Source organism: Methylorubrum aminovorans, from assembly GCF_022179725.1.
Lineage (GTDB): Bacteria > Pseudomonadota > Alphaproteobacteria > Rhizobiales > Beijerinckiaceae > Methylobacterium > Methylobacterium aminovorans.
On sequence record NZ_BPRC01000012.1, the window covers coordinates 1 to 57,671 of the forward strand.

Annotated in this window: 49 protein-coding genes and 1 tRNA gene (1 of these 50 running past the window's edge); 30 read left to right on the plus strand and 20 right to left on the minus strand. The window is 66.9% G+C overall.

The window, feature by feature from the left end; translation table 11 throughout:
* Positions 1–564: 564 nt before the first annotated feature.
* The 4 genes from MFF24_RS16660 to MFF24_RS16675 form a co-directional block, all read right to left on the minus strand.
* Positions 565–3,783, minus strand: coding sequence for an efflux RND transporter permease subunit (locus MFF24_RS16660; RefSeq protein WP_238225740.1), 3,219 nt, complete (start codon positions 3,781–3,783; stop codon positions 565–567).
* A gap of 12 nt (positions 3,784–3,795) precedes the next feature.
* Complete coding sequence (locus MFF24_RS16665) at positions 3,796–5,523, minus strand: efflux RND transporter periplasmic adaptor subunit (RefSeq protein WP_238225742.1); 1,728 nt, start codon at positions 5,521–5,523, stop codon at positions 3,796–3,798.
* A gap of 80 nt (positions 5,524–5,603) precedes the next feature.
* On the minus strand, positions 5,604–5,987 hold the full coding sequence (locus MFF24_RS16670) for a hypothetical protein (protein ID WP_238225745.1): 384 nt from the start codon (positions 5,985–5,987) through the stop codon (positions 5,604–5,606).
* A 140-nt stretch (positions 5,988–6,127) separates the two neighbouring features.
* Positions 6,128–6,622, minus strand: coding sequence for a hypothetical protein (locus MFF24_RS16675; RefSeq protein WP_238225963.1), 495 nt, complete (start codon positions 6,620–6,622; stop codon positions 6,128–6,130).
* 877 nt (positions 6,623–7,499) lie between these two features.
* On the opposite strand from MFF24_RS16675, the gene MFF24_RS16680 reads away from it, so the two are divergent.
* Positions 7,500–7,919 (plus strand): hypothetical protein, encoded by a 420-nt coding sequence (locus MFF24_RS16680; protein ID WP_238225747.1) that lies wholly within the window; start codon positions 7,500–7,502, stop codon positions 7,917–7,919.
* Here MFF24_RS16680 and MFF24_RS16685 read toward each other — a convergent pair.
* Positions 7,878–9,212, minus strand: a complete 1,335-nt coding sequence (locus MFF24_RS16685; RefSeq protein WP_238225750.1) for an MFS transporter — start codon at positions 9,210–9,212, stop codon at positions 7,878–7,880. The genes MFF24_RS16680 and MFF24_RS16685 overlap by 42 nt on opposite strands.
* A 184-nt stretch (positions 9,213–9,396) precedes the next feature.
* Here MFF24_RS16685 and MFF24_RS16690 point away from each other — a divergent pair, with 184 nt between their 5' ends.
* The 4 genes from MFF24_RS16690 (at position 9,397) to MFF24_RS16705 (ending at position 15,821) form a co-directional block, all read left to right on the plus strand.
* Positions 9,397–9,900 (plus strand): YciE/YciF ferroxidase family protein, encoded by a 504-nt coding sequence (locus MFF24_RS16690; protein ID WP_003598253.1) that lies wholly within the window; start codon positions 9,397–9,399, stop codon positions 9,898–9,900.
* A gap of 489 nt (positions 9,901–10,389) precedes the next feature.
* The gene (locus MFF24_RS16695; RefSeq protein WP_238225752.1) at positions 10,390–11,883 is read left to right on the plus strand and encodes a protein adenylyltransferase SelO; all 1,494 of its coding nucleotides are present in this window, start codon (positions 10,390–10,392) and stop codon (positions 11,881–11,883) included.
* A 177-nt stretch (positions 11,884–12,060) separates the two neighbouring features.
* Positions 12,061–13,716 (plus strand): methyl-accepting chemotaxis protein, encoded by a 1,656-nt coding sequence (locus MFF24_RS16700; RefSeq protein WP_238225754.1) that lies wholly within the window; start codon positions 12,061–12,063, stop codon positions 13,714–13,716.
* A 329-nt stretch (positions 13,717–14,045) separates the two neighbouring features.
* A complete protein-coding gene (locus MFF24_RS16705) occupies positions 14,046–15,821 on the plus strand; it encodes an acetolactate synthase 3 large subunit (protein WP_108943131.1) in 1,776 nt (591 codons plus the stop codon).
* 72 nt (positions 15,822–15,893) lie between these two features.
* Here MFF24_RS16705 and MFF24_RS16710 read toward each other — a convergent pair whose 3' ends face one another.
* Positions 15,894–16,793, minus strand: coding sequence for a class I SAM-dependent methyltransferase (locus MFF24_RS16710; protein ID WP_238225757.1), 900 nt, complete (start codon positions 16,791–16,793; stop codon positions 15,894–15,896).
* A 106-nt stretch (positions 16,794–16,899) separates the two neighbouring features.
* Between MFF24_RS16710 and ilvN the strand changes: the two genes are divergently transcribed.
* The 4 genes from ilvN to MFF24_RS16730 all read left to right on the plus strand — a co-directional run bounded on the left by ilvN (position 16,900) and on the right by MFF24_RS16730 (position 21,109).
* Positions 16,900–17,442, plus strand: a complete 543-nt coding sequence (gene ilvN, locus MFF24_RS16715) for an acetolactate synthase small subunit (RefSeq protein ID WP_108942706.1) — start codon at positions 16,900–16,902, stop codon at positions 17,440–17,442.
* A 64-nt stretch (positions 17,443–17,506) separates the two neighbouring features.
* The gene (locus tag MFF24_RS16720) at positions 17,507–18,151 is read left to right on the plus strand and encodes a glutathione S-transferase family protein (RefSeq protein ID WP_238225758.1); all 645 of its coding nucleotides are present in this window, start codon (positions 17,507–17,509) and stop codon (positions 18,149–18,151) included.
* Between the two features lie 215 nt (positions 18,152–18,366).
* On the plus strand, positions 18,367–20,136 hold the full coding sequence (locus MFF24_RS16725; RefSeq protein ID WP_238225759.1) for an N-acetylglutaminylglutamine amidotransferase: 1,770 nt from the start codon (positions 18,367–18,369) through the stop codon (positions 20,134–20,136).
* 133 nt (positions 20,137–20,269) lie between these two features.
* Positions 20,270–21,109, plus strand: a complete 840-nt coding sequence (locus tag MFF24_RS16730) for a class II glutamine amidotransferase (RefSeq protein WP_238225761.1) — start codon at positions 20,270–20,272, stop codon at positions 21,107–21,109.
* A gap of 46 nt (positions 21,110–21,155) precedes the next feature.
* Here MFF24_RS16730 and MFF24_RS16735 read toward each other — a convergent pair whose 3' ends face one another.
* Positions 21,156–21,902 carry a sigma-70 family RNA polymerase sigma factor gene (locus MFF24_RS16735; RefSeq protein WP_108942709.1) on the minus strand — a complete coding sequence of 249 codons (747 nt, stop codon included), beginning with the start codon at positions 21,900–21,902 and terminating at the stop codon, positions 21,156–21,158.
* Between the two features lie 285 nt (positions 21,903–22,187).
* Between MFF24_RS16735 and MFF24_RS16740 the strand changes: the two genes are divergently transcribed.
* Complete coding sequence (locus MFF24_RS16740) at positions 22,188–24,149, plus strand: cytochrome C oxidase Cbb3 (RefSeq protein WP_238225763.1); 1,962 nt, start codon at positions 22,188–22,190, stop codon at positions 24,147–24,149.
* Between the two features lie 133 nt (positions 24,150–24,282).
* A complete protein-coding gene (locus tag MFF24_RS16745; protein ID WP_108942711.1) occupies positions 24,283–24,549 on the plus strand; it encodes a hypothetical protein in 267 nt (88 codons plus the stop codon).
* A gap of 391 nt (positions 24,550–24,940) precedes the next feature.
* On the opposite strand, the gene MFF24_RS16750 is transcribed toward MFF24_RS16745, so the two are convergent.
* From MFF24_RS16750 to MFF24_RS16760, 3 genes are read right to left on the minus strand one after another with little or no spacing between them, the layout of a single operon-like run.
* Positions 24,941–25,981: a histidine kinase dimerization/phosphoacceptor domain -containing protein gene (locus MFF24_RS16750; RefSeq protein WP_238225765.1), complete on the minus strand. Its 1,041-nt coding sequence runs from the start codon at positions 25,979–25,981 to the stop codon at positions 24,941–24,943.
* Positions 25,978–26,424 carry a response regulator gene (locus MFF24_RS16755; protein ID WP_108942713.1) on the minus strand — a complete coding sequence of 149 codons (447 nt, stop codon included), beginning with the start codon at positions 26,422–26,424 and terminating at the stop codon, positions 25,978–25,980. The genes MFF24_RS16750 and MFF24_RS16755 overlap by 4 nt, the downstream gene beginning before the upstream one ends.
* A gap of 2 nt (positions 26,425–26,426) precedes the next feature.
* Positions 26,427–28,325, minus strand: a complete 1,899-nt coding sequence (locus MFF24_RS16760; RefSeq protein WP_238225767.1) for a sensor histidine kinase — start codon at positions 28,323–28,325, stop codon at positions 26,427–26,429.
* 252 nt (positions 28,326–28,577) lie between these two features.
* Here MFF24_RS16760 and MFF24_RS16765 point away from each other — a divergent pair, with 252 nt between their 5' ends.
* The gene (locus MFF24_RS16765) at positions 28,578–29,537 is read left to right on the plus strand and encodes a Crp/Fnr family transcriptional regulator (protein ID WP_238225769.1); all 960 of its coding nucleotides are present in this window, start codon (positions 28,578–28,580) and stop codon (positions 29,535–29,537) included.
* 62 nt (positions 29,538–29,599) lie between these two features.
* Here MFF24_RS16765 and MFF24_RS16770 read toward each other — a convergent pair whose 3' ends face one another.
* Positions 29,600–31,930, minus strand: a complete 2,331-nt coding sequence (locus tag MFF24_RS16770) for a PAS domain-containing protein (protein WP_238225771.1) — start codon at positions 31,928–31,930, stop codon at positions 29,600–29,602.
* Positions 31,931–32,295: 365 nt separating this feature from the next.
* On the opposite strand from MFF24_RS16770, the gene MFF24_RS16775 reads away from it, so the two are divergent.
* Complete coding sequence (locus tag MFF24_RS16775; RefSeq protein WP_238225773.1) at positions 32,296–32,457, plus strand: hypothetical protein; 162 nt, start codon at positions 32,296–32,298, stop codon at positions 32,455–32,457.
* 255 nt (positions 32,458–32,712) lie between these two features.
* On the opposite strand, the gene MFF24_RS16780 is transcribed toward MFF24_RS16775, so the two are convergent.
* Positions 32,713–32,787 (minus strand) — tRNA-Thr (locus tag MFF24_RS16780).
* A gap of 284 nt (positions 32,788–33,071) precedes the next feature.
* Here MFF24_RS16780 and rpsT point away from each other — a divergent pair.
* Positions 33,072–33,338 (plus strand): 30S ribosomal protein S20, encoded by a 267-nt coding sequence (rpsT, locus tag MFF24_RS16785; protein WP_108942715.1) that lies wholly within the window; start codon positions 33,072–33,074, stop codon positions 33,336–33,338.
* Between the two features lie 226 nt (positions 33,339–33,564).
* On the opposite strand, the gene MFF24_RS16790 is transcribed toward rpsT, so the two are convergent.
* A complete protein-coding gene (locus MFF24_RS16790) occupies positions 33,565–33,744 on the minus strand; it encodes a hypothetical protein (RefSeq protein WP_238225776.1) in 180 nt (59 codons plus the stop codon).
* A 725-nt stretch (positions 33,745–34,469) separates the two neighbouring features.
* Between MFF24_RS16790 and dnaA the strand changes: the two genes are divergently transcribed.
* The 14 genes from dnaA to MFF24_RS16860 all read left to right on the plus strand — a co-directional run bounded on the left by dnaA (position 34,470) and on the right by MFF24_RS16860 (position 51,378).
* On the plus strand, positions 34,470–35,975 hold the full coding sequence (dnaA, locus tag MFF24_RS16795; protein WP_166057987.1) for a chromosomal replication initiator protein DnaA: 1,506 nt from the start codon (positions 34,470–34,472) through the stop codon (positions 35,973–35,975).
* A 331-nt stretch (positions 35,976–36,306) separates the two neighbouring features.
* Positions 36,307–37,428 carry a DNA polymerase III subunit beta gene (gene dnaN, locus MFF24_RS16800; RefSeq protein ID WP_238225778.1) on the plus strand — a complete coding sequence of 374 codons (1,122 nt, stop codon included), beginning with the start codon at positions 36,307–36,309 and terminating at the stop codon, positions 37,426–37,428.
* 41 nt (positions 37,429–37,469) lie between these two features.
* The gene (gene recF / locus MFF24_RS16805; RefSeq protein WP_238225779.1) at positions 37,470–38,627 is read left to right on the plus strand and encodes a DNA replication/repair protein RecF; all 1,158 of its coding nucleotides are present in this window, start codon (positions 37,470–37,472) and stop codon (positions 38,625–38,627) included.
* 8 nt (positions 38,628–38,635) lie between these two features.
* On the plus strand, positions 38,636–39,247 hold the full coding sequence (locus MFF24_RS16810; protein WP_238225781.1) for a LysE family translocator: 612 nt from the start codon (positions 38,636–38,638) through the stop codon (positions 39,245–39,247).
* 316 nt (positions 39,248–39,563) lie between these two features.
* The gene (gene recQ / locus MFF24_RS16815) at positions 39,564–41,411 is read left to right on the plus strand and encodes a DNA helicase RecQ (protein ID WP_238225783.1); all 1,848 of its coding nucleotides are present in this window, start codon (positions 39,564–39,566) and stop codon (positions 41,409–41,411) included.
* 206 nt (positions 41,412–41,617) lie between these two features.
* Positions 41,618–42,304, plus strand: coding sequence for a trna delta -isopentenylpyrophosphate transferase (locus tag MFF24_RS16820; protein ID WP_166057992.1), 687 nt, complete (start codon positions 41,618–41,620; stop codon positions 42,302–42,304).
* A 105-nt stretch (positions 42,305–42,409) separates the two neighbouring features.
* Entirely contained in the window at positions 42,410–44,593 is a 2,184-nt protein-coding gene (recD2, locus tag MFF24_RS16825; protein ID WP_238225785.1) for an SF1B family DNA helicase RecD2, read from the plus strand.
* Between the two features lie 142 nt (positions 44,594–44,735).
* A complete protein-coding gene (locus MFF24_RS16830) occupies positions 44,736–45,920 on the plus strand; it encodes a hydrolase (protein WP_238225787.1) in 1,185 nt (394 codons plus the stop codon).
* A gap of 190 nt (positions 45,921–46,110) precedes the next feature.
* Positions 46,111–48,336, plus strand: a complete 2,226-nt coding sequence (gene purL, locus MFF24_RS16835) for a phosphoribosylformylglycinamidine synthase subunit PurL (protein WP_238225789.1) — start codon at positions 46,111–46,113, stop codon at positions 48,334–48,336.
* A 27-nt stretch (positions 48,337–48,363) separates the two neighbouring features.
* A complete protein-coding gene (locus MFF24_RS16840) occupies positions 48,364–48,600 on the plus strand; it encodes a BolA family protein (protein ID WP_108938254.1) in 237 nt (78 codons plus the stop codon).
* A gap of 73 nt (positions 48,601–48,673) precedes the next feature.
* Positions 48,674–49,009 (plus strand): Grx4 family monothiol glutaredoxin, encoded by a 336-nt coding sequence (gene grxD / locus MFF24_RS16845; RefSeq protein WP_108938255.1) that lies wholly within the window; start codon positions 48,674–48,676, stop codon positions 49,007–49,009.
* 71 nt (positions 49,010–49,080) lie between these two features.
* A complete protein-coding gene (locus MFF24_RS16850) occupies positions 49,081–49,983 on the plus strand; it encodes an NAD(P)/FAD-dependent oxidoreductase (protein WP_238225791.1) in 903 nt (300 codons plus the stop codon).
* Positions 49,984–50,092: 109 nt separating this feature from the next.
* Positions 50,093–50,977, plus strand: a complete 885-nt coding sequence (locus MFF24_RS16855) for an SMP-30/gluconolactonase/LRE family protein (RefSeq protein ID WP_238225793.1) — start codon at positions 50,093–50,095, stop codon at positions 50,975–50,977.
* 245 nt (positions 50,978–51,222) lie between these two features.
* Positions 51,223–51,378, plus strand: coding sequence for a hypothetical protein (locus MFF24_RS16860; RefSeq protein ID WP_238225796.1), 156 nt, complete (start codon positions 51,223–51,225; stop codon positions 51,376–51,378).
* Positions 51,379–51,407: 29 nt separating this feature from the next.
* Here the strand turns inward: MFF24_RS16860 and MFF24_RS16865 are convergent, their stop codons facing one another.
* A complete protein-coding gene (locus MFF24_RS16865) occupies positions 51,408–52,250 on the minus strand; it encodes a hypothetical protein (RefSeq protein ID WP_238225798.1) in 843 nt (280 codons plus the stop codon).
* A 572-nt stretch (positions 52,251–52,822) separates the two neighbouring features.
* Here MFF24_RS16865 and MFF24_RS16870 point away from each other — a divergent pair.
* Entirely contained in the window at positions 52,823–53,179 is a 357-nt protein-coding gene (locus MFF24_RS16870) for a curlin repeat-containing protein (RefSeq protein ID WP_238225799.1), read from the plus strand.
* 88 nt (positions 53,180–53,267) lie between these two features.
* Here MFF24_RS16870 and MFF24_RS16875 read toward each other — a convergent pair whose 3' ends face one another.
* The 5 genes from MFF24_RS16875 to csgH all read right to left on the minus strand — a co-directional run bounded on the left by MFF24_RS16875 (position 53,268) and on the right by csgH (position 56,929).
* Positions 53,268–54,140, minus strand: coding sequence for a lytic transglycosylase domain-containing protein (locus MFF24_RS16875; RefSeq protein ID WP_238225802.1), 873 nt, complete (start codon positions 54,138–54,140; stop codon positions 53,268–53,270).
* Positions 54,141–54,145: 5 nt separating this feature from the next.
* Entirely contained in the window at positions 54,146–55,069 is a 924-nt protein-coding gene (locus MFF24_RS16880; RefSeq protein ID WP_133088804.1) for a CsgG/HfaB family protein, read from the minus strand.
* Positions 55,070–55,204: 135 nt separating this feature from the next.
* Positions 55,205–55,648, minus strand: a complete 444-nt coding sequence (locus MFF24_RS16885) for a curli production assembly/transport component CsgF (protein ID WP_133088803.1) — start codon at positions 55,646–55,648, stop codon at positions 55,205–55,207.
* Between the two features lie 38 nt (positions 55,649–55,686).
* A complete protein-coding gene (locus tag MFF24_RS16890) occupies positions 55,687–56,292 on the minus strand; it encodes a hypothetical protein (RefSeq protein ID WP_238225804.1) in 606 nt (201 codons plus the stop codon).
* 307 nt (positions 56,293–56,599) lie between these two features.
* Positions 56,600–56,929, minus strand: a complete 330-nt coding sequence (csgH, locus tag MFF24_RS16895) for a curli-like amyloid fiber formation chaperone CsgH (protein WP_238225806.1) — start codon at positions 56,927–56,929, stop codon at positions 56,600–56,602.
* 58 nt (positions 56,930–56,987) lie between these two features.
* Here csgH and MFF24_RS16900 point away from each other — a divergent pair, with 58 nt between their 5' ends.
* Positions 56,988–57,134 (plus strand): hypothetical protein, encoded by a 147-nt coding sequence (locus MFF24_RS16900; protein WP_238225808.1) that lies wholly within the window; start codon positions 56,988–56,990, stop codon positions 57,132–57,134.
* A gap of 83 nt (positions 57,135–57,217) precedes the next feature.
* Here MFF24_RS16900 and MFF24_RS16905 read toward each other — a convergent pair whose 3' ends face one another.
* On the minus strand, positions 57,218–57,671 hold the 3' portion of the coding sequence (locus MFF24_RS16905; protein WP_238225810.1) for a hypothetical protein. 608 nt of this gene lie beyond the right edge of the window; the window shows 454 of its 1,062 coding nt (coding positions 609–1,062); its start codon lies off the right edge, out of view; the stop codon is at positions 57,218–57,220.

Here is a 57,671-nt window from a genome sequence, read left to right on the forward strand (position 1 = left end):
TGCGCGTCGCTGAGAACCAAGCGATCCTGAACGCTCAAGGCTGTCCTCCAAAAGACAGCCTTGAAGCACCGCTTACCCCGTCCGTGAACCCCAAGAGTCCACGCGGCCTAGTTCATTGTTTGCGCATCGTCATTTTTTGAAAACTGGCGCCCTCTTTCGGGGCGATGCTCTTGGGCTTCTCGAAGCGAGCCTGGACAGCGTTCCCATGAATCTTGCCCGACAGCTCGACCTTCGCACCTCAGGGCGTTGGGGCCATGAGGTCGGCGACGAACTTGTTCGGCGCAGTCGGCTTGAGGGTCAACGTCTCCGTGTTGCCGCCTGACTGGACGAAGTCTTTGACCGTCAGGCCGGACGTATCCGTCGGAGTGCCCTCCACATTGATCACGAAGTCTGTGACGCCGGTCTTCAGTCATCACGAACGCGATCGGATGGTCGTCCGTGACCGTGGTTGGCGGCCGTTCGGGGCTGCGGCGAAGCTGGGGGAGGTGACGGTCGGGGCGGCACCACGGAGGGTGGCCCGCAAGAGAGTGCGCATAGTGCTTTCCTGGAACGAGGGGACTGCCTTCAGAACGCCTCGAGCGGGGAGCGGTCGGGGGCCTTCGCGGAGGGTGCGGGGCGTTGACGGATCTCGTGGCGCAACCGCTCCAGGGGCTTGCGACCGAAGGTCAAAAACAGGATCGGCGTCAGCACCGTGTCGAGCAGAGTCGCGCTGATCAGGCCGCCGAAGATCGTCACCGCCACCGGGTGCAGGATCTCCTTGCCCGGAGCATCGGCGCCGATGAGCAGCGGCACCAGCGCGACGCCGGCGGAGAGCGCCGTCATCAGGACCGGCGCGAGCCGCTCCAGACTACCCCGAATGACGAGTTCGCGCCCGAACGGCATGCCCTCGTGGATGGCAAGATTCAGGTAGTGGCTGATCTTGAGGATGCCGTTGCGGGTGGCGATGCCGGTCAGCGTGATGAAGCCGATCATCGAAGCCACCGACAGCGGCTGCCCGGCGAGCCACAGCGCGGCGACGGAGCCGATCAGGGCGAGCGGGATGCTGCCGAGGATGATCAGCGTGAAGGTCACCGAGCGGTAGCGGCTGTAGAGCAGCGCGAAGACCAGGGCGAGCGAGAGTAGCGAGAGGAGACCGATCGTGCGGCTCGCCTCGGCCTGCGCCTGGAACGAGCCTTCCAGCCGCGTGGTGTAGCCGTTGGGCAGGTTCGCCGCGGCAACATTCTCCCGAATGGCCTCGACGATCTTGCCCATGTCGGCGCCCGGCTGCGTGTTGGCCTGCACGACGATGCGGCGACGGGCGTTCTCGCGCAGGATCTGGTTCGGCCCGTCGGTCTCGCGGATGTCGGCGATCTGGCGGGCCGGCACCCAACCGGACGGCGTCTCGATCAGAAGGTCTCCGAGGTGCTGCGTGGTGCGCATCGCATCGGAGAGCCGCATCACCACATCGAAACGGCGGTAGCCGTCGACCACACGCGAGACCACTTGGCCGTTCGAGAGGCGGCTCAGCTGCTCGACCAGGGCGGCGGGCTGCACGCCGTAGAGGGCCGCGCGATTGTAATCGACGCGGATTTCGAGCTGCGGGATCAGTACCTGCTTCTCGACCTGCAGGTCGGCGATGCCGGGGATGTCGGCGAAGCGCTGCCGCAGATCCTCGGCCAGCGCCCGCAGGGTGTCGAGATCCTCGCCGAAGATCTTGAGGGCGATCTCGGCGCGCACGCCCGAGAGCATGTGGTCGAGCCGGTGCGAGATCGGCTGGCCGACATTGACGTTGACCGGCAGCACCGCGAGGCGCCCGCGGATGTCGGCGACGAGATCGGGCTTGGGTCGGGCCCCCGGCTTGAGGTCGATTTCGAGGTCGGAGGAGTGCACCCCCTCCGCGTGCTCGTCGAGTTCGGCCCGGCCGGTGCGGCGGCCGATCGACCGGACGTCCGGCATCTCGAGAAGCAGGCGCTCGGCCACGAGGCCGATGCGGTTGCTCTCAGCGAGCGAGATGCCGGGGTTGAAGGTCATGTTGACCGTGAACGAACCCTCGTTGAACGGCGGCAGGAACGTGCGCGGCAGGAAGACCGCCCCGACACCGGCCGCCGCCACCGCCAACGCAGCGACCGCCATGAGGGGCCGGGCATGCCCGAGCAGGCCCCCGAGCAGGGCGGCGTTGCCGCGCTTGAGCGCTTTGAGGAAGCGGCTGTCGTGCTCCTCCAGGCGTTTGAGACCGGGCAGCAGATAATAGGCGAGCACGGGTGTCAGCGTGATCGAGACGAGGAGGCTCGCCAGGATCGAGATGATGTAGGCTTGGCCCAGCGGCGCGAAGAGCCGGCCCTCGATGCCGGACAGCGCGAAGAGCGGCACGAAGACCAGCACGATCACCATCGTGGCGTAGACGATGCCGGAACGCACCTCGTTCGAGGCCGAGACCACCACTTCGAAGACGCTCTTCGGGTTGCCGGCCCGCCGGTTCTCACCGAGGCGTCGGAAGATGTTCTCCACGTCGACCACGGCGTCGTCGACGAGCTCGCCGATGGCGATGGCGAGACCGCCGAGAGTCATCGTGTTGATGGAGAGCCCGAAGGCGTGGAACACCACGGCGGTCGCCAGGATCGAGACCGGGATCGCCGTGAGCGAGATCGCGGTGGTGCGGACGTTGAGCAGGAAGGCGAACAGGACGATTGCGACCACGACCACCGCTTCGACCAGCACCGTTTCGACGTTGCGGATCGACGTCTCGATGAAGTTGGCTTGGCGGAAAATGATCTGGTCGGCGCGCACGCCCTTGAAGGCGCAGGCCTCGCCGGCCGGTTCGGCACCGAGCTGACCCGGACTACGCTTGTCGGCGTCGGGACCGCAGGTGTTGAGGCTCGCCGTGATCTCGGCGAGCGCCGCCTCGACCTCGCGGGTGAGGCGGACCGTGTCGACACCCGGCTGCTTCTCCACCGAGATCACGACGGCGGGCGCGCCCATATAGCCGCTGTCGCCGCGCTTCACCCGCGCCGCGAAGGAGACGTCGGCCACCTGCCGCAGGTAGACGGGCCGGTTGTTGACCGTCGCGACGACCATGTTCCGCAGGTCGTCGAGGTTCATCGTCCGTCCGAGATTCCGGATCAGGTACTCGCGGGCATACTGGTCGGTGAAGCCGCCGCCGGTATTGGTGCCGAATTGCGCGAGCGCGGTTTCCAGCTGCGCATGGGTGACGCCGAGCGCCCTCAGGGCCGTGGGTTGGGGCGCGACGCGGAACTGGCGCACCTCGCCGCCCATCGGGATCACCTGCGCGACGCCCGGAATGGAGAGCAGGCGAGGCCGGATGGTGAAGTCGGCCAACTCTCGCAACTGCATCGGCGAGACCGAGCCGCCGCTCAGCGCCACCATCACGATCTGCCCCATGATCGAGGAGACCGGACCCATCATCGGGGTCACCGTGGGCGGCAGTTGCGGCCGTACCATCGCCAGGCGTTCGGAGACCTGCTGGCGGTTGCGGTAGATGTCGGTGCCCCAGTCGAACTCGACGTAGATGACCGACAGGCCGACGCCCGAGACCGAGCGCACCCGCGTGACGCCGGGCAGGCCGTTCATCTGCGTCTCGACCGGGAAGGTGACGAGCTGCTCCACCTCCTGGGGCGCGAGCCCCTCGGCCTCCGTCATGACCGTGACGGTGGGGCGATTGAGGTCGGGGAAGACGTCGACTGGGAGCTTGGTGGCCGTCAAGGCGCCGTAGACGACGAGGACGGCGGCGAGCGCCAGCACGAGCAGGCGGTTGCGCAAAGACTGGGTGACGAGGAGCGTGAACATCGGCGGGGCTCCTCAGCGGACCTGATTGAGGAGTTCGGCGCCCTGGCTGACGATCCGCTTGCCCGGAGCGATCCCCGACACCACGAGGACGCGGCCGGCATCAAGCGGTTCGACCCGCACCTCGCGCGGCTCGAAGCGCTCCGGCGCGGTGTGCTCGTAGACGATGCTCTGCCCGTTGCCGCCGCGGACCACGCTCGTGCGCGGCAGCGCCAAGCCCTCCTGCTGCGCATCGGTCGCGGCCAGCACGGTGATGAACTGTCCGGTGCGCAGCTCAGGCGGGCCTCCGAGCACGGCGAAGTGCATCGGCACCGCTTGGCTGCGGTCGGCCAAGCCCGCTCCCATATAGGCGAGCCGCAGGATCCGTCCGTCGGCCATCCGGGCCGTGGCGTCCTGCCCGCCGGCCAGCGCGTCGAAGCTGAGAGCCTCCACCCAGAGGCGGCCCGGATCGACGATCTGGAAGACCTGCACCCCAGGGCTCGCCATCTGGCCGGCCACCGCGTTCGCCTCGGCGATGACCCCGTCGACCGGCGCCTCCAGGGCTTCCGGCTTCTGACGGATGTTATCGAGGGCCGCGCGGCGGTCGAGCAGGCCCTTGAGTTCGGCCTGCGCGTCCTCGAGCTGGACCTGCGAGACGGAGCCGCCCGGCGCGAGCTTGCGATAGCGCTCGACCCGGCGCTCCGTGATGGCGATCTGCTGGTCGAGCTCCCCCTGCCGTTGGCGCATGTCGGAGGCATCCACCGCCTGCACCGGCGGTGTCACGTAGGCCAGCACCTCGCCCTTGCGCACCGGCGTGCCCAGGCGCGGGAAGATGCCGGATTCCGGCGGCGAGAGCCGGCCGCCGACCGAGGATTGGACGACGCCGCTGGCGCTCGGATCGGGAACGATGCGGCCCGGCAGCTCGACCGTGCGGCGGAGCGTGCCGGAGGCGGTCAGCACGGTCCGGACCGCGAGCACCCGCTGGGTCGGCTTCGGCACGAAGATCGACCCGTCCGGCAGGCGGCGCGCCAGATCCTGTCCGCCGGCCGACGGCGCGGCCATTGGCAAGGTGTGGGACGCGGGAACGCCGCCGTGGTCGTGACCGTCGGCCGCGAAGGCACGAGGCGCGAGCGCGAGAACCACGACGAGGGCGACCAGGGCCGTGGCGGGCAGGTAGCGCCGCCTGCGCATCAGCAGCGTAACGGCGATCCCGAGGATAAAGCCGCCGCCGCCGATGGCGAGCGGAAGCGGATCGGCTTCCTTGAGGTGGCTCTGGAAGTCGTGAGCCGCCGCGAGGCCGGCTGCCCAGGCCGAGGCGCCCGCAGCGGGTGGCGCCGGCGGCGGCTCCGGGACATTCAGTGTCATCGGGAACAGGTCGGCGCTTCCGTTCATCGTTACGGTGAAGAGGACATCGTGCGCGCCGGAATGCTGGCTCCAATGCGCGTCGAGCCCGTAGCTGCCGTCCGGCAGCGGCAGGGCTTTAGCGGGGCCTTCCGGCGTCTCGGCCTCGACCACGGCGTCAGTGACCGGCTCATTGGAATCCACACGGTCGAGGAAGACCACCAGCCGGCCATTGCGGGCGATGGCGACGAGTTCGAGCGCGTCCGTGCTCGATGAGCCGCGCGGCGCGGCGGCCACCGGTGCGGCCGGCGCCTCGTTGCCGTGATCATGGCCCTCATGGGCAAGGGACATCGTCGGCGCCCCGGCCGACAGGCCGAGCGCGAGGACAGCCATCCGCACGGCGGCGGCGGAGAATAAACGCATGGAGAAACCGAGCCTTCGCCAAAGAGGCTGGCGGCAGCCGTGGGGGGCAGCCGCTCAGAGCGCGTGTCGGAGCGCGGACCTCAGGCGATGGTTCGAGGGGGTTCCGACGGCATCTCGCGGGTCACGCTCTCGAACGCGACCGTCGGAATTCCGGATAAGGTTCGGCCGAGCTGCGGCGCGACCGTCACGGCAGCGGCGTCCAGGCGGAGGAACGATGCGTGACAGCAGCACGGGCTGCATGCACCGCATGCCGCCTTGTCGCCGACCGGCTCGGCATGATCCGCGAGGCTACGGAGCGCCTGCGGTCCGGCCGCTTCCGCATGAGCGGCAGCGGCGACCGCGGCATGGCCGGCATGCGCCGTCCGCGCGTGCGAGTGCCCGGCACCCGCCACCGAAAAGGCGACGAGTGCCACGATCTGAAAGACCGTCAGCAGCGAGCGCCAGAAGGATCGGGTGGCCGACATGATGCGGCGTGCATAGCATTTTCGCGCCGGTCGAGCATGGGATTTTTTCGGCGCGTGCCTGGCCGGTACGACGGAGGCCGACGCCAGCCGATCGATCCCGATCGATCTGCGTCTGCCATTTCGTCAGGCTCTCTTCTCCGTCAGGCTCTCTTGGGCGCGTCGTTCAGGCGCCGCTCACGGAGCGGCCGGTCCTCGTCCGAGACGGCTCGCGCGGCGTCCAATTCGTCGATCCTCTCGTCGATGGCGTCTCGGCAGGAGGCGTGTCCGCCGGGCGCGGTGACCGGTCGGCGTGTCTCAGGCAAGGCGTCGAGCATCAAGCCGTCCTGGTCGATGGACATGCGCCAGCTTCGAACCGCCCCGTCGCGGGCCGTCATGGCGGCGGCGCAACGGTCGAGAAAGTCCAGCCGGAGCGCATCGCTTCCCGCCGCCATGCGCAAGGCCTCGCAGATCAAGTCGGTCTCCTGGCGCGTGAGCCACACCGTCGACGTTCCAAATCCCTGGCGCTCGGCCGCGATCATCTCGCGCGACAGGCGGCTTGCCAATGTCTGCTGGGGCGAGTCGGGAGCGGTCGCGGGCCGTCGTCCATGCATCCGGTTGCCCCTCTCTCCCGTCTGCCGACGAGGTTTCTCGATCATCGCGCCCACTGGGAGAAGTCGGATCAACACGTCTTCGCGGGTCGCTGCAAGTCAACGCGATGAGATCGTCCGAGATGCGGCGTGCGCCGCAGGATAAGGGCGTCGGTGGTATTCTTTCGATCGCTTGCCAGTCCACCTCGATCACGCAGCGGAGACCACCTTTGGACCTCGGCAGCCGATTGCCATCCAAAATGAGCGAGGTGAAGGGAGGGATAAGAACTTTCGCCGGGACGTCAGGTGAATACGGTTCGGTGGGACGATGCATCCGTCGAAGATCGTTCGAGGCGGATGCCGCGACACAGGACATGCGCCCGATCTTCCATCCCTGCAGGTATGCAAGGGGCCGGCTCCGCGGCCGACGATCCTGACCTGGCGAGTGGCGGCTTCACGAAGACACGTTCATCCGCTGAAAAAGTCGGGCTTCTCGATTCAGCGGACTGCACGAGGCCTGCACTGCTCATACGGCCGCGAAGTCGGACCTTATAGAGGGAAATAGCGGGCCGGCACGTTGAGAGTGCCGACCCGCCATCCGCTGGCCCGACAGAATCAGCGCAGCGCCAACACTTCGCGTGACGAGCTCCTCAATCGTCAAGCTTCCGTCGCCCCTTCTGACAAGATCGTGATCCGGGGCGGGTCGGAAGGTCCGATCGCGTCACCCCGCCGCTGACCGCGAAACGCCCTCAAACGAAATGAGCAGTCGGCTTCGTCTGCCCGACCGTCCCGAATCCGTGTTCCGAAGCGCCACGATCCGCGAAGCGGATTCGTCGAGTTGGATCGATCTCGGCACGGTCGAGGCAGATCGACCGCCACATTCGATTTCCGTTCATACTTTCGGGGCGCGGACGGTCCGGCCGGTCTCTCAAATTGGACAAGTCGCATGCACGGCCCGGCAACCGCGGCGCCATACAACGCCATCATGGGTCTTCCTGATTCCGAGCTTCGACTGCTGGGCGTGGCCGCGGCCGTCGGCGGCCTCCTGGTGATGATGCTCGCCGGTCAGCCCTCGGCCGCATCGCTCGGTTGGGGCTGCCTGGGGTTGCTTCTCTTCGGAGTGTCGCGCCTCATGCCGCGTCCGCGCCGGAAAGCCAGGCCCGCCATCGTGCCGAGCACGGTGGCGACGCCGCTCGAAGGGGACGCGCCGGCAGGCAGTGCATCCGAGGACGCGCCGGCCGCGCTTCCGGGCGATCTTCACGCCGTGCTTCAGCGCAAGGTGCGTGTTCAGCGTCCGATCAATCCGATCATCGCCTCGTCGCTCCTACCGCCATCCCGCGCTTCGCGGTCTCCCTCGACGAATTGATCGCTCGTGCGGGATCCGCCCGGCATCGACCGTATCGCGCTCGGTGTGACGGCCGATGCGCAGCACCAACGCGCCCGCCAAGATGAGCACGACGGCCACCGCCGCCAATCCGTCGTCGAAGCGCCCGGTCGCGTCGCGGACCCAGCCCATGAGGGCCGGTCCGGCGAAGCCGCCAAGACTGCCGAGCGCGTTGATCAGCGCGATGCCGCCCGCCGCCGCGGTTCCGCTGAGCAGCCGCGTCGGCAGCGTCCAGAAGGTCGGCAGCGCCGCGAACACTCCCAAAGCCTCCGCGCTCAGCGCGACGATGGTGAGGAGCGGCGTGCCGGCTTGGCTCGCGGCGAGGAGAGCGAGGCCGGCGGCAGCGGTCGGGATGGCGACGTGGCGGACCCGCTCCCCCCTGCGATCGGAGCGCCGCGTCCAGGCGAGCATCCCGGCCGCCGAGACGATGTAGGGAATGGCGGTGACGAAGCCCGTCGCTGTCGTCGAGAAGCCGAAGCTGCTCACGATCTGCGGCAACCACAGGCCGACGGCGTAGAGGCCGGTGCTGAGCCCGAAATAGACGAGCCCGAGCCCGAGCACCCGCGGGTCGCGCAGAGCATCCCCGAGATGGGCCGTCCGGCCCGGCCGCAGGCGATGATCCTCCACCATCCGCGCGATGAGGGCGGCCCGCTCCTCGTCGGTCAGCCAAGTGGCGCGCTCGGGCCGGTCAGTGAGGACGAACAGGGTCGCGAGGCCGAGAGCCAGACTGGGGGCAGCCTCCAGCAGGTAGAGCCACTGCCATCCCGCCAGCCCGAGCCAACCGTCGGTGAGGCTCATGACGAGGCCGGAGAGCGGCGCACCGATGGCCGCCGAGAGCGGCACCGCCATCATGAAGGTGCCGACGATGCCCGCGCGTTGCGCGGCGGGAAACCAGTAGGTCAGGTAGAGGATGATGCCGGGAAAGAAGCCGGCCTCGGCAAGCCCGAGGAGAATGCGGACGAGGTAGAACGACCATTCGCCGGTCACGAACGCCGTCGAGGCGGAGATCAGCGACCACGTCACCATGATCCGCGCGATCCAGATCCGCGCGCCGACCCGCTCCAGGATCAGGTTGCTCGGCACTTCGAAGGCGACGTAGCCGAGGAAGAACAGCCCCGCGCCGAGCCCGTAGGCCGTGGCCGAGAGGCCGATATCCCGGTTCATGGTGAGAGCGGCGAAGCCGACATTCACCCGGTCGAGATAGGCGAAGAAGTAGCACAGCATCAGGAAGGGCAGCAGGCGCCGCGCCACCTTGCCCGTGAGCGCATCCGCCATTCGCTCGTCCTACCCTTCCCATCGTCCGGCCCTCGTAACGAACTTGCCGGCAGCCGGATAGAAGCGGCCTCAGATCGAGCGGTGCCGGCCTGATCGTACCGCGGAACCGCCGCTGCGCCGCCGGGCTTCTCTTGTCACGGGTCCTGCTCCCGCACGGCCCCGACAATCGTGACAGGAGGACGCCATGGGTCTGTTCACGAAGGACATCAAGTCGCTGGACGACCTCTTCGTCCACACCTTGCAGGACGTCTATTACGCCGAGAACCAGATCACCAAGGCTCTGCCGACGATGATCGGGAAGGCGACGAACGCGCAGCTGCGCCAGGGCTTCGAGACGCATCTGCGTGAGACGGAAGGGCAGATCAAGCGCCTGGAACAGGTGTTCGAGATGCACGGTCACAAGCCGAAGGCGGTCAATTGCCCGGCCATCGACGGGATCATCAAGGAGGCCAACGAGACCGCGGGCGAGGTCGCCGATAAAGAAGTGCTCGATGCGGCGCTTCTCGCGGCGGCGCAGGCTGTGGAGCATTACGAGATCGCCCGCTACGGCACCCTCGTTGCCTGGGCCAAGCGGCTCGGCCGGGACGATTGCGCCGCCGTGCTCCAGCAGACGCTCGATGAGGAGAAGGCGACCGACCAGAAGCTCACGGCTTTGGCCGAGAGCCGGGTGAACCAGAAGGCCGCTTGATCATGGCCGAGCCGGAGCGTCCCGTTTCCGACGATCGTTCCGTGCCGCCAGCGCAGGGGCCCGTCCCGGGGATCGACCGGCCGCGATCCGATCCGCAGCCCGGTCCCCATTCCCTGCCCCTACCGACCGAGGATGCGGCGCGGCCATCGAACAAGGCAGGGAGTGGCTGAGCCGCCCCTCGCTTCCGTTCGGCCGACACCGTCCCCGACGGACGGGTGCCGGCCGGCGAAAACGGGCGCGGTCTCTTCCGTCTCGAATGCCGCAGTCGAGCGCCTTGGAAATTTCCGGACGCGGCGCTGTCGATCACTTCCGCGCGGCGTCGCCGCGCCGGAAAAGTGGGCCGACAATGTCCTAAGCCGCTTCGACGGCAGGACTCTCTGGCAGCGATGTCGCGCCGGACGACGCCGTGAAATCACGGGCGTGGACCTTGCGCGTGTCCGCGCGGTTCCCTCTGTTCTGTTTCGAGTCTTTCCCGCGCCGGTACCGCCGATGACCGCCCTCTTCCCCTTCGACAACAGCTACGCGCGCCTGCCGGACCGCTTCTTCAAGCGGATCGCGCCAACGCCGGTCGAGGCACCGCGGCTGGTACGGCTCAATCGAGCGCTTGCCGAGGATCTCGGGCTCGACGCTGTGCGGCTTGAAAGTCCGGAGGGTGTCTCCGTGTTGGCCGGGCAGCACGTCGCGGAGGGCTCCGAGCCGCTCGCGGCGGCCTATGCCGGTCACCAGTTCGGACAATTCGTGCCGCAGCTCGGCGATGGTCGGGCCATTCTGCTCGGTGAGGTCGTCGGCCGCGACGGGCGGCGTGACATCCAGCTCAAAGGATCGGGCCCGACGCCGTTCTCCCGCCGGGGTGACGGGCGTGCCGCCCTCGGACCCGTACTGCGTGAATATCTCGTCAGCGAGGCCATGCATGCCCTCGGCATCCCGACCACTCGCACGCTGGCCGCCGTCACCACGGGCGAGCAGGTGATCCGCGAGACGGTCCTGCCCGGCGCCGTCCTGACGCGGGTCGCATCGAGCCATATCCGGGTCGGATCGTTCCAGTTCTTCGCCGCCCGCGGCGATGTCGAGGGCCTTCGCGCGCTCGCGGACCACGCCATCGCGCGCCACGATCCCGCGGCGGCGGAGGCTGACAACCCCTACCTTGCCTTTCTCGAAGGCGTGATCCGCCGGCAGGCCGAGTTGGTGGCCCGCTGGCTCACGGTCGGCTTCATCCACGGCGTGATGAACACCGACAACATGTCAATTGCCGGCGAGACTATCGATTACGGTCCGTGCGCCTTCCTCGACACCTACGATCCGGCGACCGCCTTCAGCTCGATCGATCGCCACGGGCGTTACGCCTACGGTAATCAGCCCCGCATCGCCCTGTGGAATCTCACCCGACTGGCGGAAGCGCTGCTGCCGCTCCTGTCAGAGGACGAGACGCGGGCAGTAGCCGAGGCCGAGGCGGCGCTGAGCGGCTTCGCTGGACTGTTCGAGACCGCCTATCACGGTGGGCTGAACCGTAAGCTCGGGCTCGCCACGACGCGGGACGGCGATGCCGCCCTCGCTGGCGACCTCCTGAAAACCATGGCCGAGAACGGGGCCGACTTCACCCTCACCTTCCGGCGCCTCGGCGAGGCTGCACCGGAGGCCGGGAGCGATCCCGAGCCGGCCGCGATCGAGGCGGTGCGCAGCCTCTTCATCGATCCGACCGCTTTCGACCGTTGGGCTGAGCGCTGGCGCCGCAGGCTCACCGAAGAGCCGGATGTCGGCACGGCGCGGCGGCAGTCGATGCGCACGGCCAATCCCGCCTTCATCCCGCGCAACCACCGAGTTGAGGCAATGATCGAGGCCGCGGTCGAGCGGCAGGATTTCGCACCGTTCGACACGCTGCTGACCGTCCTCACCCGGCCCTACGACGACCAGCCCGACTTCGCGCAGTATGCGGAGGCTCCGGAAGGCGGCGGACGCGGCTATCGCACTTTCTGCGGGACCTGAGAAGAATTCTTTCCTTTCATCACCGCTTTATATTCGGATCTGATGAATATAATTTCCTTAGTGTATGTTAATTTGCACTATGGGTCAGTTCATTCGAGATCAACCATTCGGTAACGACACGCCCTTACTTCCCATCCTCGACGCATCATCTTCAGCGATGCGCTCGAGGAATACATCATGGCGGATACCGTTCGCTCGCGTCAGACGATTCGATTGTCGCTGGCTGCCCGCGTTGCTCTGCTCGGCAGCCTCTTCGTTCTGGTCGCAACCCTCGCGGTCGGCGGCAACCTGCTGCTCGAAGCACGCGCCGTCATGCACGCCCGGGCGGCGGACTCATTGGATAGCTCGATGCGCCTGCTCCGGGCCGGCATGGAGCATGCGGCCGGAGAAAAACCGGACCTCAACGCCGCCGTCGATCGTGTCGAGAGCGTGACCGGCGGGACCGCGACCGTCTTCACAGGCGAGGTCCGATCCGCCACCACGGTGCGCAAGGCCGATGGCAGCCGCGCGGTCGGCACCCGGCTCGCCCCGGGCCCCGTTCACGACACCGTGCTCGGCCGCGGCGCGATCTATCGCGGCGAGGCGGACATCCTCGGCTCGCCGTACCTGACTCTGTATGAGCCGATCCTCGGCGCGGACGGCCATGTCACCGGCATCCTCTATGTCGGTCTGAAGCGGGCCGACGTGCTGGCCGGGCTCGACCACATGACCCGTCAGGCGGCCCTGGTGGGCGGCGGCATGATCGCGGCGGCGATGGTCCTGCTCTGGCTCGCCATCCGCCGCACCCTGCGTCCGCTCGACGGATTGGGCCGGACGATGACCCGGCTCGCCGAGGGCGATGTCGGGGCCGAGGTGCCCGGCCTGAGCCGGCGGGACGAGATCGGCGCCATGGCCGCCGCGGTGCAGGTGTTCAAGGAGAGCCTGATCCGCACCCGCGAACTCGAACGAGAGGGTGCGCTGGCCCGCGCCGCCTCCGAGGATGAGCGCAAGCGGGCGCTCGGCGCCATCGCCGAAGGGTTCGAGCAGGCGGTGGGCGGCATCGTCGACATGGTGGCCGCCTCCGCCACGGAGCTGCAGGTCACGGCCGAGACCATGGCGGCGACGGCGCGCCAGACCGCGACCCGATCCGGGCACGTCGCCGGCGCGGCCGAGGAAGCCGCCTCGAATGTCGGCACCGTGGCGGCCGCCGCCGAGCAGCTCGGCGCTTCGGTGCAGGAGATCGGCCGGCAGGTCTCGAACTCGTCCGACCTCGCCGCAGGCGCGGTCATCGAGGCGGATCGGACCGCGATCCTGGTCCATGAACTCGACGCCGTCGTGAACCGGATCGGCGACGTCGTCAGCCTGATCGCAACCATCGCGGGACAGACCAACCTGCTCGCGCTCAATGCGACCATCGAGGCGGCGCGCGCCGGTGAGGCCGGCCGCGGCTTCGCGGTGGTCGCGGCCGAGGTGAAGGAACTCGCCAACCAGACGGCGCAGGCAACCGAGGAGATCTCCGGCCAGATCGCCCGCGTTCAGGGAGCGACGGGCCAAGCCGTCGCCGCGATCGGTGGCATCACCGCCCGTATCCGCGAGATCAGCGACGTCGCCAACGGGATCGCGGCTGCGGTCGAGGAGCAGGGTGCGGCGACGCAGGAAATCGTGCGCAACGTCGCCCAGGCTGCGAGCGGCACCGGCGCCGTGACCTCGAACATTGCCGGCGTGGCGCGAGCCTCCGAGGAGACGGGGGCCGCCGCCGCACAGGTGCTGTCCTCCGCGTCAGAATTGTCGCGCCAATCCGAGCATCTCAGCGCCGAGGTCACTCGCTTCCTCGGCACCGTGCGGGCGGCTTGAAGTAAAGCGGCGGCGCTCCGCATAAAATGCGGGCGCCGCCGCAAAGACGAGCGGCGCGGATTGACGGAGCGATGCGTATCGCTTACTCCCCGCCCCTCACTTGCTGAGAAACCCTCGCCAGAATCCGGCGAGGAAGCGGCGAACGGATCGACGATGCGCACGGTTCTTATCGTAGTGGAAGCGCCACGGACGGGGCGGGCTTGATCTCAAGCCCGACAGGCCCGGTCGGTGGCGCATGCAGGGTCCCCTAGGGGCCCTTTTTTATTGCGCGAAATCCAACGGGCCGACATGCGGATCGGAACACGAAGAACGGATTGATGGAGGAGTCGATGAGCGGCGAGGTCATGACCGGGGCCCAGATGGTGATCCGGGCGTTCCAGGATCAGGGTGTGGACACCCTGTTCGGCTATCCGGGCGGTGCCGTGCTTCCGATTTACGACGCGCTCTTCGACGAGACCACCATCAAGCACGTGCTGGTGCGCCACGAGCAGGGCGCGGTCCACGCTGCCGAGGGCTATGCCCGCTCGTCGGGCAAGGTCGGCGTCGTTCTCGTCACCTCGGGTCCGGGTGCGACCAACATCATCACCGGCCTGACCGACGCGATGCTGGACTCGATCCCGCTCGTTGCCGTCACCGGTCAGGTCCCGACGCACCTGATTGGCTCGGACGCCTTCCAGGAATGCGATACCGTCGGCATCACCCGGCACTGCACGAAGCACAACTACCTCGTCAAATCGATCGAGGATCTGCCGCGCATCCTGCATGAGGCGTTCTACGTCGCGAGCCACGGCCGCCCCGGCCCGGTCGTCATCGACCTGCCCAAGGACATCCAGTTCGCCTCCGGCGTCTATTCTCGGCCGGAACACGAGGGCCACAAGACCTACAAGCCGCCGGTCAAGGGCGATTCCGAGAAGATCCGCGCCGCCGTCGAACTGATGGCGGGTGCGCGCCGGCCGATCTTCTATACCGGCGGCGGCGTCATCAATTCGGGGCCGGAGGCCTCGCGCCTGCTGCGTGAGCTGGTCGCGGAGACCGGTTTCCCGGTGACCTCCACGCTGATGGGCCTGGGCGCCTTCCCGGCCTCCGACGACAAGTTCCTCGGGATGCTGGGCATGCACGGCACCTACGAGGCCAACCTCGCGATGCATGATTGCGACGTGATGATCAACATCGGCGCGCGCTTCGACGACCGCATCACCGGTCGCCTCGACGCCTTCTCGCCGTACTCGAAGAAGATCCACGTCGATGTCGATGCCTCCTCGATCAACAAGGTCGTGAAGGTCGATGTCGGCATCCTCGGCGACTGCGCTGCGGTTCTCGAGGAGATGCTCGCTCAGTGGCGTGCCCTGCCGAAGCAACCCGACAAGGGCCGAATGGAGGACTGGTTCAACAAGATCAGCCGCTGGAAGTCGCGCGACTGCCTCGCCTACTGGCCCTCTGGCACGATCATCAAGCCGCAATACGCGGTGCAGCGGCTCTACGAGGCCTGCAAGGATCGCAAAACCTTCGTCACCACGGAGGTCGGCCAACATCAGATGTGGGCGGCGCAGTACTTCAAGTTCGATGAGCCGAACCGTTGGATGACCTCCGGCGGCCTCGGCACCATGGGCTACGGCCTGCCGGCGGCGATCGGGACGCAGCTCGCCAACCCGGACGGGCTCGTCATCGACATCGCTGGCGAGGCGTCGATCCTGATGAACATTCAGGAGATGTCGACGGCGGTGCAGTACCGGCTGCCGGTCAAGATCTTCATCCTGAACAACGAGTACATGGGCATGGTGCGCCAGTGGCAGGAGCTGCTGCACGGCTCGCGCTACTCGCAGAGCTACTCGGAGAGCCTGCCCGACTTCGTCAAGCTGGCCGAGGCCTACGGCGCCAAGGGCATCCGCTGCGAGAAGCCCGGTGAGCTCGACGCCGCGATCCAGGAGATGCTGGACTATGACGGGCCGGTGATCTTCGACTGCATCGTCGACAAGACCGAGAACTGCTTCCCGATGATCCCGTCGGGCAAGGCGCATAACGAAATGCTGCTGTCCGACTATCTCGGCGAGACCGGGGTGGAGCTCGGCGACGTCATCTCGGCCGAGGGCAAGATGCTGGTCTGATCGGGCCGGCATCCGTCACGCGGCACGCGCGCCATGGACCGGACGCCTCGATCGGTGGTGGCGGGCCCTTCCCTATCGGAAGGTCCGTCGCCAGCGCCGCGGAAGCCGTTGGCCGATGCGCTGCGGCCATGTCGGCCGCGGCAGGGCGTCGTGGCGGTGCGGATCGAGCCTCGGCACGCTCGCGGCGCGCTCCGCCGCCGTCCGGTCGCTGCGCTTGCGCAGGAGTACGAAGAACTCGCTCTCCCACGGACGGGTCGGCTCGAGGGCCGCGCACTCGAACGGCAGCAGGTCGAGGCCGATCAGCTCCGCGAGGATCTCCGCGAAGCTGCAGGGCGTGAACACCGCGCAATGTACATCGACCGAGGCGCCGGTCTCGGCGAGACCGGCGGCGATCGACAGGGCTTCGGCCGGTCCGCCGCTGATCGGCCGCAGCGGCGCGGGTCGGCCGCGCCAGACCGCTCCGGCATCGACGGGACTGGCTCGGGCGAAATGCTCGTAGACGGTGGCCAGCGGCGGCTTGCGCAGGCCGGCGAGATGGGCGGCGATCAGCGCGCCGGCGGTCGTCGGGGTGCGGAAATGGTCGAAGGTGAAGCGCTTGTCGGGCACGATGAGGCAGAACACACCGCCCTCCCGAAGGGCGGCGCCCGCCTCGCGCAGCCAGCCGATGGGGTTGGGGACGTGCTCCACGACGTGCGAGGCCACAATGTAATCGACCGGCCCGCGCGGTCCGAGCGCTTCCGCCAAGCCGCCCTCCCCCAGCACGATATCGACGGGATGGATGCCGTCGGTGCCGGCCGGGCCGAGCGTCGGATGGCCCTGGTACTGGCGGCGCAGCGCGTCCGTCGGCAGATGGTCGGCGTAGAGCACGTCGCCCTCGTCCTTGCGGATGAGAGGGTTCGTGAGGGGGCCGATCTCGACGCCGGTTCGGCCCTGCGGCAGGACGAGATTCAAAACACGCTGGCGCCGATCCATGGCGCGGCCGGTATCACGCCACCGGCAGGTGGGTCCAGCATCACGGTGCCGACCTTAGGTGGCGAAGGCAGAAACACACAGGGTTCAAGTTGAGGAACGCCAGACGATGAACGCGATGAACACCCACTATCCCGAGCCGACGCGGATCGAGACCGTCAACCGTCACACCCTCGCGGTGATCGTGGACAACGAGCCCGGCGCGCTCGCCCGCATCGCCGGCCTGTTCTCTGGTCGCGGCTACAACATCGAGAGCCTGACCGTCTCGGAGACGGAAGAGGCGCGCCACCTCTCGCGCATCACCATCGTCACCACCGGCACCAATGCCGTGATCGACCAGATCAAGGCGCAGCTCGACCGCCTCGTGCCGGTTCACCGCGTCGTCGATCTGACGCTTCAGGGGCAGGCGCTGGAGCGGGAGCTGTGCCTCGTGAAGGTGGCCGGCACCGGCGAGCACCGCAGCGAGGCCCTGCGCCTCGCCTCCGCCTTCGGCGCCCGGACCCTCGATGCCACCCTCAACTCCTTCGTGTTCGAGCTGACCGGCTCGACCGAGGAGATCGATCGCTTCATTCGCCTGCTGACGGTGATCGGCCTCGTGGAGATCTCCCGCACCGGCATCGCCGCCATGGGGCGCGGCGCGGAACCCTTGTAACTGCACGTTCGAGCGGGCGGCGCTATCTAACGACAGGCGTCGTCCGCAGCGATACGAAGGCTCCATGACCGCCCGCACCCTCTACTACGCCCCCGGCGCCTGCTCGCTCGCTTCCCACATCGTGCTGGAGGAGATCGGCGCGCCCTACGAGACGGTTCGCCTCGACCTCACCAAGGGCGACCAGCGAGCGCCGGAATATCTCGCCGTCAACGAGCGCGGGCGCGTGCCGGCGCTCTACGAGGATGGCTGGGTGCTCACCGAGAACGCGGCGATTTTGCGCCATCTCGCCCGCTCGCATCCCGAGGCCGGCTTGCTGCCCGAGGACCTGCGCGGGCAGGCGCTGGCCGACGAATGGATGGCGTGGCTCTCGACCGGGCACCACACCGCCTTCGCCCATGTCCGCCGTCCCGAGCGCTACAGCGCCGACGAGGCGGGCTTCCCCGAAATCCGAGCGAAGGGTGCCGACACCTTCGGCGATCTCTGCACCATGACCGAGGTGCGTCTCTCGAATGGAGACTGGGCGCTCGGCGAACGCTACTCCGTCGTCGATGCCTACCTGATGGTGTTCTGGATCTGGGCTCGCGGTCCCGTCATCGGCTTCGACATGCCGGCCCGTTTCCCGGCCTGGACGGCGCAGGCCCGCCGCATGGCCGAGCGCCCAGCCGTTCGGACCGTCTTCGCTCGCGAGGGGCTGACGCTGCCGGCCTGAGGCGCCGGCCCGGCCACGATCCCTCGTTGACGGGCGCCCACCGCCACATCCGATGATGGCTCGAAAATCGCTTGGCCGGAGCGGGCCGGGCCGCTTGGCCGTGCGGTATCGAACGCGGGCTGGGGTTTCGCGGGCGGAAGGGAACGTGTCGGGCGCCGCCCGGTTCTCACGCTCAGGTTCTGGCACCGAGCACGAGACGAGGACGGCCGGCGGCGATGTGCGGGATCTGCGGAGAGATCAATTTCGGCGGGGCGGCCGATGCGAACGCCGTTCGGGCGATGATGGAGGTACTGCGCCCGCGCGGCCCCGATGCCGGCGGCCTTCATGGCCAGGGCGGCGTGCTGTTCGGCCATTGCCGGCTGAAGATCATCGACCTGTCGGAAGCCGGCCAGCAACCGATGATCGATGCCGAGCTCGGCCTCTCGATCGTCTTCAACGGCTGCATCTACAATTACAAGGACCTGCGCGAGGAGCTTGTCGCCAAGGGCTACCGCTTCTTCTCGACCAGCGACACCGAGGTCGTGCTCAAGGCCTTCCATGCCTGGGGCCGTGATTGCGTGAAGCGCTTCCTCGGGATGTTCGTCTTCGCCGTCCATGAGCGCGATTCGGGCCGCGTGACACTTGCCCGAGACCGGCTTGGCATTAAGCCGCTCTACTACGCGGAGACAGGCCGGCGCTTTCGCTTCGCCTCCTCTCTGCCGGCGCTCCTCGCCGCGGGGGAGGTCGACACCACGATCGATAAGGCGGCTCTCCACCATTACATGAGCTGGCACGCCGGCGTGCCGGCCCCGCTGACGATCCTCAAGGGCGTGCGGAAGGTCCCCCCGGCCACGACCCTGACCTTCGAGCCGGACGGCTCTCGCCGGGAGGAGACCTACTGGACCCTGACGGTCGGTCCGCGTGACGAGGACCGCCACATGACGGAGGCGGACTGGCGAGCGGCGGTGCTGGACTCGCTCGGCATCGCGGTGGCCCGCCGCCAGATCGCCGACGTTCCGACCGGCGTCCTGCTCTCGGGCGGCCTGGACTCGTCGGTGATCGTGGCGCTGCTGGCCAAGAATGGCCAGACCGGGCTGAAGACCTTCTCGGTCGGATTCGACGCGGTGAACGGCGTCGAGGGAGACGAGTTCAAGTATTCCGACATCATCGCCGATCGTTTCGAGACCGATCACGCCAAGCTCGTCGTGGATGGCACACGCACGCTGGAGGCGCTGCCGGCGGCGATCCACGCCATGGCCGAACCGCAGATGAGCCACGACGCGGTGGCCTTCCTCCTGCTGTCGCAGGAAGTGGCGAAGCACGTGAAGGTGATCCAGAGCGGTCAGGGCGCCGACGAGGTGTTCGGCGGCTACCACTGGTATCCGAAGCTGATGGGCTCGACCGACCCGACCGCGGACTACGCCCGCGCCTATTTCGACCGCGACCACGCGGAGATGCGCGAGGCGCTGACCCCCGAGTTCGTCGACGAGGATTACAGCCGCGACTTCATCGCGCGCTTCTTCGCTGAGTCGAAGAGCGCAAGCGCCATCGACAAGACCCTCGACCTCGACCAGCGGGTCATGCTCGTCGATGATCCGGTCAAGCGGGTCGACAACATGACCATGGCCTGCGGGCTCGAAGCGCGCGTGCCCTTCCTCGATCACGAACTCGTGGAGCTTGCCGCCCGCATCCCCGCCGAATTGAAGGTGCGTGACGGTGGCAAGTTCATCCTCAAGGAGGCCGCCCGCGCGGTGGTGCCGGCCGAGGTGATCGACCGGCCGAAGGGCTACTTTCCGGTCCCCGCCCTCAAGCATATCCGCGGACCGTTCATGGACTTCGTGCGCGACGTGCTCGACCGTCCGGCAGCGCGCGAGCGCGGCATCTTCAACCGCGCCTACGTCGATCGCCTGCTCGCCGATCCCGACGGGACGCTGACGCCGAAGGGCAATTCCAAGCTCTGGCAGGTGGCGCTGCTCGAAGCGTGGCTGCAATCGCACGGCATCTGATCCGCCGCTGCCGCGTTGCCCGCATGCCCCGTCGCGTCGGATCGGCGTGGACGGCTGCGCTCAAGGTGACGCGGATTCTCCACGATCATCCCCGATGCGCGATGCGCTGGAACGCTGCGGGAGACCCGAAACGATGTGTCGCTGGATCGCTTATCGAGGCCTCACGATCCCGCTCGAACATTACGTGACCGAGCCGGCGCACTCGCTGGTATCGCAGAGCATCAAGGCGCTCGAGTCGACCGCGAGCACCAATGGCGATGGCTTCGGCCTCGGCTGGTACGGCGACCATCCCGAGCCCGGCCGCTTCCGCGAGGTCCAGCCGGCCTGGTCCGACGAGAACCTGCGCTACATCTGCCGCCACCTCCACTCGCACCTGTTCTTCGCCCATGTGCGGGCGGCCACCGGCACGCCGATCACCAGGCCGAACTGCCATCCCTTCGCCTGCGGACCTTGGCTGTTCATGCACAACGGGTATGTCGGCGACTGGGCGCGGCTGCGCCGGCCGATCGAGGCGCTGATCCCGGACGAGCTCTATCCCTCGCGCAACGGCACCACGGATTCGGAGGCGCTGTTCCTGGCGATCCTCGGGCAGGGTCTGATGGCCTCTCAGGTGGAGCGCGACCCGATCACCGCGACGGCTCTGGCGCTGGCCAAGGTCACCGAGATGGTCGGCGGCATCGAGGGCGGCCACCCGTTCCGCTTCACCGCGGCGCTGGCCGACGGGCGCGACCTCTACGCCTTCCGCTACGCCGCCAACGATGCGGCCAACAGCATGTATTACCGGCAGTCGGCGGACGGTGTGGTCGTCGTCTCGGAGCCGCTCGACAAGGAGCACGCGACCTGGACGCCGGTGCCGGACAACAGCGTCGTCATCGCCCGCAAGGACGCGCTGGTCGAGGTCGTGTCACTGAAGGAATTCGGCCTTGCCCGGACCTCCCGACTGCCGCAGCTCCAGTTGCAGATGAGCGCCTGACGGGAGCGGGCGCCGAGCCCGGCTCGGCGCCTCAAGTCGCCGACGGTCAGGCCATCCAGGTCGAGCCGCCGACGGCCGAGAGCGTCATGCTGTCGGAGCCGACATCGGCGGCGCTGTAGCCGAGGATCTGCGCGAGCTGTTCGCGCGCGCGCCAGACACGGCTCTTCACCGTGCCGATGCGGCAATTCATGACGGTCGCCGCTTCCTCGTAGCTGAGGTTCTCGATCGCTACGAGGATCAGCGCCTGCCGCATCGGCAGCGGCAGCTTCGCGAGCGCTGTCTGCGCATCCATCAGATCGACATGACCCGATTGCTCGGGCGCGGCGGCGAGGCGCTCGGCGTAATCGCCGTCGCTGTCGGCGACCTCGCGCACCTCCTTGCGGTGACGCGAGTAGAAGGCGTTGCGCATGATCGTGAACAGCCACGCGCCGAGATTCGTGCCGACGGTGAAGCGGGAGCGGCTGCGCCACGCTCGAAGGAACGTGTCCTGCACGAGATCGTCGGCGGCCGACGGGTTCTTCGTCAGCGACATGGCGAAGTTGTAGAGTCGCGGGGTCATCTCGATGATGGCAGCCCGGAACGACTCTTCGTCCTTGCCCTCTTGGGCGACGAGGACGGTCTCAAGCCGAGCCAGAAGTGCGTCGAAGCGGCCGGCCTCCGCATTCGGGTTGCCCGGCATTCGCGCATAGGCTTCGGCGAGAAGGGTTCCGAGGCGTTGCTGGACCTCAGGGGGCAGCGTTGGAACCTCGTCATCAACGGGCGAGGCAAGGTCGTCGAAGGCAGTCTGTTGCATCAGGTCCTGTGGCAGATCACGGACTTGGGCAGGGGCTCGTGCCCCGCTTCGGACTTGTCCCGCGATTTGCTCTGCCCTGCGCCAACATAGATTATCAGGGCTACAAAGAGCGTATCGTTGTTCAGATCCTTGTGAAGGCGCCGGGAATCCAGCCGCGCGCATCGTATGTATCTCGTCACGTGCAACCTAACCTGCGCTATTCTCAGCCGCAGCTGAGATCGCTTTCCAGATAAGGTTGTCGGGAAACGTTTTTTGCTCCCATTGCCGCGAGGAATATGCGCCCTAATGGCTTGGCCACTTCGTATCATCGTGATCTCGGCCGTTGCCGCCGGTGCTGTCATCGCGGTCAGTGCCGTCGCCCGCGTCAGCTACGCGCCGATGCCGGACGAGGGGGATCTGCTGAATCCCGGGCGCTACCCGCTGCAGACCGCCTACGACATCCTCGGCCGGCGCGTGGCGCGGGACGAGGCTGAGCGGCTCAAGGCCACACCGGAGGGGCGCAACGATCTGTCCGCCGAGAAGGGCGCCGTCGCCATCGACGACGCGCTGGTGAAACGCGGCCGGGACGCCTTCTACCGCGAGACCTTCGGCAACGAGGTGTTCCTCTCCGACGTGATGGGCATGCTCGACGGCGGCGTGACGCCCTACGAAGTGGCCCGCGCCATCCTTCTGCTCGGGGGCGCGGGCACGACCAATCTCCAGGTCCGCATGGCCCGCGACGTGACGGTCGGTGACAGGGTCTGGAAGGCGGGCGAACTGGTGCCGACCGGGCTCGACGTGCCGCGGGGCTCGGCCTTCATCCTCGGCATCCGCACCTTCTACGACCGTGGACGCCTGCGCATGGGGATCACCTGCGCGCTGTGTCATGCAGCCTTCGATCCGGCCTCGGGCAAGGTGGTCGAGGGCGCGCCCAACACCGACCTCAATGCCGGCCTGCTGATGGCGCTGGCGAGCAATGCGACCGCCTACTTCATGCATGGCAGCGCCGACCCGTCCGCCCATCCGGGCGATCCATCCCGGAGCGTGACGACCGAGGAGGGCGGGCGCGCCCCGCTGCCTGATCGGGCCGCGTTCGAGGCTGCGGCCAAGGTCGAGGTCGCGAGCTGGCCCGCCGGCAGCTTCGATTCCTCCGCCGACCGCGAGACCAACCCGACCTCGATCCCGTCGAGCTTCTCGGCCTATGCCGAGCCTTACAGCTGGAGCGGTCGAGCCGGGGTCGGACCCTTCAAGGGATTGTCGGCGCTCAACAACAACGTTCACGCCGCCAATTCCGATACGACGCAGCAGACGCAAGCCGCCAAGACCCTGTTCGGGCTCGATCCGCAGGTCTATCTCGGCATGGTGCTGCAGGGCGCCGCGGCGCCGTCGCTCCACTACGATCCGGCCTCGGGGAAGCGCCCGACCGAGGTGCTGGAGGCCGCCGACCCGACGCCGGGGACACCGGGTCTGAACAGCTACGCCGTGCTGCCGAGCTTTCCCGCCACGAACTACATGACCGATAACGGACTTCTGGCTTCCGTGCCGGGGGAGCCCGCCAACTATGCCAACAATGCGATGTCGGCCTTCCAGAATCTCCTGCGCGCGCCCGATGTCTCTGCCGACGCGGAGCGGGTGAAGCGCGGCCGTGCGGTGTTCGAGCGCGTGGGCTGCGCCGGCTGCCATGCCGGGCCGGCGCTCAGCAACAACCGGGTCATCCCGGTGGAGGAGATCGGTACGCAGCCGAGCCGCGCGCGCTCGACCGTGCGGATGGAGGCGCGCCTCGCACCCTCGGCAGTCTTTGCCACCGACACGCCCTTCCCGCTCCCGCCCGATCCGAAGCTCGTCCCGATTCCCATGGAAGGCGATGCTCTCAAGCAGCTGCAGCTCGCCTGGGCGCATGCCGGCACAAGGGGCGGTTACAAGGTGCAGAATCTCGTCGGTCTCGCCTGGAGCGCGCCCTATCTCCACGACTCAGGCGTGGCGGTCGGTCCTGATGCAGAGAGGCAGATCGGCGTTCCAGGCACGCTCGACGCCGGCATTGCGCCCGATCCGACCAACAGCCTGAGGGCTCTCGTCGATCGCGGCCTTCGCGCGAGGGTCGTCGCGGCCAATGCCGGCTCGCAGAAAGCGCGCACCGCCCGCGTCACGGGTGAAGGCCACAGCTACTGGGCGGATGCTGCCGCCGGCGTGAGCGGCACAGAGCAGAGCGACCTGGTCGCCTACCTGCTGTCGGTCAACGCGCTGACCGAGCCGGTCCCGGTGCCATGATCGTTCTGCCGACAGACCTGTCCTGCGACGCATCGCCTTCGGACTTCAAGGTGACCGGATGGAACGACGATGCGTTGATCTCCATACGTCCGGCCTCGGCGGCCCGAACCGCTATCGCGAGAGACCCCGAACCATGAGCGCCCTGGATCTGCTCCCGCTCCTGGCCTTCCTGGCACCCATGCCGCCGATCCGACCGGAGCCGCCCTCGTCCCGGCCGATGCCGGAATGGTTTCCCGCCTTCATCATGGGCATGACCGTGTTCATCATGGTCGCGCCGATGATCGCCATCTGGGGCTTTCACCGCTCCGAACGGTCGTTCCGATCGACCTGCGAGGCGGCGGGCGGGCAGATCGTGCACGCTTCCCTCACCGACGAAGCCGTTCGCTGCCGCCGCTTCTGATACGGTGTTTGCTTGATCAATCGGGGATCGGATCAGCAAGCCCGCGCGGCACTTGAGCGACGGCCAAATCCGCCCTCCCGAAGGGATCAACCGGATTTGATATGAGCCCCCGGCGACCGGTCTTCGATCAGCCCAGCCTTGGGGAAAAAGAAGCCCGCGCCGACAGGGTCGGGCGGGTCGAAGTCTTGGGAGAAACAGGCAGCACATCTGCCGCTCGGGTAACCGGCCTCGGCGGGTGCGGTTCATCGAACGCGATAAGAAATAGAGTCTGAGGCCACGCTTCCATGGAGCTGTCCGCAGCCAGATCTTCGGAAGGCATTGCTTATCGTTTTCTGCGAGCCGAGGTTATTGGCCGAACCTGTCCATCGCTCGCTGGAGCGATCATCCGAGATCAGGTTTGGAAGGACAGCACGGCCCGCGTCCCGATCCGACCGGGGGCATAAGTCAGGACGGAGCGCAGGTTGGAGGCCATCGCTCGAATGATGCGCGAGCCCAGGCCCGTCCCCCTCGCCTCGCCCTCCCCCGTCCAGCCGATGCCGTCATCCTCCACCGCGAGGGAAAGCGTATCGGGACCCTCGCGCACGACGTGCACGCGGATCTCGCCCTGGGTCTCGGACGGGTAGGCGTATTTGTAGGCGTTGGTGACCAGCTCGGTGACGACGACGCCCAGCGAGACCGCCTTGTCAGTGGCGAGCCGGATCGGCTCCGCCTGGAGGCGGATGGCGTGGTCGCGGCCGGACGCCTTCATTGCAAGCTGCAGCTCTTCGACGAGCCCCGTTAGGTAGGCGTCGAGTTCCACGGCCTCCACGTCCTGCGAGGTGTAGAGCCGGCGGTGGATGCCGGCGATGGCCGAGATGCGGGACTGCATCTCCTCCAGGGCCTGCTTGGCGGCCGGATCCGCCACCGCGTTGGTCTGCATGCGGGCAAGCGCGGCGACGAGAGTCAGCGAGTTGGCGACCCGGTGATTCACCTCGCGCAGCAGAAGCTCCGCCCGGTCCCGCGCTTCGCGGACGGCGGCCTCCGCCCGCTCCTTGTCCCGCCGCAGCGCCTCCTGGCGCAGGGCCGTGTCGACCGCCTCGCCGAGCAATTCGCGGAATTGTCCCTGGAGGTCCTTCCAGACGTAATCGACCGCTCCTGCCTTGAGGGCCGCCACGGCCACGCGGCTGTCCTCGGAGCCGGTGACGTAGACCACCGGCGGCGCGTCCGGCAGGCTGCGGAGCAGCGGCAGCAGGTCGAGCCCGGTCCGATCGGGCATGTGGTGGTCGAGGGCGATGAGAGCGATTCCCCCCGATTGCGCCCGCGCCAGCCCCTCCTCGCCGCTCACCGCCAGCTCGACCCGATAGCCCCGTGCCTGGAGCGAGCGCTGTACCAAGCGCCCGAGGCCGGGATCGTCGTCGATGTAGAGGATGAGGGCTGGGGCCGCGTCGCTCATGAGTTCCCGGGTACCTGAATGACCGAGAAGAACAGCCCGAGCTGACGGATCGCGTTCGAGAAGCCTTCGTAGTTGACCGGCTTGGTGATGTAGACGTTCGCTCCGAGGTCGTAGCAGCGCTGTATCTCGCGGCTGTCATCGGTCGTCGTCAGGACGACGACCGGCGAACGCTTGGTGTTCGGATTGGCCTTGATCCGCTCCAAAATGTCGATGCCGGTCATGTCCGGCAGGTTGAGGTCGAGCAGAATCAGGAGATGGCGCCGGCTGCTGACCTCACCCGAGCCGTCGGCACCGAACAGGAATTCGAGCGCCGAGGTGCCGTCGCGGAAGGGCACGATCTCGTTGTTGACGCCCGCGCGGCGGATATTGCGCTCGATGAGCCGGGCATGACCCTCGTCATCCTCGATCATCACAATGCTGACGGCATGGAAGGGCGGCTGCATGGTCACTCCGCGGCCAGGGACATCGTCTCGGGAGAGTTCGATGTCGCCGCCTCGCTTCGGCCTGTAACCGGCTCTCGGGGCAGCGTCACGACAAAGGTTGTGCCCTTCCCCGGCTGCGAGGATACCTCGATCCGTCCGCCGAGTGCGCGCACCAGCGCCTTCACGCTGGCGAGCCCGATCCCCTCCCCCGGCTGGTCCTGCGTGCCGGAGCGTCGAAACAGTTCGAAGATCCGGCCATGATCCCGGGCGGCGATGCCGCGGCCGTTGTCGGACACGGCAAATCGGATCCGGTTGCCGGCCGCGGGCTTGGCCGAGATCTCGATTCGACCGGGTCGGGAGGGATCGAGATACTTGAGAGCGTTGTCGATGAGGTTGCCGAACACCTGCTCGACGGCGAGGCGGTCGGCGACGATCTCCGGCAGCGCGTCGGCAACGGTGACCGTCGCACTCTGACGGTCGGCCTGATGGCGCTGCGCATCGGCGATGCCGCGAACGAGGACCGTCATGGCGAGCGGCTCCGGATTGAATCGGCGCCGACCCTCCCGCGACAGCTTCAGGATCGCCGCGATCAGCCGCTCCATCTTGATGATCGCCGCTTGGATGAAGCTCAGCGACTCGCCGATGTCGTCGTCGATCCGCTTACCCTGCGGATGGTCGCGCAAAAGGGTGCGCAATTCCTCGCGAACCGCCTCAAGCTCGCTCGTGAAGCCCATCACGTTGACGAGCGGCGCGCGCAGGTCATGACTGACGATGTAGGCGTAGCGCTGGATCTCCTCGTTCGACTCCCGCAGCTCGGCCTCGGCCTCGCGCTGCTCGGTAATATCGGTATGGACGCCGACCCATTCGCGGATGGCGCCCTGGGCGTCGAGCACGGGAACGGCGCGGATGGAGAAGTGTCGCCAGAGCCCGTCGCGGGCGCGCACCCGGTGTTCGTGGACGAAGGTGCTGCGGGCCGCCACCGTCGCGTTCCAGGCCTCGACGCTGGGCTGCCGGTCATCCGGATGTACGGCGTCGGCCCAGCCGAAGCCCTCATACTCGGCGCGGGTCTGGCCGGTCAGCGCGGCCCAGCCGGGCTGCTCGCCGGTCATTCGCCCCTGCGGATCATTGGTCCACAGAACGCCGCGAACGGCTTGGACGGCGGCCCGAAAGCGTTCCTCGCTCGCCCGCAATTCGCCTTGGATCCGCTGCTGGTCGAACGCCGAGGCGAGCATGGCGAGGAACAGGATGACGAAGGTGACGCCCGCGACGGACAGGGCGAGGTTCTGCTGATCGACGCTCGTGGCGGCGAGATGGGCGGAATGGATGCCGGCTTCCCCCGCGGTGATCGTGGCCGCCGCCATGCCGGTGTAATGCATGCCGGCCACCGCCAAGCCCATGACGAGAGCGGCCACGAAACGCTGCCAGACGCCGGTCGGCCGGAAGGTCAGCCACAGGGCGACAGTCGCGGCCACGACGGCGATGCCGACGGACAACGCCACGATCGGCGGGCTATAGGCGAGGTTGCCGGGCATCCGCATTGCGGCCATCCCGGTGTAGTGCATCGCCGCCACGCCGATCCCCATGACGGGACCGGCAACGAGAACATCCCAGCGGCCGGCTTCGCCGCGACCGAGCCATGCCAGGGCCGCGCCTGTCACACCGATGGCGATCAGCAGCGACAGCAGCGTGCTGCCAAAGTCGTAGGCCGCGGGAAGGCCCATCTCGAAGGCCAGCATCCCGACGAAATGCATCGACCAGATGCCGCCTCCCATGGCGAGAGCGGCGCCGATGAGCCAAGCCCAGCGCGCGCGTGACCCGGTGCCGCGCATGCGCCCGCCGAGGTCGAGCGCCGTGTAGGAGGCGAGCACTGCGATGGCGACGGACAGCGCCACGAGAGCCGCGTTGTAGCCTGTAGGAACCATCGTCGTGTGGGAACTCGGGTGTTCGTCGACTGCGCCTCGGGCATTGCCGGATCAGCGTCGCCAATCGCAGCGATGCGACCCAGGCGCGGTGCAACCGCCCAAGATTGACGAAAGTTACATCGCCGCAGCGTCTGACGCTATCGTGTCCTTCCGTCGGGCTCGGAGCTGATTGTTTGGTTGCGAAAGATCCCTAAAACAGCGTCTTCCGGAGTGCTGGCACAACCTTTTGGCATGGGGGACTACCTAAGGTAAGTGCCGGATGCGACGTTACAGGCCGAGCCGCATAGTCCGGCAGCCTGTGACATCGAGTACCGAAAACGTATGCGGCCACTTCATCCGAATCGCCTCATCACATCCGTTCTCATGCCTGCGCCGGTTCACGCACCGCCCGATGAGAAACAGGCTGTCGATCCTCGCCACGATCACGAGGCGACACTCCGGACGGGCGTGATTGAATCCGAGTCCGGTAATCCTCTGCGACGCAAGCTCGCGGCGCATGTGGAACTGACATCGGGCGATGTCCGGGAACTCGACGGCTTGGCGGCGGGTGCTCGCCGCTACCCGGCGCAAACTCCGCTCCTCCATCAGTCGGACATCCCGGAAAGCGCCATCCTGGTCCTGGACGGGTTCGCCTGCCGCTACAAGTTCCTGCCGAACGGACGGCGCCAGATCACAGCCTATCTCCTCCCCGGCGACCTATTCGAACTCGATCTCGATTTCCGGCTTCCGCTCGACTGCGCCCTCGGAACGCTGACGGCCTGTCGTCTCGCCCTCATTCCGCGCCCGGAATACGAGGACCTCATCCGCCGACGCCCGAGGATCGCCCGCGCTCTGCAAATGGCCCGGCTCACCGAGGCCGCGACGTTGCGGGAGTGGATCACCAATCTCGGGTCCCGGTCCGGCCCGGAGCGTCTGGCCCACTTCCTGTGCGAGATGCTGCTGCGGCTCCGGACGACCGGGCTCGCGTCGGAGAACCAGTACAGTTTCCCCATCACGCAGGCGGATCTCGCCGATACGCTCGGAATGTCGTGCGTGCACGTCAACCGCGTCCTGCAGAAGCTTCGTCGCGATGGGCTCATCGAGCTTTCCGGCCGCAGGCTCACGATCCTCAGGCCCGAGGGGCTCAAGTCACTGGCCGAGTACGACGGGTCCTATCTCAAGCCTGCGGCAACGCCGCTCCGCCCCTCCTCGAGCGACCGCCCCGCCGCTTAGGGCCCCTCCCCATACGGGGCGGTGCGCCCCGGGGGGCGTCCGGCGGGACCTTGCTAGGTCCGTCAGAGGTCGCGGGTCGGTTGCACCCCGGCTCTGGCTGCCATCAGCACGGCTTCCGGCAGGGTTTTGACCCCGAGCGCCTCCATGACATGGGCTCGGTGAATCTCGACGGTGCGGGGACTGAGGCCAAGGGCCCGGCCGATCGACTTGTTCGTGCCCCCGGCGAGCAATCCTTCAAGAACCTCCCGCTCCCGCTGCGACAGGGCTCCGATGCGAAGCTTGGCGTCGTCGCGCGCTTGGCTTCGCTCGGTGTCGGTACGCAGTTCGGCCAAGGCGGCCGATACCGCGGTCAGCAGCGCCGCGGGCTGCCACGGCTTTTCGAGATAATCGACGGCGCCAGCCTTCATGGCGCGCACGCCGAAACCGACATCGCCGTGGCTGCGCCCGATCATGACGACGGGCAAGGAGAGCCCACCGGCCTTCAGCGCCTTCGCGACTGTGAGGCTTTCGGGGCCGGCTGCCTCCATGTCGAGGATCACGCAGCCCGGCTGCAGAGATCCCGCGATCTCCGCCAGGGCCGCGGCATTGGCGAAGACCTGAACCTCGTAGCCGGCCGGCTGCAGCAATGAGAGCAATGCCTGCCGCGAGCCCGGATTCTCGTCCACCACGTACATCCTGGCACCGGTACGGCCAGTCACATCCTCGGCGATGCCGCCCATGTGGCGGATGCGGCCATCCTCGCTTCGAATCGGGAAGAAGGTGTCACGGATGCGCCGAACGGTGCCGTCGGAAGGGCGCAGGATGCGGTACTCCAAGACGGCGACGTCGCCGCCGCCCACGCGCTCGACCGTCCGATACGCGGTGTCCCGGTCATCGGGATGGATCGTCGCGAGCCAACTCTCGATCGACGTCAGTTGCTCGGGCGCGACGCCCCAGACGTGCCGAAGGGCGCGGCTGAGATAGGTCAGGCGCCGGCTCTCGAGATTGGCCTGCCAGAGGACGTTGGTCGAGTGCTCGGCAAATCGCCGAAAGCGCTCCTCGTTCTCGCAACGGATGGTTTCCTCTCGCTTCCGTTCGGTAATCTCGAGCCCGACGCCGACAAAGCCAATCGGTCGACCATCCTCGAATTCGGTACGACCGTGCATCGCCACCCACCGCTCGACCTCGTCCTCGATCCCGATCACGCGGTGCTCGATATTGTAGATGCCGTCTCCGGCCGGGTCGCTGCAGCGGGCAATCGCATCCTCTACGCGCGGCCGGTCCTCGGGGTGGATTGCCGAAAGCCAGGCGGAGCGATCGACCTGCGCATCGGGTGGCAATCCCCAGATCGCCTTGAGGCGCGCGTTCCAGTTCAGCGCCCCTGTAACCGGGCTCCAATCACAGGGTGACAGACCGATCAGATCGACGGCGGCCTGCAGTCGAGCCTCGCTCTGATGCAGCGCGTCCGCCGTCCGTTCCGCCTCGTGCTCCTCCTCGACGATCAGGAGCACGGCCGGCGCGGGCGGGTCCGCTTGCCATGCCGGCGCGGTACGACTTCTGAGAGGCAACCCGCTGATACGCATCCAGCGCTCGAAACCGTCGTCCGTCCGATAGAGGAAGCGCGTGCGCAGCGTGACGTGGCCGCGCGATGCCCTTTCGAAAGGATGTTCGCGCGGATTGAGGACGGTGCCGTCCGCCGCATAACCGGCCCACCGCGGATCTGTGCCGAAGTCCGCGCCGGGGATGCGGCCCTGCCGGAGGAGCCGACGAAGGATCGGGTTATCGAGGAGGACCTGGCCATCCGGTGTGAACAATCCGGCAGCGATCGGCAGATGCTCGATCACAGTGGCGAGCGGCTCCTCATCCCTAGAGGATGCGATCACCGCGTCGTCGTACGGCGCATCCGACGGCCCGGACGATTGACGCTGCGCGTCGAGCTGCAAGCCGATCAGTTCGGCGAACTGCCGGAATATCTCTCGTATCTCCGTCTGGTCCAGTCGGGCAGGCCTCGTCCCGAAAGCGCAGAGGGCTCCGAACAGGCCTCCGTGCGACAACGTGATCGGGAAGGCGATGCAGCTTCGAAAGCCGAAGCGCTCCGAATCGGAAAGCCGACGGATCGCCTGATCGTCCCCCGCATCGTCGATGACAATCGGCCGCTGATGCATGTGCATCTCCTGCCAAGGGACGGCATCGATACGGAACACGTCGTGCTCTCGTAGGCTGAAGCCAACATCATCCTTTACGCTGCAGACCTTCCACGCATCGTCGTTGATCTGCGCAACGGCTGCGATGCCCAAGCCGGCGATGCGGCAGATGATTTCGAGCATGACCGGCAAGGCCGCGATACCCTCGGCTGCCACGCGATCGGGCGAGCGATGCCACTGTTGGTCCTGACACATCGCTGAGGCGCTCATCGGCTGAACTCCCGCACCGGTCGTGCCGCAAAACGCTGCATCGATCGAACCATACGCAAAGAAGGGGATCCGACACGGCCAGCAGCCACGCCTCGGTTCGGTCACACCGATGGTGAGACGGAGTTCGATCTCACCGTGTCGAGAGTACTCGGAAGATAATCACTGAAAATCCAAGCATTACGCGCCCGATCGAATTGCTAAAATTGCTAAGATTGATTGTCATTCTTTTCTTGTCCCAGGCAATGCATTGTCATCCGATGTGAATTCAAGATAAAAATCCTTTACTGGACCGTCTCTGTCGCAGAGGGAATCCTGCGTGATTGGCAGCTATTCGACCTATAACGCGCAAGCGCAGATGCGGTGCCATGCGCGATATCAATCAAATCGTCACCGTCGAGCTCGGGACAGTTAATATCCCGATCCAGGTGCCGCATCCTACGATTTCGGCAACGCACGGCCTGCGGAAGACGCTGTGTTATCGATCGAAGGCGGCCAATTTCAACAGTATTTCACGCGGAATGAGCTGATTTAATTTTTATATATATATATTTACAATATAAGATGCGCGTTTATTTGACTTGCTGCGATCGAAATCAGGATCGTGTCCTGTCAAAGTGCCTGATTGTCAGGTGTGATCCTGATTGACGGATTTTCAGCAGGCCTGTGGCAAGCGCGTACTGGCAATCACTTGTCTTGGGACAATCCATCGACGCACAACGCAACTCCGGACCCAAAGGTCAGGGTATTCGCGGTCGCGCCGGAAATGATGATGGGGGGAAGAATGGTGCTGCGAGAGAGGATTGAACTCTCGACCTCCTCATTACCAATGAGGTGCTCTACCACTGAGCTACCGCAGCGCGGTGTCGGGGGGCGATGCCGCCGCCGAACTGAACGGGGCATTAGCCGATCGAATTCCGCTTGGCAACGCTCTTTGGCCGAACAAAATGCACGAACGGTGCGCGAAACGGCCGGCGTGACGATTTGTTGACGGATCACGGGGGCATGGCTATAGAGCGGCCTCCACGTCCGGCCGCAGCACTGCGCCCGGTCGTTTCGCCTTTGCTTATCATCAGGCTGCGCTGACCGACACGGGATGCTCCCGGACCGGGTCGTTGCCGCCACGACCAGACGAGGATGCCCCATGGCCAACACCGTGTCGGCCAAGAAGATGACCCGCAAGATCGCCAAGCGTACCGCGATCAACCGCTCGCGCCGTTCGCGGATGCGCACCTTCGTTCGCAAGGTCGAGGAGGCGATCGCCACCGGCGATCAGGGCCAGGCCCTCGCTGCCCTCCGCGCCGCCGAGCCGGAGATCATGCGCGCCGCCCAGCACGGCATCGTTCATAAGAACAACGCCTCGCGGAAGGTGTCTCGCCTCGCCGCCCGCGTGAAGTCGATCGCCGCCTAAGATTTGGCGGGCCTTCCCGCCGACCGGAAGGTCGTCAGGAAGGCGCGCTGTCCAGAATATCGATCAAGCCCGGCCCTTCGGCCGGGCTTTCTTTTTTCGAGCACCGCCGATCATTGAGCGCCGGCGCCAGCTCGGCTTGGTCGTCCGGAGCCGCGGCTCCGGCGCCATTCCTATGATGCCTGGCGCGTCTCACGCCGCTCAGTCTCGCATCCTTCGCGCGGCGGACTCACAGCCGTGTCCGTGCCGCCTCGTCCGCCGCGAAGAATTTCTGGTCGCTCTCCATGGCGGTCATCCTGTTGTCTCGGATACGGACGACGATCTTCGCCGATCCGATCCGGGTGATAGACTCGCCTTGATCGAGGGGCTCGATGTTCAGCCCATCCGCGACGACGATTTCCTTGAGCATGCCTTAGGCCCTCAAGCTCTCCCTTCGCGCCATCGAGCAGCCTGGAGGCCCTCCGGCCGCGATCCTTCGTCCGATCCGTGTCCGTGATTCTGGGCCGGATCGCCGGGTCCATCCGCGGTGGCGTCGCGACGACGTCGCCTGTCGACATCGAGGGTGAGGAACGGCGTGGCGAATCCGTGTGAACCCTGGGCGGGCGCTATGGCGTTCGGACGCGCGGCCGTGGAGGCGCAAGGGCCTCCGGTGCCGAACTTGTGCACCGTGCGCGTCGTCTTCTCCACAGGTGCGGTCCGGTTATCCCGAATCGCAGGTTGCGTCCGTCCGGAAAAGGTGCCGACAACGCAACGTTAACCATAGGGCAAGGGTTCTTCGTTGCGCCCGCTCCTCCGCACCGTGTAGATTAACAAAACCTTGCGGCAGGAGAGCCGGTCCAAGTCGAGCGACGAATCGGCCCGAGTCTTCCCCAAGTTGCGGGCCGGGCTTCGACTCTTCGACCCCAGGCGCAGGACTCGCCGCGCGCGCAGATGTTTTCCCCGATCGTCCCGCTGTTAGGAGAACGATAGAGGATTGTTGATACACAGCCATCTTTAGCGGTGGCCCGCGGCGTTGGTCTTGACAGCGCTGCGGCCATTTCCGGCACCGCCCGAGTCGGGCGTGGCCTTCTCTCGTGTGGCGTATGCGTACGCATCCCCTCCGGTCCGCCGGCTTGGATGCGAGGAGACACGGTGATGCACCTCGACGGCAGCATGTCGGACGGCGATGGCGGAAACGGCAGGGGGACCATCGATATCCCCGCGGCCTGGACGCGGGTGAAGCGGCGGCTGCGGGCGGAGCTTGGCGAGGACGTGTTCGCGAGCTGGTTTGCCCGTCTTGAGCTGGAAGACGTTCAGGGCGGCGTTGCCCGTCTCACGGTGCCGACCCGGTTTCTCAAGAGCTGGATCGAGTCGCATTATCTCGATCGGGTGCTGACGACCTTCCGGGCCGAGGCCGACGATATCAGCCGCATCGAGGTCGGCGTGCGGGGGGCCTCCGCGCCAGCCCGCCCAAGTGCCGGCAGCCAGGCGAAGCCGAACCCGACGAGCGGGCCGCTGAACCGGCTCCACGCCACCGCGACGGCCGCCGCTCTCCAGGGACCGGGTCCGCTGGTCGAGACCGAGATCACCTCGCCCCGCGGCGAATCGGGTTCGGTCGATCTCAACGGCGCACCGCTCGATGTACGGCTCACCTTCGCCAACTTCGTCGTGGGCCGCTCCAACGCCCTGGCCCACGCGGCGGCGGAGCGGATCGCCCGCAGTGACGGTGACGGCGCGCTCTACAACCCGCTCTACGTCCATGCCGGCGTGGGTCTCGGCAAGACGCACCTGCTCCACGCTGCCGGCCATGCCGCCCGCGAGGCGGGACGCCGGGTGATCTATCTCACCGCCGACCGCTTCATGTACGGCTTCGTCAATGCCCTGAAGACGCAAAGCGCGCTCGCCTTCAAGGAGCGACTTCGGGCGATCGACCTGCTGATTCTCGACGACGTGCAGTTCATTCAGGGCAAGTCGATCCAGACCGAGTTCGGCCATACCCTCAACGCCCTGATCGATTCGGGACGCCAAGTGGTGGTCGCCTCCGACCGTCCGCCGACGGAGTTGGAGGCGCTCGACGAGCGCGTGCGCTCGCGCCTGGCCGGCGGTCTCGTCGTCGAGATCGGCGGGCTGGATGAAGGCTTGCGCGCCTCGATCCTCTCCGCCCGGCTCGACGCCGTGCGGCAGAGCCACCCGAACTTCGAAGTCTCGCCGGCCGTCTCCGCCTATGTCGCCCGCGCGATCACGGCCAACGGCCGCGACCTCGAAGGCGCGGTGAACCGGCTCCTGGCCCACGCAACGCTGACCGGCGCGCCCGTCACCGTCGAGACCGCCGAGACCGCGATCCGCGACCTCGTGAAGAACCGCGAGCCGAAGCGGGTGAAGATCGAGGATATCCAGAAGCTGGTGGCTTCGCGCTACAACGTCTCGCGCTCCGACATCCTGTCCGAGCGGCGCACCGCCGCCGTGGTCAAGCCGCGCCAGATCGCGATGTATCTCTCGAAGGTGCTGACCCTGCGCTCCCTGCCCGAGATCGGCCGCCGCTTCGGCGGGCGCGATCACACCACCGTGCTGCACGCGGTGCGCAAGATCGAGAAGCAGATCGGCGAGGATGCGGTGCTCGGCGATGAGGTCGAACTGCTGAAGCGCATGCTTCAGGATTGATGCCGATCGGAGCGGAGCCGGGATCGTCCGGCTCCGCTCCGCAAGGGCCATCGGCTGTGTCCTTCGATGTGAGGAGCGGTCCGGCGCGGATCGACACCCTCAGGGATGAGCCCCTCGAGGGACGGGACAGCGCGGAGGTCGCCCTTGCCTTCGTGGGAGCGCTTCGCCAAGCTGTTCAGCCCGCTCCGCACTGGCGTGCCTCGCGAAACGTCCCGTCACCGACCAGCCCTCCGGCCGCGATGGCGGGAGGGGCGTTTCGAGAGAGTCGCGCCGTTTTCGGGCCTGACCGACGGCGGACCGGCCGATTGTTCAAGAGACGACGGGTTTTCCGATGAGAGTCACAGTCGAGCGCGCGGCCCTCCTGAGATCGCTCGGCCATGTCCACCGGGTGGTGGAACGGCGCAACACGATCCCGATCCTCTCCAATGTCCTTCTCCGCACGGGCGAGAACGGCCTGCAGTTGAAGGCGACCGACCTCGACATCGAGGTGACCGAGACCGTCGCCGCGGACGTGCTCGACGCCGGCGCCACCACCGTCCCGGCCCACGTCATCTACGACATCGTGCGCAAGCTTCCCGACGGCGCACAGGTCTCGCTGGAGACCTCCGGCGAAACCGGTCAGATGACGATCCGCTCCGGCCGCTCGCGCTTCGCGCTCGGCGCCCTCCCTGAGGGCGATTTCCCCGACCTCGCTGCGGGTGAGCTGCCGCATTCCTTCGCGATTCCTGCGTCCGAACTGAAGCAGCTCATCGAGAAAACGCAGTTCGCGATCTCGACCGAGGAAACGCGCTACTACCTCAACGGCATCTACTTCCACACCGTCGAGGTCGAGGGCGCGCTCAAGCTGCGGGCGGTGGCGACCGACGGCCATCGGCTCGCCCGGGTCGAGACCGAGGCGCCGGAAGGAAGCCGCGGCATGCCGGGCATCATCGTTCCGCGCAAGGCGGTGGCCGAGATCCAGAAGCTCGTGGACGATGGCGGCGAGAGCGTGCAGGTCGAACTGTCGCCTGCCAAGATCCGGCTGACCTTCGCCGGTGGCGTGACCCTGATCTCGAAGCTGATCGACGGCACCTTCCCCGACTATCAGCGGGTAATCCCGACCGGCAACGACAAGCGCCTGACGGTGGAGCGCGATGCCTTCGCCAAGGCGGTGGACCGTGTTTCGACCATCTCGTCCGAGCGCGGCCGCGCGGTGAAGCTCGCCATGGGCGATGGTCGTCTCGCGCTATCGGTGACTAACCCGGATGCCGGTTCTGCGACCGAGGAGCTCGATGTCGATTACGAGGCCTCCGCCCTCGATATCGGCTTTAACGCCCGCTACCTCCTCGACATCACCGCGCAGTTGCAGGGTGATACCGCCCTGTTCAGGCTCGCTGATCCCGGCTCGCCGACTTTGATCCAGGATCGCGAAGGGGCGCCGGCGCTCTACGTGCTGATGCCGATGCGCGTGTAAGTCCGCTTCCGGCGCTCGCCGGATCGGATATATCGCTCACGATGGACACGCTGCCGGGAGGCACCCGCCTCACCCGCCTGATCGCCCGCGACTTCCGCAACCACGTCGATCTCGACCTCGCCACGGCGCGCCGCTTCGTGGCGCTCATCGGCGAGAACGGGGCGGGCAAGACCAACATCCTTGAGGCGGTCTCGCTGTTCTGCCCCGGTCGGGGTCTGCGCCGGGCCGATCTCGCGACCATGGCGCGGGTCGGCGGGCCGGGCGGCTTCGCCGTTTCGGCGACGTTGGAGACGGCCGAGGCCGAGCACCGGCTCGGATCCGGCTACGAGCCGCCGGGCTATGACGGCCGCGGCACCCGCGTCTGTCGCATCGATGGGGCGCCGGCCCCCTCCCCCGTCGCCTTCTCGGAATTCCTGCGGATCGTCTGGCTGACGCCGGATTTCGACGGACTGTTCCGCGGAGCGGCCGGTGACCGGCGCCGCTTCCTCGACCGGCTGGTGCTCGCCGTCGATGCCGGCCACGGCGCCCGCGTCTCGGCGATGGAGCGGGCCCTGCGCTCGCGCAATCGACTCCTCGACGAGCGCCCCGACGACGGTCGCTGGCTCGACGCGGTCGAGCGCGAGGTGGCCGAACTGGGCGTCGCCGTGGCGCTCGCCCGGCGCGAGACGGTCGAACGCCTCGACCGACTGATCGCCGACACACGCGACGATGCCGCGCCTTTCCCCTGGGCCTCCCTGCGGTTGGAGGGTGATCTCGACGACCTTGTCGCGGTCTGGCCGGCGCTGGAGGCCGAGGATCGCTTCCGCCGTGCGCTGATGCAGGGCCGCCACCGCGACCGGGCCGCTGGCCGTACTCTAATCGGACCGCAGACCACCGATCTCGTCGTGCGCCACGGCCCGAAAGACGTGCCCGCCGCCACGGCCTCGACCGGTGAGCAGAAGGCGCTTCTGATCGGCCTCGTGCTGGCCCATGCCAGACTCGTTCGGGCGATGAGCGGCCTCACGCCCCTCATTCTTCTCGACGAGGTGGCCGCTCATCTCGATCCGCGGCGGCGCGCTGGGCTGTTCGACGCCCTCGAAGCACTCGAGGGGCAGGTCTGGATGACGGGCGCCGACCCGGCCCTGTTCGTCGAGTTGGAAGGGCGAGCCGACATCATCAAGATCGCGGACGGACGTATCGTCACGTCGAGTGTTGACTGAGAGGTCGAATGCCTCTGTCGAGCATCATGCTGTTCGCCGCCGTCTATGGGGTCGCGGTGGCCTCTCCCGGACCCGGCGTCTTCGCGCTTGTCGCCCGTGTTCTGGCGCGCGGCACGCGCGGCATCCCAGCCTTCGTCGCGGGCTTCATTGTCGGTGATCTGATCTGGTTCGCGATGGCGGCGACCGGATTCGCGCTTCTCGCGCAGAGTTTCGCGACACTCTTCATCGCAATCCGCTACATCGGCGCGGCTTATCTCGCCTACCTTGCATGGTGTGCCTGGACCGCGCCGGTCGAGCCTCTCGAAGGTGATCCCGTGCGTGGGGAAACCGGAATGCGCCTGTTCCTCGGCGGTTTGGCCCTGACGCTCGGCAATCCCAAGGTCGTCCTGTTCTTCCTCGCTCTATTACCGACCGTGATTGATCTCGAACGTATCAGTCCGCTCGGGATGATCGAGGTTGCCGCGACGATCGTGGTCGTTCTCAGCACGACCTTCGCCGCCTACACCCTGGCCGCTGTCCGAGTCCGGCGTTTCTTCGACTCGGTTCGTGCGCGGCGGGCGGTAAATCGCGGAGCCGGTACCGTGATGGCGGGTGCCGCTCTCGCCGTTGCAACGCGGTGAGCCTCAAGGACCGAGCGGGGTGGTATCCCGTTCTGCCACACCCGTCTGCCTTCGGCCGGTACAACGCGACTTCGCGCACCGTTGTCATCTCGGAGAGCCGCAACGCGTTGACGAGGGCGACCCGCAAAGCTTCGATCTTGTCCACCCGCCGCAAAGCCGCCAGATCGTGATCCAGCCGATCGGTCTCGTCGATCACAAGGGACCTGGGGGCGAAACCTCGACTGCCATTGCCGCGCCGCTCCTGTAACGTAGACCCCATCCCGGATCGGTGTCAGTCGCCGCGTCCTTTCTTCCTCGCCCGAACCTCCGAGTCCCGATGTCCCAACGCCTCGACGAGGCCCGTGCCGCGCTGAAAAAAACCTTTGGCTACGACGACTTCCGTCCCGGCCAGGACGAGGTGATCGGCGCCGTGCTCGACGGCGCGGACGTGTTCGCGGTGATGCCGACGGGCTCAGGCAAGTCGATGACCTACCAGCTACCCGCACTGGTGGATGCGGGGCTCACCGTGGTGGTCTCGCCCCTGATCGCGCTGATGCACGATCAGGTGCAGCAGATGCACGCCTTCGGCATCGAGGCCGCGACCCTGAACTCGACGGTGGCCGAGGTGACCTCGCGGGAGACGTGGCGCAAGATCCGCTCCGGCGACCTACGGCTACTGTTCGTCTCGCCCGAACGCCTGCTGATGGACTGTTGCATGGAGGCCTTGCGCGGGGCCGGCGTGCGGCGGCTCGCGGTGGACGAGGCGCACTGCGTCTCGCAATGGGGCCACGACTTCCGACCCGAATATCGTGAGATCGCTCGCGCCCGCGAGGCGCTCGGCAACGTCCAGACGCTGGCGCTGACCGCCACCGCCGACGCGGCGACCCGAGCCGAGATCGCCGAGCGGCTCTTTCCCGCCGGCCGTTCCCCCAAGACTTTCGTCCACTCCTTCGATCGGCCGAACATCCGGCTGACCTTCCAGCCGAAGGACAACCCGACCCGCCAGTTGGAGCGCTTCTTGCGCGACCGGCGGGCGGAGAGCGGCATCATCTACTGCTCGTCGCGCAAGCGCGTGGAGCAACTCGCCGATACCCTGAAGGCGGACGGATTCAACGCCCTGCCCTACCATGCCGGTCTCGACCAGGGCACGCGGGCGCGCAACCAGGACACCTTCCTGCAAGAGGACGGCGTGGTGATGACCGCCACGATCGCCTTCGGCATGGGCATCAACAAGCCGGATGTGCGCTACGTCTGTCACGCCGACATGCCGACCAACATCGAGGGCTACTATCAGGAGATCGGCCGCGCCGGCCGCGACGGGCTGCCCTCCGACACCCTGACTCTCTACGGCCTCGACGATATGGCGCTGCGCCGCCGCCAGATCGATGAGAAGGAGATCTCGGAGGAGCGCCGCCGGGTCGAGCGACGCAAGCTCGAGGCGATGATCGCGCTGTGCGAGGGCGCCGCCTGCCGCCGTCAATCGCTGCTCGGCTATTTCGGCGAGGCGAGCGAGCGCTGCGGCCGCTGCGATCTCTGCCGCAGCGGCGTCTCGCTCATCGACGGCACCGTGGCGGCGCAGAAGCTGCTGTCGGCGATCGTGCGCACCGGCCAGCGCTTCGGCGCGGCCTATGTCTGCGACGTCGTCCACGGGAAGGAGAGCGAGCCGATCCGCCGCAACGGCCACGCCGCGCTGAAGACCTTCGGCGTCGGCAACGACAAGCCGGTGGCCGCGTGGCGCGCGCTCCTGCGCCAGCTTTTCGCAGCCGGGGCGGTCGCCGAGAACACCGACGGCTATGGTGGCCTCGTCATGACCGAGAAGGGCGAGGCGATCCTGTTCGGACGCGAGAGGATCGAGGTCCGGCCCGACCCCGAACCGAAGAAGGCCGAGCCGAAGAACCGCCGGCCTGCAGCCCGCGACGACGACGCCAATGCGCTGAGTGAGGCGGACGAGGCGCTGTTCCAGCATCTGCGGGGCCTGCGCGCCACCATCGCCCGGGCGGAAGGCATCGCCGCCTTCATGGTGTTTCCCGATCGTACCCTGATCGAGATGGCGCGCTCGAAGCCCGTCGATCTCTGGGCGCTGCGCACGGTCCACGGCGTCGGCGAGCGCAAGCGCGAGGCCTACGGTGAGCGGTTCACCGACGCGATCCGCGAGTTCCTCGACGACGCCAAGAAGGCCGGCTGACCGGCGTCGTCCCCTCGCGACCCGAGCTGAAGCTCTCCTGTCGGACGAACCGGCGACTCGGTTGGACCCCCCGTCGCACGCAAGCGGACTTGCCACGCAAGGGTTATCCACATATTGTCCACAGGAAGAACATAACGCGAACATCGGCCGTCAGCTGAGGCGGCATTCTTCCGTCCACGGACCCGGTCCACAGCCTGGGGACAACCATGAGAACCGCCGACAAGCAGATCGCCGACATCCTCGTGCGCTATGGCGAGCCCTTCGCGGGCAATGTCTGGCGCGTGCAGGGCACCGCCGTCATCTATCACAAGACGCTGGAACGGATTGCCGGCCACACCAAGATCCGCTTCGATCCGCCGACCCTGCTGCGCAGCGAGCGCGACGAGGCGGTGATCCTCGTCACCGGCCGCATGCCCGGTGAGAAGGCCGGCGAGGAGCGGGTCGAGTGGTCGATCGGCGAGGCGCTGGTCAACGTGAACTACCGCGTCTCCGGCCGGCAGGCGGCCTATGTCTACGCCATGGCCGAGAAGCGGGCGAAGGACCGGGTCATCCTCAAGCTGATCGAGCTGCACGGCCTCGTCTATTCCGAGGAGGAGGCGGACGAATTCCGCCAGAACCAGCCGATGGCGATCCGCGCCGTGGATGAGGATTTCGACGCCTCCCCGGCCTTCGACGAGGTGACCGAGCAGGAAGCCGACCTCAAGCGGCTGATCGATGAGGCGGAAACGATCAACGCCGTCACCGACCTGATGCTCGACGAGCGCACCCAAGCCACCCTCAACGCCATGCCGCACGGCACCCGCGAGGAGGTGCGCGACTACGCCAAGGCGCGCTTGCGGGCGCTCGGCTGGCCCCCGGCCAAGAAGGCCGGACGCGGCAGCCGCGCCGCCTAATCGGTTCCCGAACGAGAAGCCGTCTGGCGGAGCCTCGGCCATCCTGGGCTCCGCCCTGGACCCGCGAAAGGTCTCGACCTTTCGAAACCATGACGGGGTGTGAGCATGAACGCGCCGGTCCGGCCGCCCGATCTCGACCTGCTCGCCGGCTCGGTCGAGCGGGTGACGTTCCATAGCGCCGAGACCGGCTTCTGCGTCCTCAAGGTTCATGCGCGGGGCAAGCGCGACCTCGTGCCGGTGGTGGGCCACGCCCCCGCGATCGCCGCGGGCGAGTGGCTGACGGCCTCGGGGCGCTGGGTCACCGACCGCGAGCACGGCCTCCAGTTCCGTGCCGACACGCTCCAGGTGACGCCGCCGACGGGGATCGAGGGCATCGAGCGCTATCTCGCCTCCGGCCAGATGCGCGGCATCGGCCCGATGATGGCCAAGCGCATCGTCGCCGCCTTCGGCGAGGCGGTCTTCGAGATCATCGAGGCGGAGCCCGCCCGCCTCACCGAGGTCGAGGGGATCGGCCGCAAGCGCGCCGCTCGTATCGTAAAGGGCTGGGCCGAGCAGAAGGCCGTGCGGGAGATCATGATCTTTCTGCACGCACACGGCGTCGGTACGGCGCGGGCGACCCGGATCTTCCGCACCTACGGCGGGGACGCGCTGAAGGTGATGGCGGAGGATCCCTATCGCCTCGCCCGCGACATCCGGGGCATCGGCTTCCGCACAGCGGACGCGATCGCGTTGCGCCTCGGCCTCGCCCGCGAGGCGCCCCAGCGGCTCGCCGCCGGCGTGTCGTACGCGCTCCAGACGGCAATGGACGAGGGCCATTGCGGCCTACCCGTCGAGCGGCTGGTGGGCCTCGCCGCCGATCTCCTCGACGTCGCGCCCGATCTCGTCCGCGTTGCCGCGGCGTTGGCGCTGCGCGAGGGTCGCGAGGTTGTGGCCGATACGCTGCGCGGCGAGCCCTGCCTGTTTCTCAAGGGCCTGCACGGCGCCGAGCGCGCCATCGCGATGCGGCTCGCCGAGCGCGCCGCCGGCACCCCGCCCTGGCCGCCGATCGACCTCGCGATGGCTCGCCCCTGGGTCGAGGCGAAGACCGCCAAGACGCTCTCCGCCTCGCAGGCCGAGGCGGTCGAGCTGGTGCTGCGCTCCAAGCTCTGCGTGCTCACCGGTGGCCCCGGTGTCGGCAAGACCAGCACCCTCGACGCAATCCTGCGCATCCTTACGGCCAAGGGCGTGCGGGTGCTGCTCGCCGCCCCCACAGGCCGCGCGGCCAAGCGCATGGCCGAGCAGACGGGGCTGGAGGCCCGCACCCTTCACCGCCTGCTGGAGATCGACCCGCGCAACGGCGGCTTTCAGCGCGCTGAGGACAATCCCCTTGATTGCGACCTCCTCGTCATCGACGAAACCTCGATGGTTGACGTGCCGCTGATGAACGCCGTTCTCAAGGCGGTGCCGGACCATGCCGGCCTGATCCTCGTCGGCGACGTCGATCAGTTGCCCTCCGTTGGCCCCGGTCAGATTCTCGCCGACGTGATCGCGTCGGGCCGGGTGCCGGTGGCCCGCCTCACCGAGATCTTTCGCCAAGCGGCGGAGAGCCGGATCGTCGTCAACGCCCACAGCATCAACACCGGCCGGATGCCGGTCACGGCGCCCAAAGGCGAGGCGAGCGACTTTTACCTCGTCGAAATCGAGGATGCGGACCAGGGCGTCGAGACACTTGTCGAGCTCGTGACCCGGCGCATCCCGCAGCGCTTCGGCCTCGATCCAGCCCGCGACATTCAGGTTCTGACGCCGATGATCCGCGGCTCGCTCGGCAGCCGCAACCTCAATCACGCCCTGCAGCGGGTGCTGAACCCCGCGCCGCCGGCGCAGGTCGAGCGCTTCGGCTGGCGCTTCGCCCCCGGTGACCGGGTGATGGAGACCCGCAACGACTACGACCGCGACGTGTTCAACGGCGATCTCGGCACGGTCAGCGCCATCGATTCCGAGGAGGAGGCGCTCGTGGTCGATTTCGATGGGCGCCCGGTGATCTATCCCTTCGGTGAACTCGACACGCTTGTGCCGGCCTTCGCCACCACGATCCACAAGGCGCAAGGCTCGGAATACCCGGCGGTGGTGATCCCGGTGGTCACGCAGCACCGCACCATGCTCGCGCGCAACCTGCTCTATACCGGTGTCACCCGTGGGCGCCGCCTCGTGGTGCTGGTCGGCCAGCGCCGGGCGATCGGCATGGCGATCCGCGAGGCGGCCTCGCGGCGGCGCTGGACCAAGCTGCGGGAATGGCTCGAAGCGGGCTGAGCGGAATGTTGTCACCGTATTGCCCTCGCCCCAGGCCTTGCTCATCGTGTAGGCAGCGGGTGAACGGGCGGCGCGGTCGGCGTGCCCGGCCCTTTCAAAAGGCGAGCGACCCACCATTCCTGATCCCGACTCCACGCAGCCGGTGCGGCAGGTTTTCTATCTGCCGGGTTTTGATCCCCGCGAGCCGGAAACCTATTGGGGCCTGTTTCGCCGCGAGAGCCGCCTCACGGCCGAGCGGCGCGGCATGGCGATCACCGTCGGCGAGCCGGTCCGCTCGGCGGACGGCATCAGCCTTGATTGGGATGTGGAAAGCGAGGCCGACGGCGCCGCGACGCGGGTGCGCTACAGCCTCCTGCGCTGGGACGACATCGTCCGTGACCGCTTTCCCCGCTCCAACCTCCGCCGTCTGACAAGTCTGCCGGGATTGTGGTGGCGGCTGTGGCGCTCCGGCTACCTGCGGACGTTCAAGCGAGAAGCGCGCCGCTTCTACCGGGTCATCGTCAGCGTCCATCAGTTCTACGGGGTGTTCGTCCTGGCGAGCCTTGCGCTCGCCGCCGCGGCGGTGACGCTGACGCCTCTGGCGCAGTGGCCGCTGCCGGCCCGCGTCGCACTCGTCCCGGTCCTCGCCTACGCGATCCTATCGCTCGTGACGCATCTGACCCGCGGAAAGCCGCTCTACGTCACCCATCTCGTCGACGATACTGCCTTCACCCACGATCATGCCTCCGGCCGCGAGACTGTGATGCGCGAGCGTCTGGGGCCGTGGGCAGAGCGCATCCGCGCCGCGGAGGGCCGAGCCTCCGAGATCGTGGTGATCGGTCATTCCTCATCGAGCTTCCTCGCCTTCGAATGCCTCGATCGCATCCTGAAGGCCGATCCCGGATTCGGCCGGCGCGGCACGCCGGTGACGCTCGTGACCATCGGCAGTGTCATCCCTTGGATCACCCTCGATCCGCAGGCGAAGGCGACGCGGGCCGCCCTCGACCGGATCGGCCACGAGACGGCGATCGGTTGGCTCGACGTCCGCGCCCAATGGGATTGGCTCTCGATCCACCTGCGCGACCCCGTCAGCGCCTCGGGCCTGCCGCCACCACCCCGCGACCGCTTTGCGGTGATGCGCGTCGAGATCGAGGATCTGATCGAGCCGGCGCTGGTGGCGCGGCGGCGCTGGAACCTGTTCCGCATGCATTTCCAGCTCCTGATGTCGAGCCGGTCCCGGGATGTCTTCGACTACATCGCCCTGGTGGCCGGGCCGGAGCCGGTCCACGAGGCGGTAGAGCGCTGTCGGAGGCGGCGTGTCGGAGCGGCGAGCCCGGAATTGACCTAAAAGAAAAGGTCGAACCAGCTTGTGCGCAACCCGACCGGATCGGCGCCTGCCCTTGGCAGCCGGTGCTGATCCGCTCTAGAGCGAAGCGCAAAGTCAATTCGCGTCGCAGCGAACCTATCCGGTCCGCCATGGACCGTTTCCGGCCAGCGCCGGATCGACCTGCGACGGAGGTTTGGGATAGAGCCTTCGGATGTTTCGCAACGATGTTCCGATCACGCCCGAGCTGGTGCGGCAGCACGGCCTGACACCCGACGAGTATGAGCGCTTCCGCGCGCTCGTCGGCCGCGAGCCGAAGCTGACCGAACTCGGCATCGTTTCGGCGATGTGGAACGAGCACTGCTCCTACAAATCCTCGCGCAAGCACCTGCGCGGCCTGCCGACCTCAGGTCCCCACGTGATCCAGGGGCCGGGCGAGAATGCCGGCGTCATCGATATCGGCGACGGCCTCGCCTGCGTCTTCAAGATGGAGAGCCACAACCACCCGAGCTTTATCGAGCCCTATCAGGGCGCGGCGACCGGCGTCGGTGGCATCCTGCGCGACGTGTTCACCATGGGCGCGCGGCCGATCGCGGCGCTCAACGCCCTGCGCTTCGGCTCGCCGGACCATCCGCGCACCCGCCACCTCGTCTCCGGCGTCGTCGCGGGCGTGGGCGGCTACGGCAATTCCTTCGGCGTGCCGACGGTGGGCGGCCTCGTCGGCTTCCACAAGCGCTACGACGGCAACATCCTCGTCAACGCCATGGCGGTCGGCCTCGCCCGCACCGACGCGATCTTCTACGCGGCGGCCACCGGCATCGGGAACCCGATCGTCTATCTCGGCTCGAAGACCGGCCGCGACGGCATCCACGGCGCGACCATGGCTTCAGCCGAGTTCGACGATGCCAGCGAGTCGAAGCGGCCGACCGTGCAGGTCGGCGATCCCTTCGCCGAGAAGCTGCTGCTCGAAGCCTGCCTCGAACTGATGGCCTCGGGCGCCGTCATCGCCATTCAGGACATGGGCGCGGCCGGCCTGACCTGCTCGGCGGTGGAGATGGGGGCCAAGGGCGATCTCGGCGTGGAGCTGCACCTTGAGAAGGTGCCGACCCGCGAAGAGGGCATGACCCCGTACGAGATGATGCTCTCGGAGAGCCAGGAGCGCATGCTCATGGTGCTCAAGCCCGGCATGGAGGCCGAGGCCGAGGCGATCTTCGTGAAGTGGGGGCTCGACTTCGCCGTCATCGGCCACACCACCGACACGCTGCGCTTCGTCATCAAGCACAACGGCGAGACCGTCGCCGACCTGCCGATCAAGGAACTCGGCGACGAGGCGCCGCTCTACGACCGGCCGCACATCGCCAACACGCATCAGCCGGTGATCGCCGCCGCGAGCGTCGAGGCGAGCCTGCCGAATGCGGACGCGCTCAAGCGCCTGATCGGTTCGCCCGAACTCGCCTCCAAGCGCTGGGTCTACGAGCAGTACGACCACTTCATTCTCGGTAACACCGTGCAGAAGCCCGGCGGCGACGCCGCCATCGTCCGGGTCGAGGACGGCCCGAAGGGCCTTGCGCTCACCACCGACGTGACGCCGCGCTACTGCGAGGCCGATCCGGTCGAGGGCGGCCGGCAGGCCGTCGCGGAAGCGTGGCGCAACATCACCGCCGTCGGCGGACGTCCGCTCGCCATCACCGACAACCTCAACTTCGGCAATCCGGAGAAGCCTGAGGTGATGGGCCAGCTCGTCGGCTGCCTGAAGGGCATCGGCGAGGCCTGCCTCGCCCTCGATTTCCCCGTCGTGTCTGGCAACGTCTCGCTCTACAACGAGACCAACGGCGTCGGCATCCTGCCGACCCCGACTATCGGCGGCGTCGGCGTCTTGGACGACGTGGAGCAGCACGCGACGGTCGCACTCAAGCGCGAGGGCGACGTGCTCGTGCTGATCGGCCGGACCGAAGGCTGGCTCGGCCAGTCGCTCTATCTCTCGGAAATCGCCGGCCGCGAGGAAGGTGCGCCGCCCCCGGTCGATCTGGCGGTCGAGCGTCGCAACGGCGATTTCGTGCGCAGTCTGATTACCTCCGGCATCGCCGACACGGTCCACGACCTCTCCGACGGCGGCCTCGCCGTGGCGCTCGCCGAGATGGCGATGGCCGGCGGGATCGGCGCGGCGCTGCCCGCTGCGCCAGATGGCGTTCCGGCCCATGCCTACCTCTTCGGCGAAGATCAGGCCCGCTACCTGATCGCGGTGCCGGCCGAAGCGGCGGCCGACCTTCTCTACAGCGCCTCGGCGCAGGGGATCGACGCGGCGACTGTCGGTATCGTCGGCGGCGACAGTCTGGTGCTGCCGGGCGAGGAGACGATATCCGTTGCCGATTTGAAGGCCGCGCACGAGGGCTGGTTCCCCGCCTACATGGCGAGCCAGCCGGCCGCTCCGGCGGCGTAACGAGACGAGAGCAAGCGGAGAGCCCCGATGCCGATGGATGCGCGCGAGATCGAGTCGATGATCCGCGAGGCGCTGCCCGACGCCCAGATCGAGATCAAGGATCTGGCGGGCGACGGCGACCACTACGCCGCGACCGTCATCTCCTCCGCCTTCAAGGGCAAGACCCGGGTGGCGCAGCACCAGATGGTCTACGGCGCGCTCCAGGGACGGATGGGGGGCGTGCTCCACGCCCTTGCGCTGACCACCGGGGTTCCGCAGGATTGAGCCGATCTTGAAATCGGGCGGACAGGTCTGATTTCACTCCTGACCGAGACGACGACACAACGAGGACCGTGCGATGACCGACGTCAACACCGCCATCAAGACCGAGATCGACTCCCAGGACGTGGTCGTGTTCATGAAGGGCACGCCGCAATTTCCGATGTGTGGCTTCTCCGGACAGGTCGTCCAGATCCTCAACTACCTCGGCGTGCCGTTTAAGGGCGTGAACGTGCTCGACGACATGGCGGTGCGTGAGGGCATCAAGGCCTATTCCAACTGGCCGACGATTCCGCAGATCTACGTGAAGGGCGAGTTCGTCGGCGGCTGCGACATCGCCCGCGAGATGTTCCAGTCTGGTGAACTGCAGCAGTTCCTGTCCGAGAAGGGCGTGCCGGTGAAGAGCGCCGCCTGAGCGGCGTCTCTTTCGGGAAACACTTCGCCTTCACCGGGCTTGTCTCTCGGCGGCTACGCCGGGAGATCAACATGCACGACGTCATCATCGTGGGCGGCGGCCCGGCCGGGCTCAGCGCCGCCCTGATCCTCGGTCGCGCGCGCCGCAAGGTCCTGCTCTGCGATGCCGGCGAGCCGCGCAACGCCGCGACGCCACGCACCTGGGGTCTGTTCACCCGCGACGGCACCCCGCCCTTCGATCTGAGGGCGCAAGGCCGGGCCGATCTCGAGCGCTACGAGACGATCGAGTGTCGTGAGATCGCCGTTCGTGAAGCCTCCCGCGACGAGGACGGCTTCACCATCCTCCTGGCCGACGGACGCCGCGAGCGGGCACGCCGCCTCATCCTCGCAACAGGCCTCGCGCAGGACATCCCCGAGATCGAGGGTTTTGACACTTACTGGGGCACCGGTGTCCATTCCTGCCCCTATTGCGATGGGTTCGAGGTGCGAGACCGTCCGCTCGTCGTCTACGGCCGCGGGCATGGCGGCTGCGGACTCGCCCTCGAACTGACCGGTTGGAGCCGGGACGTCACGCTCTGCACCAATGGCGGCGACGCCGATCTCTCGGACAAGGACCGCGACCGGCTGAACCGCAATGGCGTGCGGGTGATCGAGACGGAGATCGCGCGCCTTGAGGGGGACGGCTCGCGACCCACCTGTCTGCGCTTTCGCGATGGCAATTCGACGCCTTGCGCGGCGCTCTTTCTGATGCCGTTCGCCTGCAGCCCCTCCCCGCTGATTTCCCAACTCGGCTGCGAACTCGACGAGACCCGCAGCGTCGTGCCAACCCGCGAGTACGAGAAGACCAACGTGCCCGGCCTCTACGTCGCGGGCGACGCCTCGCGCCGGGTGCAGTTCGCAGTGGTGGCCGCTGCGGAGGGCGCGATGGCTGCCTTCGCCATCAATGCCGAGTTCGTGGCGGAGGCGACCCGGTAGAACGAGGAGAATAGGCCATCCGGCCGCGAAGGCGAAGGAAAGAGCGGCGCGACGGCGCGTTGTTGCAAGCGAAGCCTTGCGCCCCTCCCGTTCATGCTCCGGAGCCATGATGACCCCACCCGTCCATCCCCACACGCCGCGCGTCGCCGTTGCCTGCGGCTGCGCTCTCGGCGAGGAGGTCGTGTGGGATGCCCGCGACGGGTCGCTGCTCTGGGTCGATATCGAGAACCCTGCGGTCTGGCGGCACTGGCCCGCAACGAATGAAACCACCCGCCTGCCGCTCGATGAGAAGATCGGCTTTGCCCTGCTCACTCGGGATCCGGACCGCGTCGTCGCCGGCTTCAAGTCCGGGGTGGCCGCCTTGCGCCTTTTGGACGGATCCCGCACCCCGCTGGTGCGCCCGGACGACTATCCCGAGAACAACCGGCTGAACAGCGGACAGGTCGGGCCGGACGGGCGGCTCTATTTCGGAAGCATGGATGATGGGGAGGAGGCGGAGACCGGCCGCTTCCACCGCTGGGACGGGAACCGTCTCGAGACCTTCGGAGAGGCTGCCGCCGTGACGAACGGTCCCGTCGTCAGTCCGGACGGCCGCTGTCTCTACACGATCGACACGGCCCACGGCATCGTGCGGATTCACGACCTCGAAGCAGATCGGATCGGCGAAGGTCGCCCCCTCCTCCGCTTCGAGGATGGCTGGGGCAAGCCGGACGGCCTGACGATCGACGCCGACGGCCACCTCTGGATCTGTCATTACGGCGCCGGACGCATCACCCGCTTCACGCCGGACGGACGGATTGCCTATGTCGTGCCGATGCCCACACCGCTCGTGACGAAATGTACGTTCGGAGGAGACAATCTCTCGACTCTCTACGTCACGACCTGTCTACGCGGCCACGATCCGAAACTCGATCCAATGGCCGGCCATCTTTATCAAGTCGAGACGGAATTCCGCGGGCTCCCGCCAAGCCTTTTGGAACTACCGCAGACATGAGCTGTACAACTCTTGCGACGCTCGCGTGCGGCTTCGCACCGCAATAGCATCCGTTGCGGCGCAAATATGAAAGTGCGGTTAAGGCGTAAGAACTGGCGGAACTTATCCCCAATTCGTCAGTTTTTCGTGAACGGTCGAGCTTTCGCTCGTAAACCGCGTTCCCTCATCGAGGGCGAGAGCGGATCATGCCAGTCTTCGATGCGAGGAATCTGACGGAGCAATGTAACGGCGAGGCACTTCTCGCAATGATCCTCCACGCAACGCCGAAGGCGCGCGAGGAGGCCCGCGAACGTGGTCGGATGCGCTTGGAGCGGGCGACCATGCTGGCCGAAACGGCTCCGGTCGTGCCGGGTGCCACCCTCGCTGCGCTCCGGCCCACCGAAGTCGCACCGGCGACCTGAACCGCAATCGTTCGGCCACGGGCAGAATCTTACCAAGCCTGGGGCGTGATGATGCCCTGGCGCGTGACGACGACCCATTGCCGGCCACGACGTTCGATCGCCTCGACCCGGCCGATGCCGGGCACGGCGTCGCCTCTCCCGACTTCGACGAGCCGTCGCCGCCGATCTTCGAGGATGGCAACGCCATCGTAGACGTCGCGCAAGGCCCAGCCCCCCAGGGTCTCGGTCTTCGGTTTGTCCGGGAGACTGTCGGTCTGCGTCGGCTCCGTCGTGTGCGGCTCGGCTTTTGCCTCTGATTTCACCTCGGGCTTGGGCGAAACGGGGGGTGTCGCGGCCTGCGACTTCTTCTCAAGCCCCGCAATCATTCCGGAGAAGCGCTCTGTCTGCTCGCGCTCGCTACGGCTCATCGTCTCGGACAGGTTTGCCAACCGCTTGTCGAGCGCCTGCTCGCCGCGACCGATCCGCTCGCCGAGTACGGCAGCAAGCGCCTTGGTCTCACCGCGAGCGGCCTCGCTGGCCTCGCGCAGGGACGTCGCGATCCGGGCCAGCCGGTCCACCTCCTGCGCGAGCCGAGCCGATTCTACGCGTCCCGCGGCCAACTCGCTCCGGATCTGCGCGATCCCCTCGTCGGCCTGCCCTTGCGGTGCGGCGAGAAGGCCGAGGGACAGTCCGCCGATCAGGGCCACGGCACTTGCTGCGGCGAGACGGCCATGGGCGCCGAGGCGAAAGCTCTTGCGCGCGAGCAGCGCGGCGGGCGCTGTTGCCGGCCCGGCCTTCGCGCCGGCCACCGCCTGCTTCAGCAATTCTTCGGGCGAGATCGTTCCGGTCGGCACTTTCGCCCCGTTCTTGCCCGCTTGGACCGTCTCCGACATGGCACAGTCTTTCCGCTGACGAGGTCGGCAGACCTCGAACGATGATCGACGCGACGGGTCGTTCGGAAGCTACCGGCTTCGATTCGACGTCGCTGCCCGATCGTGGTCGTTGCGGCGAGAGTCAGCCGAAAGCCATGTCGCCGGGCGTTCAAGGATTTCGTTAAGGATGTTTGTTTACTGAAAGGTTACCGGCGCGAAAGCGGCCCCGCTCCCGAGCCTCCCGCAGCAAAACACGCGCCGCTTCGCCTCCAAGGCTGGGGTTTCGGTGCTGTCAGCCCTCTTGCAGTTCAGAGCCAAGCTCGTCCTTCGTGCTGTCTGCACTGCGATTTGCCGCAACTTGAGCATCACCTGCGCGGCTCTCACCTTCTGACCTCGCTTCGTCACCACATGCGTCGGTTCCGGCTGATCCGCTCATCGGCTCGGTCGAAGCCAGCTGGTGAGGTCACATCGCGATCATGCGACTGCTCTGCAATGGAAGTGGAAAAAACCAGGGGTTGTTGATGGCCTCCTGGCTATACAAGCTTTCTTAACGGACGAACGCAATCCTCGGGCGACGAAAAGGATCGCTCCCGATGCGTAAAATTGTTTCGATCATTGTCGGTTGCACCGCTCTGGCGCAAATGTCCGGGCTGGCACAGGCACAGGAACTTTCGAGCCTGCTGACACGGGCTGAGGCGACAATGCAGGACATCGAGAACGGCGCCCTACGAAATACAATGAACCGTGTAGCGCCGAGCCTCGATACCGCGCCGAATCCAGGCCAAGGCAACGCCTTCTACGGTGTGCAGGATGGCATGTATAACCGGATCGACGCGACGCAGACCGGCATCGGCAATCTCATCCGCATCACGCAAAGCGGGATGTCCAACAACGCCGTCATCACGCAATCCGGGTCGTACAACCAGATCACCCTGAGACAGGGCCGCTGAGGCGGGGGCGGTCGCGCGGTCGGATCTGACGCGACCGCACCCGCACCATCCCTTCACGATATCGCTCTCGGGCCGATCGCGCTCGTGATCAATATCGGCTGAAGTTGAGACATTGTGCGGCCGAGTTCAGCAGGGCCGCACAGGGATTGCTCGCACCCGCCGACCGCAGAACGCCTCCGGCCGCGGCACGAAGCTGCGCGGTCGTCAGCGGTGCGCCGGTGCCGTCCGCCGGCTTCGTCCCCCGCTTCGCATTAGTCCCCGTCTCGCGGCGATCCGATATCCGGATCTGGGTGGCGTCAGACGCGACGCTGAACAATGGGATCGGCGGCGCGAGGGATGCGAGCTGAAGTGGCCAGCCGGGTCCGGCCGGACGATAGGCCGATGGCCAACTCGCCGTGTTCACGCCGGTGATGTTGGCGACGTAATCCACCGTCTCCTTCGGCAGCTCCAAGCGGCCGACCAACCAAGCGTCGACCCGGCCGGGCCCTGCATTGTAGGCAGCGGCGGCCAGCGCCCAGTTTCCGTAGCGCTGGCGCAGATCGCGCAGAAGTTCAGCCGCCTTCGGAATGGCCTGAACCGGGTCGAAGGGATCGGCCAGACCGCGCTCGGCCGCCGTCGCCGGCATGAATTGCGCAATGCCGAGGGCGCCCTTCGGGCTCACGGCCATCGGGTTCAAGCCGCTTTCGCGCTTCAACAATCTCAAGAGAAAATCGGACGGGACGCCGGTGCTGGTGGCCGCCTGAGCGATCAGCGTCGCGATCGCCGAGACCGGGGCTCCCGGTGCGATCTTCTCGACGATGGCGATCATGCCCGCGCTCTGCGGTTCGGTCGACGCAACGGTCTGCGCCGGTGTGGTCAGATCCAGCACCGCGGCGCGGGCGCGAACATCGGCCTGCGAGGGTGAGGCGACCAGGGCGACCGCCGCCAGGGCCGGCGCCATCCGTGCGAGCAGGCCGCGCATCGTCTTCAGTTCTTCGCGACTACGACGGCTTCCTGAACCACCTCGGTGGTCGGACTCACCGGCGGGAGCGGCTTGTCCCGCTCGATATATTCCTGGAGCAGGCGCTGCCCGATCGCCGGATCGCGGAACTTCCAGAGGCCCTTGCGAGCCCCTTCCATGAGCGTCGAGTAAACCGCCAGTTCGATCGACTCGCGCACGGCGAACTGGGTCGGCTCGTTGCGCGTCACGCCCGCATCGAACTCGAACAGCTTGTTCACCGCGACGTAACGGAACGTGTTCGTGGCGAGACCGATCGAGTAGATTGTTTTCGTCGTCGTGACGCTGGTGAGCACCTCACCCGACTGCACGGACACGATGCGCATGCCGACCGTCACGACGTCGCGCCGGTAGCGGATGTCGCCGCCGATGCCGAGATAGCGGGCGCCGATGCCGCCGGTCACGAAGTTGGCGTCATAGGCGAGGATGCCGCCTTCGACCAGCAGGCCGGCGAAGCGGATCGGCGGCAGGGGCTTGGCCTGATCCTGATCGAATTCCTGGCGTGTTGCGCGGATGAGCTGCCGCTCCTGCAGGATGTTGGCGAGGCTGCCCCGCTCGACCACCCGGAACCAGCGGCCGCCGCCCGTCCGACGCAGGGCATCCACGAGGAAGGCTGCACCGCCCTGCGTCACGGCCCGCGAAAACTCGGCGAAGTTGTCGCTCGGTTTGTTTTGACCGGTGAGATCGGGGAAGCTGTAGACGGCGAGGTCCACCGCCTTTGCCGGCGGTGGTAGCAGCTCGAGATTCAGGCCCGTCGGCGATGTCTCGGTCACGGTCGGCGCCTCGTTGAGCGGTTCACGCTCGCCGATGGCAACGCACCCGCTCAAGCCGAGCGTCGCGCAGACGAGACCACCGACGACGAGACGCCGGATCGAGAGATTTTCAGCCCGCATAAGGATCTATAATCCCGACCATGACCGAGCTGCTTGGAACAGCCTTCGGATTATCGTGACACAACCACCGTATCCATTTCGTCCGAGTTGGTGTCGGCACAGTCTTGGACCCGATGATGGAAGACTTGCCGAGGCTCAGGGACCGGCAGGCACCACCACGGTGCTGGTCGTTTGGCCATCGAAGATCTGGATACGTACGTTCGCGCCTTCGCGAGCGAAGTTGATCGTCGTACCCTGGAACTCGAACGTGCCGTTCTGCTGAGCGTTCTCGCCGAAGATCGCTCGCGTGATCTGGTTGGCAAGCGAACTGAAGAGCTGTGACTGCAACTGCTGGGCAAAGAGCTGCCCCTGCGTCAAATTCAGACCGTTCCGGCCACCCTGGGTGCCGAACAGCTGGTTGAGACGCTGCTCACGGGCCTGCGGAATATTCTGAGCGGTCGCTTCGCTCTGCAGCCAGCCGCCGTTGAGTGGACTTCCGCCGAAAGCGGGGTTCACCGGCTGGTAGATGAGATTGCCGGCCAGGACCGGACCGGCCGAGAGGGCCAGTAGAACACCCGCCGCCAGGAAACGCGTCTTCATGGTGCAGTCTCACTTTCTGGAGCGTTCTGGACCGCAGCTCAGCGGGCGCGGACTTGCTGGACGCTGATGTTCTTGGGAACACCGACTTGGGTTACGTCGGCGGAAAGGCCGTTGCCGACCTGGTTCACGACGACGTTGGCTGCGCCCGGAACGGAACCGGTCAAGCTGTTGCCGTTGCCGTCCTGCCGCAATTGGAGGTTCGCGCCCCCGGGCGCGTTCACGCTCAGGTCGGCCTGATTGCCGATTCCGGTCTGCTGCAGATCGAAGCGGACGCTCGACCCGACCAGCAAACCCTGTCCGACATTGTTCGAGCCCCGCTGCGCGATCGCCGCCGAATTGCCGTCGCCGAAGATCTGGATCGCGGCCGCGTTGCCCCTACCGGTTTGGCTGATGTCGGTCCGGTTCGCATTGCCGACTTGCAAGTTGGTCGCGACCTGACCGCCGGTACCGCCGTTGAGGCCGAGGATCCGGATCGGGAGCGAGACCGACCCGATGGTCGCGTACTCGACGGCCACTTCGGTCGGAACAGGTTGTCCGCTCGACTGTTGAGCTGATGCGGTCGTCGAAAACGACAGTAAAAGCCCGCACGCCGTTAGACGAACGACAGAATGACGGGGCGGCAATCTATGAATGGTCTTCGTCATGTCGATACTTTGCCCAATTCTGCTTAGAGAATTCCTAGTTGATATTTCATTGTACTGATTTGCGTCGCGGATTACTTTTTTGATAACTTGCTATCTGGGGAATAGATTTCCGAGATGGTTATCCGATCTTTGTTACATTTGTATTGTGTCACGGGTAGAGTGGAGTCAATGTGGAACCGGTCTTGCTGATGTCGTCCTGACCGCTCCTGCGAGCCAGCGTGACCCGTGCGCCACAGCCGACCGAGCGGCCTGGATGGCGCCGCTCGTCTCAATGGCTCCGCCTTGTGTCGATGGCCCGGGCGTCCCGTCAGGGCGGATCGGACACATTCGGCCCCTCATGCTCGCAGATATATTCGGCGTCACCGGCATGGATGACGAGGCGGGCTCGATAGTGCCCTTCAGGTTCGATCGACAGGCGTGGTCCCGGAATTCGCAGCGTGGTGCCCGGTGCAAGTGCGAGGTCGGATTGCTGGCTGAGCTGTGCGTTGCCGGACGATCCCCGCTTCGAAACCACCAGGCGGTAGGTTCCCGATTGCGATGTGGTCGAGCGGATCTCCGCGTCGATTCGAACCTGTGAGCCCTGCCGCTGTTCGGAAAGGGTGCAGGTGATGGGCGGAGGTGGAAGGTCGCCGTGCATGGTCGTTCCGCACTTCGCTATAACGCTCGAACCGTGGCCGGATCCCGGAGGGCGCAGCTTGTCCGGGATGTTCGAACCGGCCGGCTTCAGCGCGCAGCGGCCGAATGCAGTGTTCCGTGAAGATGTCCGATGCATCTTTTCCGGCAGGCCGAAATCCGGTGATCAGCCGAAGATCATTCCTGAAAGGGAAGAGCCACCGGCCTGACGAGGCAGGTCGATGGCCTTTTTCAGTCGGTGGGCGTGACCCCATTTTAGTCAGAGATCACGCCTGTGTTCGTCTGCGACGACTTACTTGCTGTGCTGAACGATCGTCGCGGTGTTGCTGGTGCCGTACTGCGCGCTCAGGATGGTGCTGCCCACATTGTTGTACTGCGCGGCCGTGAGCGAGTTGCCGATGCCGAGCTGGGCGCCCGTGATCGTGCTCGCACCCGAGTTATCCTGCGTGAGGTTCGCGTAGTTCAGAGCGCCAGACTGGAGCAGGTAGATGCCTGCGCCATTCGAGTTGTTCTGAGAGATGTCGGCGACGTTGCTCCAGCCGTACTGCTGCGTGGAGATCCGGGCGCCATTCGAGGCGGTCTGCGTCGCGACCAGGAAGTTGTCGAAACCGTACTGGTCCGCGATGATGTCGCTGCCCTCTGAGCCGCTCTGCAGAATAGCAGCGCCGTTGAAAGCACCGGACTGCGAGAGGCTCGCCGTGGAATTCCGATTACCGGTCTGTCCGACTTCCGCGTAGTTGGCAGAT

Coding starts and splice junctions, on each gene's coding strand:
- MFF24_RS16660 (WP_238225740.1), bottom strand. CDS start 3,783: ATGTTCACGCTCCTCGTCACCCAGTCTTTGCGCAACCGCCTGCTCGTG.
- MFF24_RS16665 (WP_238225742.1), bottom strand. CDS start 5,523: ATGCGTTTATTCTCCGCCGCCGCCGTGCGGATGGCTGTCCTCGCGCTC.
- MFF24_RS16670 (WP_238225745.1), bottom strand. CDS start 5,987: ATGTCGGCCACCCGATCCTTCTGGCGCTCGCTGCTGACGGTCTTTCAG.
- MFF24_RS16675 (WP_238225963.1), bottom strand. CDS start 6,622: ATGATCGAGAAACCTCGTCGGCAGACGGGAGAGAGGGGCAACCGGATG.
- MFF24_RS16680 (WP_238225747.1), top strand. CDS start 7,500: ATGCACGGCCCGGCAACCGCGGCGCCATACAACGCCATCATGGGTCTT.
- MFF24_RS16685 (WP_238225750.1), bottom strand. CDS start 9,212: ATGGCGGATGCGCTCACGGGCAAGGTGGCGCGGCGCCTGCTGCCCTTC.
- MFF24_RS16690 (WP_003598253.1), top strand. CDS start 9,397: ATGGGTCTGTTCACGAAGGACATCAAGTCGCTGGACGACCTCTTCGTC.
- MFF24_RS16695 (WP_238225752.1), top strand. CDS start 10,390: ATGACCGCCCTCTTCCCCTTCGACAACAGCTACGCGCGCCTGCCGGAC.
- MFF24_RS16700 (WP_238225754.1), top strand. CDS start 12,061: ATGGCGGATACCGTTCGCTCGCGTCAGACGATTCGATTGTCGCTGGCT.
- MFF24_RS16705 (WP_108943131.1), top strand. CDS start 14,046: ATGAGCGGCGAGGTCATGACCGGGGCCCAGATGGTGATCCGGGCGTTC.
- MFF24_RS16710 (WP_238225757.1), bottom strand. CDS start 16,793: ATGGATCGGCGCCAGCGTGTTTTGAATCTCGTCCTGCCGCAGGGCCGA.
- ilvN (WP_108942706.1), top strand. CDS start 16,900: ATGAACGCGATGAACACCCACTATCCCGAGCCGACGCGGATCGAGACC.
- MFF24_RS16720 (WP_238225758.1), top strand. CDS start 17,507: ATGACCGCCCGCACCCTCTACTACGCCCCCGGCGCCTGCTCGCTCGCT.
- MFF24_RS16725 (WP_238225759.1), top strand. CDS start 18,367: ATGTGCGGGATCTGCGGAGAGATCAATTTCGGCGGGGCGGCCGATGCG.
- MFF24_RS16730 (WP_238225761.1), top strand. CDS start 20,270: ATGTGTCGCTGGATCGCTTATCGAGGCCTCACGATCCCGCTCGAACAT.
- MFF24_RS16735 (WP_108942709.1), bottom strand. CDS start 21,902: ATGCAACAGACTGCCTTCGACGACCTTGCCTCGCCCGTTGATGACGAG.
- MFF24_RS16740 (WP_238225763.1), top strand. CDS start 22,188: ATGGCTTGGCCACTTCGTATCATCGTGATCTCGGCCGTTGCCGCCGGT.
- MFF24_RS16745 (WP_108942711.1), top strand. CDS start 24,283: ATGAGCGCCCTGGATCTGCTCCCGCTCCTGGCCTTCCTGGCACCCATG.
- MFF24_RS16750 (WP_238225765.1), bottom strand. CDS start 25,981: ATGAGCGACGCGGCCCCAGCCCTCATCCTCTACATCGACGACGATCCC.
- MFF24_RS16755 (WP_108942713.1), bottom strand. CDS start 26,424: ATGCAGCCGCCCTTCCATGCCGTCAGCATTGTGATGATCGAGGATGAC.
- MFF24_RS16760 (WP_238225767.1), bottom strand. CDS start 28,325: ATGGTTCCTACAGGCTACAACGCGGCTCTCGTGGCGCTGTCCGTCGCC.
- MFF24_RS16770 (WP_238225771.1), bottom strand. CDS start 31,930: ATGAGCGCCTCAGCGATGTGTCAGGACCAACAGTGGCATCGCTCGCCC.
- MFF24_RS16775 (WP_238225773.1), top strand. CDS start 32,296: ATGCGCGATATCAATCAAATCGTCACCGTCGAGCTCGGGACAGTTAAT.
- rpsT (WP_108942715.1), top strand. CDS start 33,072: ATGGCCAACACCGTGTCGGCCAAGAAGATGACCCGCAAGATCGCCAAG.
- MFF24_RS16790 (WP_238225776.1), bottom strand. CDS start 33,744: ATGCTCAAGGAAATCGTCGTCGCGGATGGGCTGAACATCGAGCCCCTC.
- dnaA (WP_166057987.1), top strand. CDS start 34,470: ATGCACCTCGACGGCAGCATGTCGGACGGCGATGGCGGAAACGGCAGG.
- dnaN (WP_238225778.1), top strand. CDS start 36,307: ATGAGAGTCACAGTCGAGCGCGCGGCCCTCCTGAGATCGCTCGGCCAT.
- recF (WP_238225779.1), top strand. CDS start 37,470: ATGGACACGCTGCCGGGAGGCACCCGCCTCACCCGCCTGATCGCCCGC.
- MFF24_RS16810 (WP_238225781.1), top strand. CDS start 38,636: ATGCCTCTGTCGAGCATCATGCTGTTCGCCGCCGTCTATGGGGTCGCG.
- recQ (WP_238225783.1), top strand. CDS start 39,564: ATGTCCCAACGCCTCGACGAGGCCCGTGCCGCGCTGAAAAAAACCTTT.
- MFF24_RS16820 (WP_166057992.1), top strand. CDS start 41,618: ATGAGAACCGCCGACAAGCAGATCGCCGACATCCTCGTGCGCTATGGC.
- recD2 (WP_238225785.1), top strand. CDS start 42,410: ATGAACGCGCCGGTCCGGCCGCCCGATCTCGACCTGCTCGCCGGCTCG.
- purL (WP_238225789.1), top strand. CDS start 46,111: ATGTTTCGCAACGATGTTCCGATCACGCCCGAGCTGGTGCGGCAGCAC.
- MFF24_RS16840 (WP_108938254.1), top strand. CDS start 48,364: ATGCCGATGGATGCGCGCGAGATCGAGTCGATGATCCGCGAGGCGCTG.
- grxD (WP_108938255.1), top strand. CDS start 48,674: ATGACCGACGTCAACACCGCCATCAAGACCGAGATCGACTCCCAGGAC.
- MFF24_RS16850 (WP_238225791.1), top strand. CDS start 49,081: ATGCACGACGTCATCATCGTGGGCGGCGGCCCGGCCGGGCTCAGCGCC.
- MFF24_RS16855 (WP_238225793.1), top strand. CDS start 50,093: ATGACCCCACCCGTCCATCCCCACACGCCGCGCGTCGCCGTTGCCTGC.
- MFF24_RS16860 (WP_238225796.1), top strand. CDS start 51,223: ATGATCCTCCACGCAACGCCGAAGGCGCGCGAGGAGGCCCGCGAACGT.
- MFF24_RS16865 (WP_238225798.1), bottom strand. CDS start 52,250: ATGTCGGAGACGGTCCAAGCGGGCAAGAACGGGGCGAAAGTGCCGACC.
- MFF24_RS16870 (WP_238225799.1), top strand. CDS start 52,823: ATGCGTAAAATTGTTTCGATCATTGTCGGTTGCACCGCTCTGGCGCAA.
- MFF24_RS16875 (WP_238225802.1), bottom strand. CDS start 54,140: ATGCGCGGCCTGCTCGCACGGATGGCGCCGGCCCTGGCGGCGGTCGCC.
- MFF24_RS16880 (WP_133088804.1), bottom strand. CDS start 55,069: ATGCGGGCTGAAAATCTCTCGATCCGGCGTCTCGTCGTCGGTGGTCTC.
- MFF24_RS16885 (WP_133088803.1), bottom strand. CDS start 55,648: ATGAAGACGCGTTTCCTGGCGGCGGGTGTTCTACTGGCCCTCTCGGCC.
- MFF24_RS16890 (WP_238225804.1), bottom strand. CDS start 56,292: ATGACGAAGACCATTCATAGATTGCCGCCCCGTCATTCTGTCGTTCGT.
- csgH (WP_238225806.1), bottom strand. CDS start 56,929: ATGCACGGCGACCTTCCACCTCCGCCCATCACCTGCACCCTTTCCGAA.